Annotated in this window: 50 protein-coding genes (2 of these 50 only partly in view); 24 read left to right on the forward strand and 26 right to left on the reverse strand. The window is 70.1% G+C overall.

What is annotated here, in order from left to right; genetic code table 11:
* The 7 genes from UA75_RS19725 to UA75_RS19760 form a co-directional block, all read right to left on the reverse strand.
* Nucleotides 1-57 carry the 5' portion of a DUF4040 family protein gene (locus tag UA75_RS19725; RefSeq protein ID WP_083683356.1) on the reverse strand. The gene continues 2,799 nt to the left of window position 1, outside the view, so 57 of the gene's 2,856 nt are visible here — the first part of the coding sequence; its start codon is at nucleotides 55-57; its stop codon lies beyond the left edge, outside the window.
* An 800-nt stretch (nucleotides 58-857) separates the two neighbouring features.
* The gene (locus UA75_RS19735) at nucleotides 858-2,495 is read right to left on the reverse strand and encodes an ABC transporter permease (protein WP_075741511.1); all 1,638 of its coding nucleotides are present in this window, start codon (nucleotides 2,493-2,495) and stop codon (nucleotides 858-860) included.
* Nucleotides 2,492-3,412, reverse strand: coding sequence for an ABC transporter ATP-binding protein (locus UA75_RS19740; protein ID WP_075741512.1), 921 nt, complete (start codon nucleotides 3,410-3,412; stop codon nucleotides 2,492-2,494). Before UA75_RS19740 ends, UA75_RS19735 begins: the two co-directional genes overlap by 4 nt.
* Nucleotides 3,413-3,857: 445 nt before the next feature.
* A complete protein-coding gene (locus UA75_RS19745) occupies nucleotides 3,858-4,526 on the reverse strand; it encodes a potassium channel family protein (protein WP_075741513.1) in 669 nt (222 codons plus the stop codon).
* Nucleotides 4,519-5,799, reverse strand: a complete 1,281-nt coding sequence (locus tag UA75_RS19750) for a TrkH family potassium uptake protein (RefSeq protein ID WP_232237335.1) — start codon at nucleotides 5,797-5,799, stop codon at nucleotides 4,519-4,521. The genes UA75_RS19745 and UA75_RS19750 overlap by 8 nt, the downstream gene beginning before the upstream one ends.
* A 386-nt stretch (nucleotides 5,800-6,185) precedes the next feature.
* Nucleotides 6,186-7,295: a sensor histidine kinase gene (locus UA75_RS19755; RefSeq protein WP_075741515.1), complete on the reverse strand. Its 1,110-nt coding sequence runs from the start codon at nucleotides 7,293-7,295 to the stop codon at nucleotides 6,186-6,188.
* Nucleotides 7,288-7,983 (reverse strand): response regulator transcription factor, encoded by a 696-nt coding sequence (locus UA75_RS19760; protein WP_075741516.1) that lies wholly within the window; start codon nucleotides 7,981-7,983, stop codon nucleotides 7,288-7,290. Before UA75_RS19760 ends, UA75_RS19755 begins: the two co-directional genes overlap by 8 nt.
* 316 nt (nucleotides 7,984-8,299) lie before the next feature.
* On the opposite strand from UA75_RS19760, the gene UA75_RS19765 reads away from it, so the two are divergent.
* The 6 genes from UA75_RS19765 to UA75_RS19790 all read left to right on the forward strand — a co-directional run bounded on the left by UA75_RS19765 (nucleotide 8,300) and on the right by UA75_RS19790 (nucleotide 14,815).
* On the forward strand, nucleotides 8,300-8,932 hold the full coding sequence (locus UA75_RS19765; protein WP_232237336.1) for a M15 family metallopeptidase: 633 nt from the start codon (nucleotides 8,300-8,302) through the stop codon (nucleotides 8,930-8,932).
* A complete protein-coding gene (gene alr / locus UA75_RS19770) occupies nucleotides 8,929-10,062 on the forward strand; it encodes an alanine racemase (protein WP_075741518.1) in 1,134 nt (377 codons plus the stop codon). Before UA75_RS19765 ends, alr begins: the two co-directional genes overlap by 4 nt.
* Nucleotides 10,059-11,051 (forward strand): D-alanine--D-alanine ligase, encoded by a 993-nt coding sequence (locus tag UA75_RS19775; RefSeq protein WP_075741519.1) that lies wholly within the window; start codon nucleotides 10,059-10,061, stop codon nucleotides 11,049-11,051. Before alr ends, UA75_RS19775 begins: the two co-directional genes overlap by 4 nt.
* Entirely contained in the window at nucleotides 11,048-12,106 is a 1,059-nt protein-coding gene (locus tag UA75_RS19780) for an acyltransferase family protein (RefSeq protein WP_075741520.1), read from the forward strand. The genes UA75_RS19775 and UA75_RS19780 overlap by 4 nt, the downstream gene beginning before the upstream one ends.
* 244 nt (nucleotides 12,107-12,350) lie before the next feature.
* Nucleotides 12,351-13,259: a DUF4184 family protein gene (locus tag UA75_RS19785; protein WP_232237337.1), complete on the forward strand. Its 909-nt coding sequence runs from the start codon at nucleotides 12,351-12,353 to the stop codon at nucleotides 13,257-13,259.
* A 347-nt stretch (nucleotides 13,260-13,606) separates the two neighbouring features.
* Nucleotides 13,607-14,815 (forward strand): MFS transporter, encoded by a 1,209-nt coding sequence (locus tag UA75_RS19790; protein WP_075743994.1) that lies wholly within the window; start codon nucleotides 13,607-13,609, stop codon nucleotides 14,813-14,815.
* A gap of 468 nt (nucleotides 14,816-15,283) precedes the next feature.
* On the opposite strand, the gene UA75_RS19795 is transcribed toward UA75_RS19790, so the two are convergent.
* From UA75_RS19795 to UA75_RS19815, 5 genes are all read right to left on the reverse strand, one after another.
* Entirely contained in the window at nucleotides 15,284-15,880 is a 597-nt protein-coding gene (locus UA75_RS19795; protein WP_157434305.1) for a hypothetical protein, read from the reverse strand.
* Between the two features lie 189 nt (nucleotides 15,881-16,069).
* On the reverse strand, nucleotides 16,070-16,486 hold the full coding sequence (locus UA75_RS19800) for a Dabb family protein (RefSeq protein ID WP_075741522.1): 417 nt from the start codon (nucleotides 16,484-16,486) through the stop codon (nucleotides 16,070-16,072).
* Nucleotides 16,487-16,520: 34 nt separating this feature from the next.
* A complete protein-coding gene (locus UA75_RS34670; RefSeq protein WP_075741523.1) occupies nucleotides 16,521-16,793 on the reverse strand; it encodes a hypothetical protein in 273 nt (90 codons plus the stop codon).
* 303 nt (nucleotides 16,794-17,096) lie between these two features.
* The gene (locus tag UA75_RS19810) at nucleotides 17,097-17,645 is read right to left on the reverse strand and encodes a TetR/AcrR family transcriptional regulator (protein ID WP_075741524.1); all 549 of its coding nucleotides are present in this window, start codon (nucleotides 17,643-17,645) and stop codon (nucleotides 17,097-17,099) included.
* A gap of 341 nt (nucleotides 17,646-17,986) precedes the next feature.
* A complete protein-coding gene (locus UA75_RS19815; RefSeq protein ID WP_075741525.1) occupies nucleotides 17,987-20,509 on the reverse strand; it encodes an MMPL family transporter in 2,523 nt (840 codons plus the stop codon).
* A 122-nt stretch (nucleotides 20,510-20,631) separates the two neighbouring features.
* On the opposite strand from UA75_RS19815, the gene UA75_RS19820 reads away from it, so the two are divergent.
* The 5 genes from UA75_RS19820 to UA75_RS19840 all read left to right on the forward strand — a co-directional run bounded on the left by UA75_RS19820 (nucleotide 20,632) and on the right by UA75_RS19840 (nucleotide 25,635).
* Complete coding sequence (locus UA75_RS19820; RefSeq protein ID WP_075741526.1) at nucleotides 20,632-21,201, forward strand: TetR/AcrR family transcriptional regulator; 570 nt, start codon at nucleotides 20,632-20,634, stop codon at nucleotides 21,199-21,201.
* A gap of 187 nt (nucleotides 21,202-21,388) precedes the next feature.
* Nucleotides 21,389-22,315, forward strand: a complete 927-nt coding sequence (locus UA75_RS19825; RefSeq protein ID WP_198044184.1) for a TolB family protein — start codon at nucleotides 21,389-21,391, stop codon at nucleotides 22,313-22,315.
* A 293-nt stretch (nucleotides 22,316-22,608) separates the two neighbouring features.
* Complete coding sequence (locus UA75_RS19830) at nucleotides 22,609-23,520, forward strand: TolB family protein (protein ID WP_075741528.1); 912 nt, start codon at nucleotides 22,609-22,611, stop codon at nucleotides 23,518-23,520.
* Nucleotides 23,521-23,806: 286 nt separating this feature from the next.
* Entirely contained in the window at nucleotides 23,807-24,049 is a 243-nt protein-coding gene (locus UA75_RS19835) for a hypothetical protein (protein ID WP_157434306.1), read from the forward strand.
* A 608-nt stretch (nucleotides 24,050-24,657) separates the two neighbouring features.
* Nucleotides 24,658-25,635 carry an alpha/beta hydrolase gene (locus tag UA75_RS19840; protein ID WP_269466405.1) on the forward strand — a complete coding sequence of 326 codons (978 nt, stop codon included), beginning with the start codon at nucleotides 24,658-24,660 and terminating at the stop codon, nucleotides 25,633-25,635.
* Between the two features lie 305 nt (nucleotides 25,636-25,940).
* Here UA75_RS19840 and UA75_RS19845 read toward each other — a convergent pair whose 3' ends face one another.
* On the reverse strand, nucleotides 25,941-26,861 hold the full coding sequence (locus tag UA75_RS19845) for a DUF1996 domain-containing protein (protein ID WP_075741531.1): 921 nt from the start codon (nucleotides 26,859-26,861) through the stop codon (nucleotides 25,941-25,943).
* A gap of 556 nt (nucleotides 26,862-27,417) precedes the next feature.
* Here UA75_RS19845 and UA75_RS19850 point away from each other — a divergent pair.
* From UA75_RS19850 to UA75_RS19875, 6 genes are all read left to right on the forward strand, one after another.
* A complete protein-coding gene (locus UA75_RS19850) occupies nucleotides 27,418-29,595 on the forward strand; it encodes a discoidin domain-containing protein (RefSeq protein ID WP_075741532.1) in 2,178 nt (725 codons plus the stop codon).
* A 932-nt stretch (nucleotides 29,596-30,527) separates the two neighbouring features.
* Nucleotides 30,528-31,763, forward strand: coding sequence for a hypothetical protein (locus UA75_RS19855; protein ID WP_075741533.1), 1,236 nt, complete (start codon nucleotides 30,528-30,530; stop codon nucleotides 31,761-31,763).
* Between the two features lie 50 nt (nucleotides 31,764-31,813).
* On the forward strand, nucleotides 31,814-33,931 hold the full coding sequence (locus UA75_RS19860; protein ID WP_075741534.1) for a tetratricopeptide repeat protein: 2,118 nt from the start codon (nucleotides 31,814-31,816) through the stop codon (nucleotides 33,929-33,931).
* A gap of 50 nt (nucleotides 33,932-33,981) precedes the next feature.
* Nucleotides 33,982-34,455, forward strand: coding sequence for a flavin reductase family protein (locus UA75_RS19865; RefSeq protein WP_157434307.1), 474 nt, complete (start codon nucleotides 33,982-33,984; stop codon nucleotides 34,453-34,455).
* A 411-nt stretch (nucleotides 34,456-34,866) separates the two neighbouring features.
* Complete coding sequence (locus tag UA75_RS19870) at nucleotides 34,867-35,730, forward strand: AfsR/SARP family transcriptional regulator (RefSeq protein ID WP_075741536.1); 864 nt, start codon at nucleotides 34,867-34,869, stop codon at nucleotides 35,728-35,730.
* A 534-nt stretch (nucleotides 35,731-36,264) separates the two neighbouring features.
* Nucleotides 36,265-36,702 (forward strand): OsmC family peroxiredoxin, encoded by a 438-nt coding sequence (locus tag UA75_RS19875; RefSeq protein ID WP_075741537.1) that lies wholly within the window; start codon nucleotides 36,265-36,267, stop codon nucleotides 36,700-36,702.
* A gap of 548 nt (nucleotides 36,703-37,250) precedes the next feature.
* Here UA75_RS19875 and UA75_RS19880 read toward each other — a convergent pair.
* Nucleotides 37,251-38,966: an IlvD/Edd family dehydratase gene (locus tag UA75_RS19880; RefSeq protein ID WP_075741538.1), complete on the reverse strand. Its 1,716-nt coding sequence runs from the start codon at nucleotides 38,964-38,966 to the stop codon at nucleotides 37,251-37,253.
* A gap of 307 nt (nucleotides 38,967-39,273) precedes the next feature.
* Nucleotides 39,274-40,110, reverse strand: a complete 837-nt coding sequence (locus tag UA75_RS19885; RefSeq protein WP_075741539.1) for an alpha/beta fold hydrolase — start codon at nucleotides 40,108-40,110, stop codon at nucleotides 39,274-39,276.
* 487 nt (nucleotides 40,111-40,597) lie between these two features.
* On the opposite strand from UA75_RS19885, the gene bla reads away from it, so the two are divergent.
* Nucleotides 40,598-41,557 (forward strand): class A beta-lactamase, encoded by a 960-nt coding sequence (bla, locus tag UA75_RS19890; RefSeq protein WP_075741540.1) that lies wholly within the window; start codon nucleotides 40,598-40,600, stop codon nucleotides 41,555-41,557.
* Nucleotides 41,558-41,843: 286 nt separating this feature from the next.
* Here the strand turns inward: bla and UA75_RS19895 are convergent, their stop codons facing one another.
* A complete protein-coding gene (locus UA75_RS19895) occupies nucleotides 41,844-42,155 on the reverse strand; it encodes a hypothetical protein (protein WP_075741541.1) in 312 nt (103 codons plus the stop codon).
* Between the two features lie 16 nt (nucleotides 42,156-42,171).
* The gene (locus tag UA75_RS19900; protein ID WP_083683361.1) at nucleotides 42,172-43,344 is read right to left on the reverse strand and encodes an alpha/beta hydrolase; all 1,173 of its coding nucleotides are present in this window, start codon (nucleotides 43,342-43,344) and stop codon (nucleotides 42,172-42,174) included.
* A 151-nt stretch (nucleotides 43,345-43,495) separates the two neighbouring features.
* On the opposite strand from UA75_RS19900, the gene UA75_RS34030 reads away from it, so the two are divergent.
* On the forward strand, nucleotides 43,496-45,979 hold the full coding sequence (locus tag UA75_RS34030) for a helix-turn-helix domain-containing protein (RefSeq protein ID WP_075741542.1): 2,484 nt from the start codon (nucleotides 43,496-43,498) through the stop codon (nucleotides 45,977-45,979).
* 74 nt (nucleotides 45,980-46,053) lie between these two features.
* Complete coding sequence (locus tag UA75_RS19910) at nucleotides 46,054-46,881, forward strand: hydrolase (RefSeq protein WP_075741543.1); 828 nt, start codon at nucleotides 46,054-46,056, stop codon at nucleotides 46,879-46,881.
* Between the two features lie 261 nt (nucleotides 46,882-47,142).
* On the opposite strand, the gene UA75_RS19915 is transcribed toward UA75_RS19910, so the two are convergent.
* Together UA75_RS19915 and UA75_RS19920 are read right to left on the reverse strand one after the other, a co-directional pair.
* Complete coding sequence (locus UA75_RS19915; protein WP_075741544.1) at nucleotides 47,143-47,475, reverse strand: DMT family transporter; 333 nt, start codon at nucleotides 47,473-47,475, stop codon at nucleotides 47,143-47,145.
* Nucleotides 47,472-48,206 carry an SDR family NAD(P)-dependent oxidoreductase gene (locus UA75_RS19920; protein ID WP_075741545.1) on the reverse strand — a complete coding sequence of 245 codons (735 nt, stop codon included), beginning with the start codon at nucleotides 48,204-48,206 and terminating at the stop codon, nucleotides 47,472-47,474. The genes UA75_RS19915 and UA75_RS19920 overlap by 4 nt, the downstream gene beginning before the upstream one ends.
* Nucleotides 48,207-48,305: 99 nt before the next feature.
* Between UA75_RS19920 and UA75_RS19925 the strand changes: the two genes are divergently transcribed.
* From UA75_RS19925 to UA75_RS19935, 3 genes are all read left to right on the forward strand, one after another.
* Complete coding sequence (locus UA75_RS19925) at nucleotides 48,306-48,941, forward strand: TetR/AcrR family transcriptional regulator (RefSeq protein ID WP_075741546.1); 636 nt, start codon at nucleotides 48,306-48,308, stop codon at nucleotides 48,939-48,941.
* Nucleotides 48,942-49,116: 175 nt separating this feature from the next.
* Nucleotides 49,117-49,968 (forward strand): (2Fe-2S)-binding protein, encoded by an 852-nt coding sequence (locus tag UA75_RS19930; RefSeq protein ID WP_075741547.1) that lies wholly within the window; start codon nucleotides 49,117-49,119, stop codon nucleotides 49,966-49,968.
* 34 nt (nucleotides 49,969-50,002) lie between these two features.
* Entirely contained in the window at nucleotides 50,003-51,043 is a 1,041-nt protein-coding gene (locus UA75_RS19935) for an ABC transporter substrate-binding protein (protein ID WP_075741548.1), read from the forward strand.
* A 1-nt stretch (nucleotide 51,044) separates the two neighbouring features.
* Here the strand turns inward: UA75_RS19935 and UA75_RS19940 are convergent, their stop codons facing one another.
* The 7 genes from UA75_RS19940 to UA75_RS19975 all read right to left on the reverse strand — a co-directional run bounded on the left by UA75_RS19940 (nucleotide 51,045) and on the right by UA75_RS19975 (nucleotide 57,008).
* Nucleotides 51,045-51,374, reverse strand: a complete 330-nt coding sequence (locus UA75_RS19940; protein WP_075741549.1) for a hypothetical protein — start codon at nucleotides 51,372-51,374, stop codon at nucleotides 51,045-51,047.
* A 116-nt stretch (nucleotides 51,375-51,490) separates the two neighbouring features.
* Nucleotides 51,491-52,618: a FecCD family ABC transporter permease gene (locus UA75_RS19945; protein ID WP_083690788.1), complete on the reverse strand. Its 1,128-nt coding sequence runs from the start codon at nucleotides 52,616-52,618 to the stop codon at nucleotides 51,491-51,493.
* Nucleotides 52,615-53,733, reverse strand: coding sequence for a FecCD family ABC transporter permease (locus UA75_RS19950; RefSeq protein ID WP_232251097.1), 1,119 nt, complete (start codon nucleotides 53,731-53,733; stop codon nucleotides 52,615-52,617). Before UA75_RS19950 ends, UA75_RS19945 begins: the two co-directional genes overlap by 4 nt.
* Nucleotides 53,734-54,235: 502 nt before the next feature.
* Nucleotides 54,236-54,673, reverse strand: coding sequence for a hypothetical protein (locus tag UA75_RS19955; RefSeq protein ID WP_075743998.1), 438 nt, complete (start codon nucleotides 54,671-54,673; stop codon nucleotides 54,236-54,238).
* A 27-nt stretch (nucleotides 54,674-54,700) separates the two neighbouring features.
* Nucleotides 54,701-55,843, reverse strand: a complete 1,143-nt coding sequence (locus UA75_RS19960; protein ID WP_075741550.1) for a DUF6745 domain-containing protein — start codon at nucleotides 55,841-55,843, stop codon at nucleotides 54,701-54,703.
* A 326-nt stretch (nucleotides 55,844-56,169) separates the two neighbouring features.
* Nucleotides 56,170-56,460 (reverse strand): putative quinol monooxygenase, encoded by a 291-nt coding sequence (locus UA75_RS19970; protein ID WP_075741552.1) that lies wholly within the window; start codon nucleotides 56,458-56,460, stop codon nucleotides 56,170-56,172.
* A 284-nt stretch (nucleotides 56,461-56,744) separates the two neighbouring features.
* Complete coding sequence (locus UA75_RS19975; protein ID WP_075741553.1) at nucleotides 56,745-57,008, reverse strand: GlsB/YeaQ/YmgE family stress response membrane protein; 264 nt, start codon at nucleotides 57,006-57,008, stop codon at nucleotides 56,745-56,747.
* Nucleotides 57,009-57,424: 416 nt separating this feature from the next.
* Between UA75_RS19975 and UA75_RS19980 the strand changes: the two genes are divergently transcribed.
* A protein-coding gene (locus UA75_RS19980) for a DUF4132 domain-containing protein (RefSeq protein WP_075741554.1) crosses the window boundary here: on the forward strand, nucleotides 57,425-57,671 show its start. Its footprint extends 617 nt past the window's final position; only the first 247 of its 864 coding nucleotides appear in the window; its start codon is at nucleotides 57,425-57,427; its stop codon lies beyond the right edge, outside the window.

Raw genomic sequence — 57,671 nt, forward strand, 5'->3', positions numbered from 1 at the left:
CAAGGGTGTGCTCAGGGTGGTGAGAGCGAGCGCAACCACCAACACGACCAGCAACACGCCATGGTCCTTTCACGATTCATCGCCACGTCTTCGTCATGGGGGTGCGGGTGACGACGGCCCACCGCCGTGAGTATCAGCGCCTACGGCGCCGAGAACCGACGAGGGAGAAGGGACCGCACGGCAGACATACCTGGCAGCAGGTGACGCTCGCGCGATCAACCAGACGAGGAGGGGGAAGACGACTGCGGGACTGAGATCAGCGAGATCCCGGCGGGCACGCGCTCAGTTCGCCGTGGGCGTTGGTGCCCCACGACGTGGTGTAGCCGTTGGTGCCCGGCGGAAGACCGTGGTCGACCGGCAGTTTGTGGGGTTCGGCGAAGCGGCTCCGCCGCAGACTCGAGGACCGAAAAGCAGGCATCCCGAGCGCGCCCCCCAGAGGGTGGGTGCTGCGGCTGCCCGGCAGGCCGGTGCCATCGCACCGACGACCGACGCTCTCGATCACTGCCCCTCCCCTCACGAAGTGTAGAAGTCGTCAAGAACGTATCAGACGACATCCGGAGTCCTGGCTGGCACGATCTCCCCTTCTGGATGACCTGATGGTCGCTCGCACGGGTGAGAAGCGTTCGACCGAGTCCGAGGTCACCGGCACCGACGACGACACCGCTGCACCTGTGAGACCGGTATCACTGCTCGCGAGAACGTCAAGCCCCGGTGCGCTGCCCTCGTGTGCGCCGTGGATCGATCATCGACTCTCCTCGACAGGTGGGCGATGCAGGTCCGGGGCCGGACGTCCCGGCTGCCCCTTCCAGGCGGCCGAGAGACCGTCGGTGCTGGTGATGCCATCGGGACAGGAGAAGTCAGACGCCGAGATCTCGTCGCGCATGGCCGACGGTACCGATGGCCGCGAGGACGAGCGCGATCACCGAGGAGACGGCGAGGCCCGTCCAATCCGGCGGAGTGTGGGGTACCGCGGCAAGGTGCGCGAACGGCGAGAGGTCCCCCACCCACGCCGGGGCACCCGTGCTCTGCGCCAGGACGTCGAGCAGAAAGCCGCCGACGGCAGGCAGACAACCGACCACGAGGACCGCCCGTGGAAGCCACCCGAGTGCCGCCGTCGCCGCGCCGATGCAGAGCAGGGCGACGGGCACCAGGTTGAGTGCGCCGGCAAGCGCCTCACCCACTCCCAACGGTGCCTGGACGATGCGGGTGCCCGCCCACATCGCGAGACCCACCACGGCGAGCAGCAGCAGAACGCACGCCAGGGTGACGGCGAGCTCGACGGCCACGAGTCGCTCTCGGGATGTCGAGGTGGCGAACAGGGGAACCGCACGTCCACTGCGCTCGTCCTGCCGCATGGCAGCGATGCGCGTCGCGGCGAAACACCCCACCGGAATCGCGAACAGGGTGAACATCGTCGCGGCATAGCCGGTGGTCGCATCCAGGAGACCAAAGCCTGCTGCGGCGGCCAGCTCGGTGAAGCGGGGACTGCCTGCAAGGAAGTCGGTGATCGAGACGGCAAGCAGCCCGATCAGTCCGGCGAAGGCGGCCAAGCCGACCGTCCAGCCCGTCATCGGGGGCAGTACCCGCCGGATCGCGAACCCGGCGAGCGACCCGAGGAACATCATCCGGGGGGATCGTCGGGCTGTCAGCCGGAGCAGGCCCGTACCGGCGTCGCGCATGCGTGCAATGACGACCGCACTCGCCGCGAGCAACACCGGCATCAGGAACAACACGAGGAGCGGAGCGGGTCGATCATGCGCGTAGGGACCGAGTTCACCGACGAGGCCGAACGGCGTGAACCACCGCAGCCAATCCAGCTCCTCCGCTCCGTCGGCGACCATCCGGGCCATCATCGACGCAGTCAGCAGACCGACTCCCAGCCCGGAGGCGGCGACACGAGTGGGAAGGATCTGCGCACACAGCGCGCCCGCTGAGGCGAACCCGACGCCGACCCCGACGAGGCCTGCCGCGTACAACACCGAGCCGACCACCGCCGTGCCCGAGAACACGAGCGTGCCCGCGAGGACCGTTCCGATGACGGCAAGGCACCCGACAAGTACCGTGAGCGACAGGACCACTTGGTCGACCCGGGTCGTCTGCCCTGCCAGGAGCAGGTCCGAATGCCCGGCCTCCTCCTCGCCCCGCGTGAGATGTGTCGCAGTCACACACGCCCAGACCCCGACCAGCACGGCGAACACCGTGCCCGTGCGCCAGACGGTGAAACCGCCCGGATCATCCAGTGCCACCGGGTCGCCGAAGAGGATTCGAATCGCCGGATTCTCCGTCAAAGCTGCCAACGCCTGGGCGTCCAGCACCCCGGCGAACATGGTATGGAACTGGCCCGCCACCAGCCCCGAGAGCCCTGCCACGACGCCCAGCACCACGAGCGCGCTGCGGCGAATCTGCTTGAGATGCAGCGCGGCGATGGCGCAAAGAGCCCGCCGCCGGACCGGGCGCGACGTCGATCGCAGTGCGGTCCGCTCCGCCGAGGTCATCGATCCCGCTCGCCGTAGTAGTCGAGGAAGATCTCCTCCAGCGTCGGTTCTCGGACCTCGATCGTCTCGATCTCCGCCGATGCCAGTGCGCGCAGCGCCGGACCGGCGGCGCCGGACAGGGTGAAGCGCAGTCGGGAGCCGCCGAGAACCTGGGTTTCGAGCACACCGGGCGTCCGTGTCAAATCGGGCGGATCGCCCGTGAAGGAGACTTCGACCTCCGTACGTCGGAGCCTGCGCAGCTCCGCGATCCGAGCCACCTCCGCCAGGCGACCGGACCGCAGAATCGCCACCCGATCACAGAGTGCCTCGACCTCGTCGAGCAGATGGGAACTCAGGAACACTGTCTGGCCTCGGTCTCTGGCCTCAACCACGCATCGACGGAACTCGCGGTCCATCAGCGGATCGAGACCGCTGGTGGGTTCGTCGAGGATCAACAGCGGTGCCCGAGTGGCGAAGGCGGCCACGAGCGCGACCTTCTGCCGGTTGCCCGTCGAGTACGTCGCCGCCGCCCGGTCCAGGTCCAGAGCGAACCGGTCGACCAGGACCTCTCGATAGGCGAGGTCTGCCTCGGGGCCGGTCCGTGCGAGCAGGTGGAGGATCTCAGCACCCGTCAGCGAGGGCCACAACGCCACGTCGGCAGGCACATAGGCCACATGCCGATGGGCCCGACGAACATCCCGGACGTCGTCACCGAACAACGACGCACTGCCTGCCGAGGCACGCACCAGGCCGAGCAGGAGGCGGATCGTCGTCGACTTGCCCGCGCCGTTGGGCCCGAGAAAGCCGAAGACCTCACCGCGCCGGACGGTCAGCGAGAGGTCCTCCACCGCCGTCGTCCGCCCGAAACGCTTGGTCAGCCCCCGTGCATCGATCGCGAGCGGCTCCGAAGAGCAGGCAGGACCGTGGGAAGCAGCCATGAGGTTCCTCTCGACGACAACGCTCAGACGTTGCCGACCAGACTTCCCGGCGCACCAGGCGGAACGGTACTCCCCTGATCTTCAGGCAGTCCACCCCGACCTGGACAGACCCTATGGTCAACCGCAGACAGCCCACCTCGTGGACCGAGACTCGCGCCACAGGAATGATCGTTGAGGCTGCGATGACACCGGCCATCCCGCCCTCGAGCACGTCCTCGGCGGACGGAGCCCATCTCCCTACACACCGACGGCCGACCACTGTCACGCCGGGTGAGCGGTTTCGCGACGGTTCCATCGGCTGAGGCGTCCTGTCGGTTCGCGGCCTCGGCGCCCCGCCGCGTCCCCGGGGACGTCGACCCAGACCAGGGGAGAACGCCGAAACGGCAGCGTCTCGCACCGCCGACGACCCGGCGGTAGCCGCCTGTGTCATAGCCACCGAGCTCTCTCACGTCAGCTCGGCGAACCGCTCGGTGTCGACGGCCTTCCCCGCCACGATGAGCAGATCACCGGCACGCACCACGGTCTCTGCTGTGGCGTAGCTGAAGCCCTCGCCCCGACGCTTGATGCTCACCACGGTGATCTTGTGCTTGGAACGGAGCTGAGCCTCGCCGAGCGTACGACCGACCGCCTCGGCCGGTGCGGTCGTCTTGACCATCGCGTAGTCGTCCTCGAACTCGATGTAGTCCAGCATGCGACCCATCACCAGGTGCGCGACCCGCTCCCCCATGTCATGTTCCGGCAACACGACATGGTGCGCGCCCACCCGTTCCAAGATGCTGGCATGCTGTCGGGAGAGCCCCTTGGCCCAGATGCTCGGAATGGCGAAGTCCCCGAGCAGCGACGTCGTGAGGATGCTCGCCTCGAGATCGGTCCCGATCGCCACGACCGCTCGATGGAACCGGTGGACACCGAGTTGGCGCAGCGCATCGTCATCGGTGGAGTCGGCGACAGCAGCATGGGTGACACGATCGGCATATCGATCCACGATCTTCGGATTCGAATCGATGGCGAGCACCTCCGTCCGCTGCCGCATCAACTCCATGGCGACGGAGCCCCCGAACCTGCCGAGACCGATGACGACTGCGCGATTGGTCGCATTGTCCTTCTTAGCCAACGATGGGTCGCTCCTCCGGTAGTTCGTAGCGCCGCGGCCGATCCCGCAGCGCGAGCGCTGCCGCGAGTGTGACGGGGCCGAGCCTGCCGATGAACATCAGTGCCGACATCAGCACCTGTGCGACGGGTGGCAGATCCGCGGTGATCCCGGTGGACAGGCCCACCGTCGCCACTGCCGAGATCGATTCGAACAGCACCTCGTCGAGGCTGAACGGCGTGATCGACAACAGCGTGATGGTGGTGACCATGACCAGGGCCACGCTCAACAGCGCGATCGTCAATGCCTGCCGCTGAACGCTGGACGCCAGCCTGCGTCCCATCAGGTGCACCGTGGGTTCGCCCCTGATCTCGGCCGCGATCACGAAGGCCAGCAACGCGAAGGTCGTGACCTTGATCCCCCCTGCCGTACTCGCGCTCCCGCCACCGATGAACATCAGCACGTCTTGCACGAGCAGGCTCGCCGACGTCATCTCGCCGACGTCGACACTGTTCAAGCCCCCGGATCGGGGCATCACCGCTGCGAAGAAGCCCGCAAGCAGCTTGGTGGGCACGCCGAACCCGCCCATCGTGCTCGCGTTACGCCACTCGCTAGCCGTGATGAACACGAAGCCGATCAGCAGCAACAGCGCCGTCGCCCCCAACGTGATCTTGGCGTGCATGGACCATCGGTGCGGGCCTCGGAGCCTGCGACCCACTTCGAAGAGAACCGGGAAGCCCAACCCGCCTGCGATCACCGCGAGGGAGATCGTCAGGGAGATCCACGGGTCGGCGACGAAGCGCGTCATGCTATCGCTGTAGAGCGAGAACCCGGCATTGTTGAATGACGCGACCGAATGAAAGATCCCCGAGTACACCGCGTCACCGGGTGAATAGTCATATGCGATCAGCAACCTCGCGGCGAGGACCACGGCGATGACCACCTCGAAGAGGAGGCTGAGCCTGATCACGCCGATGACGACTTTGCGCACGTCCCCGAGCTGAAGGCTCCGCGTCTCGCGCTGGGCGGTCAACTCCATGCCGAGCCCGAGCCTGCGGGACACCAGCAGCCCGAGGATTGAGGCCAGGGTCATGATGCCGAGCCCGCCTGCCTGAATGAGCACCAGGATGACGACCTGTCCGAAGGTGGACCAGTGCGATCCCGTGTCCACCACTGCCAGGCCGGTGATCGAGACCGCCGACGTCGCGGTGAACAAGGCATGAACGACGTCGGTGGGCTCCCGACTGGCGGCCGCGATCGGCAGGGTGAGCAACGTCGTGCCGATACCGATGGCCACCGCGAACCCGGCGACCACCGCGCGGGCGGGCCTGCCAGCAGGGGGAAGGAGGCGCCGCAGGCGACGTCGCCATGACCGTGGTCGTGCGTCCGCAGACTCGTGCGGGCCGCTCCGACTCATCGCATCCCTACGCCTCCCCGCGAGAGTCTCGCGCTGCCGCCGAGCAGGAGGTGGCTGCTCGATCCCCGGCCGAGCAGCCTAGCCCCTCACCGCTGGGCAGCGAAGTTGCCTCGCGCACCATCGATCGGCTCAACCATGGGGGCGGCCGGTACAGGTCAGCACCGCATGCGTACCGCTCGGTGCCTGCGGAGATGCGGAGGAGCGGGGACGGGCTCGTCGCGGGGCCGACGGCTGGGGCTCGCAGGCCTCCCCCGCGGGCTGCCGCGCTAGGCGCGGGTGGCGCGCGAGGCGGTGCGTCGGGCGGCGGGAAGCCGCACCGTGACGACGAGTCCGCCGCCGGGGCGGGGCATGATCGTCGACGTCCCGGCGTGCGCGCGGATGATGCTCTGCACGATCGCCAGTCCGAGGCCGACGCCTGCATGGTCGTCGTCGCGCAGGCGTTCGGTGCCGCGCTGGAACGGCTCGGTCAGGGTCGACACCCGCTCCGGGGACAGCGCGCTGCCCGTGTTCTCGACGCGGAGCACGGTCATCGACCGCTGCATCGCGGTGTGCACCGAGATCATGCCGCCTGCGGGCAGGTTGTGAACGATCGCGTTGTGCACGAGGTTCATCGTCATCTGGAGCAGCAGCGCCGCCGAGCCGACGGTCTGCGTCTTCTCCCCGCCGACGTCGATCCGGACACCGCGCCGCTCGGCGAGCGGGAACAGCGTCTCGACCGCCTCCTCCGCGACGAGGGAGAGATCGACGATCTCCCGCAGGAACGATCTTCCGTCGACTCTGCTGAGCAGCAGCAGCGCCTCGGTCAACTCGATCGCCCTGGTGTTGACGGTCTGGAGCCGGGCGATGAGCTCCTCGACGTCTCGGTCCGGATCGTTGCGCGCCACGTCGAGAAGCGTCTGCGAGATCGCCAACGGCGTGCGCAACTCGTGGGAGGCGTTCGCCGCGAACCGCTGCTGTTCCGCGACGTGCGCCTCGAGCCGCTCGAGCATCGTGTCGAAGACGTCGGCGAGTTCGCTGAGTTCGTCCTGCGGGCCCTCCATCCGGATGCGATGCGAGAGTGATCCGTTGGTGGCCAGCCGCGCGGCGTCGCCGATGCGGGTGAGGGGAGCGAGCATCCGCCCCGCAAGGAACCATCCGCCGATCAGACCGAGCACGAGCAGGAACAACAGTGCTGCGGTCGCCGCCGGGGCGAAGGCTCGCAGCAGATCCGACTGGTTGGGCACGAAGCCGCCCCGCGTGTTGATCGCGCGGTCGGGCACGTAGCGCAGCAGGAACACCCACACGACGGCGAGCAGCAGGACGCCTGCGACGACCAGGAAGGCCGCGTAGCTCAGCGTCAGCTTCAGGCGGACGCTGAGCCCAGGGCGTCTAGGCACGGGAACCGTCCGCCGCCCCCGGGTCGACGTCGGTGTCCATGCGATAACCCACTCCGGGGACGGTGGCGATCAACCACGGCTCGCCGAGTCGCTTCCGCAGCGATGAGACCGTGATGCGGACGGCGTTTGTGAAGGGGTCGGCGTTCTCGTCCCAGGCACGCTCCAGCAGCTCTTCCGCGCTGACGACTCCGCCTTCCGCCGCGAGGAGCACTTCGAGCACGGCGAACTGCTTCCTGGTGAGCGCGACGTACCGACCGTCGCGGAAGACCTCCCGGCGGAACGGGTCCAGGCGGAGTCCGCCGACCTCCAGCACCGGCGGCCGGGTGTGTGCCCGCCGACGATCGAGGGCGCGCAGCCGGAGCACGAGTTCCCGGAGCGCGAACGGCTTCGTGAGATAGTCGTCGGCGCCGAGCCCGAATCCGGATGCCTTGTCGTCGAGACGATCGGCCGCGGTGAGCATGAGGATCGGGATGCCGCTTCCGGAGCCGACGATCCACCGGGCGACCTCGTCGCCGGAGGGGCCGGGGATGTCGCGATCCAGCACGGCGATGTCGTAGGAGTTCACGCCGAGCAGTTCCAGCGCCGTGTCGCCGTCGCCCGCGATGTCGGCGGCGATCGCCTCGAGCCGGAGCCCGTCCCGGACCGCCTCGGCCAGGTAGGGCTCGTCCTCGACGATCAGCACACGCATGCGTGCAGGCTACGCAGCACCGCATATCGCGGGCATATCCAGAATCGGATACCTCCTGGCAACAGTGGGCGAAGTTCGCTGAATGGCATGAACGACAGCACACCCGCCCTGCTTAGAGCCTGTCTTCGGTCCCTCTCCGTCGTGAGCGGGACCGGCGTGGATGAGCTGCCAGGCGGAGGAGAGAGCCATGGCGGAGCCATGGTGACCGACGACAACGCCGCAGATCGCCACGCCGGCCCCGCGCAACAGGAAAGAGGGGCCGAAGACAGGCTCTCGGCCTGTCTTCGGTCCCTCTCCGTCGTGAGCGGGGATCGGCGTGGCTGAGCAGGCTCCGAGTGCGCCTCGCCGACGTCGGATCGTCGTGGTCGGGCTGACGCTCGCCGTCACGATGATCGCCGGGTTCGCCGTGCTGCAGTCGCGGCAGACAGGCTCCGCTGCCTCCGCAGGCACCTCGATCGACGCGCTGTGGGCGGCGATACGCGGCGAACCCACTGCGGCCGACGGCAAGGTGGTCGACGGTCAGCGGCTCTCGGCCTTCGACGAGGAGGCGCCGGCAGTGGTGAGGCTCGACGCCGACCTGCTCGCCGCCCTTCGACGCGCCGCGACGGACGCCGAGGGCGACGGCGTCACGCTCGAGGTCACCAGCGGCTGGCGCTCACCGAGGTATCAGGATCGGCTGTTCCGGGACGCCGTCGCCGAATACGGCTCGCGAGAGGAGGCCGCCCGCTGGGTGGCGACCTCGGCGACCTCCGAGCACGTGTCGGGCGACGCGGTCGACATCGGCCCGTATGCGGCCATCGACTGGCTGGTCCGGTACGGCTCCGATTACGGCCTGTGTCAGATCTACGGGAACGAGCCGTGGCACTACGAGCTGCGACCGGAGGCGGCCGTCGAGGGCTGCCCGCAGATGTATGCGGACCCCACCGAAGACCCGAGGATGCAGCAGTGACGTCGACGCAGGTCACCGAGCGGGCCTTTCCGGTCACCCCGGTGAGGCCACCAACGTTGGAGACGCTCCCCCTCGCGGTCGCCGCGAACCTGGCGAGCGCACGGGCGCGGACGCGCAGCGCGATCATGGCCGTGGTCAAGGCCGACGGGTACGGCCACGGAGCGGTCCCGATCGCGACGGCCGCCGTCGACGCGGGCGCCGAGTGGCTCGGGGTGACGGACCTGGCCGAGGCCGCGACGCTGCGTGCGGCCGGACTCACGGTGCCGATCCTCTCGTGGCTGAACCCCGCCGGTGTCGACGCCTGCCTGGCCGCCGCCGAGCGGATCGACGTCGCCGTCGGGTCCGCCGACGAGCTGCGTGACCTCCTCGCCGGGGCCGAGGCCACCGTGCGGGTGCACCTCCAGCTGGACACCGGCATGGCCCGCGGCGGCTGTCCGCGTCATGAGTGGGACGAGCTGCTGGGTCTCGCCCGACGGGGGCAGCTGTCGCGGCGGATCGACGTCGTCGGTCTGATGGGACATCTCCCGCTGGCGGATCAGGCCGATCCCCCGACGAACCGGCCTGCCGTCGCTCGGATGCACGAGGCACGGCGGGCGGCGGCGAAGGCGGGTCTCGGTCCGCTGATCGTCCATCTCTCCGCCACGGCAGGCGCACTGACCGATCCGGCGACGCACTTCGGGATGGTGCGCATCGGCGCTGGACTCGTCGGCATCGACCCCTCCGAGACGGTCATGTTGCACGGGGCGTCCCGGCTGACGGCGTCGATCGTGCACAGCACCACCGTCGAGGCGCGCACCTCGGTGGGTTACGGCGGTGATCACGTCACCGATCGGCCCACCCGCCTCGGCGTCCTCGGCGTCGGCTATGCGGATGGGATCCCCCGCGACCTCGCACGGGATGCGGCGGTGGAGATCCACGGGCGGCGCTGTCGCATCGTCGGACGGGTCTCGATGGATCAGATCGTCGTCGACACCGGTCCGGACCCCGTCCCGCGCGGCACGACCGCGACGGTGTTCGGCCCGGACGGCGGCGCGACACCGAGCATCCACGACTGGGCCCGATGGGCCCGAACCATTCCGCACACCATCGTCACCGGCATCGGACCACGAGTGAGAAGGAGCATCGGATGAGACAGCGGATCCTGGTGATCGGCGGTGGACAGAACGCGGAGCACGACGTCTCGACGGCCACCGCCTCGGCCGTCGAGACGGCACTGCGCGAGAGAGGCTTCGAGGTCGACGCGCTGACCATCGGCCCGGACGGGATCTGGACGCACGCGCAGCAGTCGCTCGGGGTCCGCGCGATCGACTCGCTGGCGGCGGCGATGCGGATCATCGGACACGCCGACGTCGTCTTCCCCGCGGTGCACGGCGCGCTCGGCGAGGACGGGACCCTGGCCGCCCTGTGCGCTCTCGCGCAGACGCGCGTGGTCGGCTCGGACCTTCGGGCAGGCGCGATCGGGATGGACAAATGGGCGACCAAACTCGTCGCCCAGGCCGTCGGAATCCGCACCGCGCCGGGGCGGTTGGTGGCGGCGAACGAGATCGGCGACGTCGAGTTCGAGGGCGAAGTGGTCGTGAAACCGGTGGCGGGAGGCTCGAGCTTCGGCGTCACCCTGGCCCGCGATCCCGCCCGACTGCACGCCGCGCTCCGCACCGCCGCCGAGTTCGACCGGCGGATTCTGATCGAGGAGGTCGTCCACGGCCGGGAGATCGACGTCGCCGTGCTGGGCGAGGCCGACGGCACCCGCTGGGCGGCGCCGCCGCTGGAGATCCACGCGCACGGATTGTTCGACACCACGATGAAATACGACGGCTCGGCCCGATTCACCGTGCCCGCCGCGCTCGACACGGCAGACCACGCAGCCCTGACGAGGGCAGCGCTGACCATGTTCGACGCGCTCGGCTGCGCAGGGGTCGCCCGCATCGACTTCTTCCTCACCGACGACGGGCCCGTGCTCAACGAGGTCAACACCATGCCGGGGATGACGGCGGCCTCCCAGGTGCCGAGGATGTTCGCGGCGGCGGGCCTGACCTACGAGGAGCTGATGAGCCGCCTGGTCGACGGGGCGTCGGTGCCGGGCGTCGGGCTGCCGATCCACGCACGCGCAGCGAGGTGACCGCGCAGCGCAGAGAAGGCTGGCCCGACGTCGCCAAGGGCGTCTGCATCATCCTCGTCGTCCTCTGGCACGTCGTCACCAAGCACGTCGCGCACCTCGACTGGCCGGCGACCGCCGGGATGCCTGCGGTGTGGACGCTGCTCAGCGCGCTGTCACCGCTGCGGATGCCGCTCTTCTTCCTCGTCTCCGGACTGTTCGCCGCCCGCGCGGTGTGTTCGCCCCATGCTGCGACGGCGGTGCGGCGCACCACGGGGCTGATCAGCCTGTACGTCCTCTGGCTCACGATCCAGACCTTCGCGTTGGCGGCGGCGCCCGATTTCGACACGGCCCGCGCGACCGGCCTCGGCGAGTACCTCGCGCAGCTCACCGTGAGCCCCACCAACCTCTGGTACCTGCTCGCGCTCGCCGTCTACCTGGTCGTCGCCCGCCTCACCCGTACCCTGTCGACACCTCTCGTGCTGGGGTCGGCGTTCTTCCTCGCCTGCATCGCCTCGGCAGGACTGCTGCCGGACTGGGGGAACCTCTGGCAGCTGGTCCAGAACCTGTTCTTCTTCCTCCTCGGACTGCGGCTGCGTGGTCGGGTGGCGAACGTCGCCGCCTCGGCCACCCTGCCGTCGATGCTGGGGTTCGGGGCGGGCTTCGCGGCAGCCGTCGTCCTCGTCTCGATGCTGGACGCGCGCGAGTGGTTCGGCGTCTGGCCGCTGCTCTCCATCGTGGCCGTGCTCTTCGGGGTCACGGCGTGTGCGCTGCTCGACTCCCGGGTGCCGTGGCTGGCAACACCGCTGCGCCTGCTCGGTCAGCAGACCCTCCCGGTGTACGTCATCCACATGATCCCGCTCGCCCTCGTCCACCAGGCCCTGCGCGGCACGGCGGCGAGCGCGGCCCTGGCGACTCCGGTGCTGTCGATCATCGGACCGCTCCTGCTGACGACGGTGGTCGTCATCGGCTGCCTCGGCGCACACCGCGTACTGAACCGACTCGGTCTCGGCGTGCTGTTCGATCCGCTGGTCGTGGCTCGCCGGTTCCGGCGCAGCGCCGGGAAGGACAAGAGCTGAGCCCGAGCAGCAGGGTGGGAGGCCGCGCAGATCCGGCGGCCGATGTGTCCGGGGATCGCCGTCCCGACGCCGCCGACTCGACGCCGCCGTCTCGACGACGGTCGGTGGCTGGGACGATGCAGCCGCAGATGTAGAAGGCGGGCCGACCCGGCAGGCGGACCCGACCATGGAATCCCGTTCTGGCGTGCGCGGGCCCGGCCGGTGAACGTGCGCAGCGGGAACACGGCCGTGTTGGAGCGTCGAGTTGCCATTCACCCTGGCCCATCCCGCCGCGGTGCTGCCGCTGCTCCGTCGGCCGTTCGTCGCGGCAGCGCTGGTCGCGGGTGCCGTGGCGCCCGACCTCCCGTACTACCTGAGCAGCCTCGGTCTGGCCAGGGCAAGCGCCCAGGACTGGTACGGGGTGCTGCTGCCCAACGCCACGCAGACGCACTCGCTCGCGGGCCTGGTGCTCAACCTGCCGTTCGCCCTCGCGCTGGTCGCCCTCTACGGGATGGTGCGGGCGCCGATCACCGCGCTGCTCCCGGCCGGGGTCCGACTGCCGGGGCGGGAGCCGACGGCAGGCTGGCGAGCGAAGGCCCGGCACGCCCTGTGGCTGATCCTCTCCGCCGTGATCGGGATCGCCTCTCATCTGGTGTGGGACGCCGTGACCGTCTCCCGGCTGCTGCAGAACGCGAGCACGGTCGTCGGGGCAGTGGCGATCGGGTGGTATCTGTGGCGCCACCGACGCCGAATGCGCAGCCGGGACGAGGGGGACGCCCGCCTGAGTCCCGCGCTGCGGTGGAGCGTGGCGGCGCTGTTGGTCCTGACGCCCCTGACGGCCGTCGCCGTGGGAGTCCCCGGGGACTATCACGGCTTCCGCTCCGTGGAGGTGGTGGACTTCGACCGCCCGGTCACCGTCGACCTGGGGGACGGCCGGAGCGAGACCACCTACCCCGCCACGACGGTCGAGGCCCCGTTCGGCACCCTCGTCGAGGGCATGGTCACCGGGGCCGCCAAGCGGGCGGGCACCGCGTTCGCGGCCGTGCTGCTGCTGTACTCCGCAGCCTGGCAGATCGCCGCCGTGTCGCGCCGGTCGACGCCGAGGCCTGATTCCGCCGCCGTGTCGCGACGCCCGGCGCAGGACGGGGAGGCCACGACACCCGTCGAACGATAGCCGCGCCACCCTGTTCGAGGGGTGGTCTCGGTCGTTCGGCTGCGTCGTGGGATTCGACGTCGCCACGACGGACGGCCGTCGGCACCGGGACGTGCCTTCCTGCGACGGCGGCCCCCGGAATATCCTGGACCGGTGCACACGGCAGGAGCACGTGTCGTTCACCTGAGCATGGCGGGCAGCACCGCGCCGCCCTCCTTCGTGACGATGGCGCTTCTCCACTGGAGGATCGTGAGCCTGCTTCGACCGGCCGCCCACGAATCCCCGACGCTCCAGATCGCATTGATCTTGGGGCACAGGTGAGCGGGCAGCCGGGCGAGAATCCTGCTTCAGCGGACGACGGTCGCTCGTTGTGGCAGCGCGACTTCCGTCGCTGGCTCGGCAGTCGGACCATCTCGTCGGCGGGCACCGAGGCGCTCACCGTCGTCATTCCTGTCCTCGTCTATCAGCAGACCGGCTCCGCCGCGCTCACGGGAGCGACGTCGGCACTGATGTCGCTGCCGTATCTGCTCTTCGGTCTGTTCGCAGGCGCACTGGCCGACCGACTCAGCCGCAGGCGTCTCATGGTCGCCGCCGACCTCACGGCCGCCGCTGTCGTCGCGTCCGTTCCCGTCGTCTACCTGACCGGGTCGGTCGGCGCGGCGCACATCCTCGTTGTGGCGTTCGTCGCCTGGACGGCGTTCGTCTGGTTCGACGCCGCAGCATGGGGAGCGCTGATCAGCGTCGTCGGCCGAGACCAGCTGGTCCGCGCCAACTCGGTGATCTGGTCGTTCGGCATCACGGCCGGGATCGCGATGCCTGCGGTGGCGGGCGTGGTCGGGAGCGCCACTCACCCGAGCATGATGCTTGCCGTCAGCAGCGTGACCTACGCCGTCTCGGCGATCCTGATCCTCCGGATTCGCACGAACCTCAACCCCCGGATCGAGGGAGCCACCCAGCCCAGGACGTCCCTGCTGCGCACGATCCGGGCCGGACTGGAGTTCATCTGGCGAACGGTGGAGATCCGTCTGGTCGCCCTGGCCTCGGTGGGTCTCACGTTGTCCAGCGGTGCCGTCATCGGGATTCTCGTGGTGCATCTCGATCGAAATCTCGGCATCGCCGCGGACGACTGGCGGGTCGGCCTGTTCTTCGCCGCCGGTGCGATCGGCGCGCTGTCGGCGACGATCCTGCTGCCGTGGTCGACGAGGCTGATCGGGTCGGGCCGGCTGTCGGCCGTGGCCTTCACCCTGTACATCCCGGCCCTCGTCGCCGTCCTGGCGACGGAGCACTGGCTGCCCGCCCTGGGCTGCTGGGCGATCTGGTACTGCACCAACACGCTCGCGGTGATCAACGGGGTCACTCTTCGACAGCAGCTCACCCCGGACGAGTTACAAGGACGGGTCAACACCTCGGCACGGATGATCGCGCTCGGCGGCACCCCCGTCGGCGCGGTGCTCGGCGGTGTGCTGGCCGAGTCCGTCGGAGTCCGGGAGACGCAACTGCTGGCGATCATCCCGATCGCCCTCGCGGCGCTCGTCCTGTGGTTCTCCCCCGTCCGGCGGTTCGGCCTGCCGAGTTGACCGCGTCGCCGTGCGCCGCATCGAAGCGGACCGGGCTGTCGGCGCGCCGATCCGACATTCCCGAGACGTCGCGACGCTCGGCTCGGGCGATCCGGCGCTGCGCACTGTCGACACACCTCACGGCAGACGCACGAGAGGCTCCTCGCCGACGAGAGCGGGACCGGCGACCGAGCGATCCAGACGGGGCCGCCGTTCCTTGGATGATCTGACGCCGCCACACCGATGATCCGATGCGGAAGCCGTCAGGGAACTCGGGAACCGCCGGTTCCCTGGCAGACCTCCGCACGCTGCTCACCGATCACCGGCCTCGGCGGCCTGCACCGGCGGCACGTCGACCGGGACAACTCGGCTCCGCGAAGGACGTGCCTATCCGCGCACCACGTCGTCACGGCGGGTGCGGCCGAAGTGCGGCGGGACTCCGGCCGAACGTCGAGCCGACACGGCCGATCCGGTCGCCGGGCGGGCAGTTCATCGCCGACGCAGCGTCGCAGCCGTGAAGAAGGAGCCGAAACGGGCGACCGCGCGCAGCCTGCGGGCCGAGGTCGGCCCCGATCCGCGCAGCGATGCTCCCAGCCGCACGAGGTCGCGTGCACCGATCGACAGCACGAAGCGCTGCGTCTCCTTCGGACCGGCTGCGGCATCGGCGAGGGAGAGTTCGGCACGGAGGGTGGTCAGCCCGATCAGCAGCTCCAGCGGATTGCGAGACCGCACCGTCTTCACTCCCGACAGCTGCCACCGGCGGCCGTCGTCGTCGACGAAGTGCATCGCGTACGACATCGCCTCCCGTTCCCCCTCGGCGAACAGGGAGAGCGTTCCGCTGACGCGGGCCCGCGAGACGATGCCCTCGACGCTGACCACCCCGCGCATCGACACCGGGTGTGCCGCATCGGCCAGGAACGGGTCGATGCCGGGAATGTCCGCCTTCAAGGTCACGACCATCCTCGGTCGGTCTCCCCGGCGGGTCGCCATTCGTTCCCGGAAGGCCACACCGCCGCCCCTGGTCGAGGCAGACACCTCGGCGGTGGACGCGGAGCCTGCGGCCTCGGCTTCCCATGGATCAATCACGGCATTCCTCCACTTCGAGTTTTCTGGGGTGATGCGGCGGTGACCCGCGTCGCAGCCGACGGCGCCTGCCGAGAAGAGGGCGCGGACGTCGGATCGGGCGCCCACGTCCGGCGACGGCCTGCGACGGCCGGAGTTCTCGCCGCCTTCTCGACCAGGGAGGACACCGTGCGACGCCGTCGCCGCACGTCGTCAGCTCGCGCGCCAGAAGGGTGCGGCGCTGCCGGGGTCCTCACTGATGTCGGCGAGCAGTCCGGTGATGTCCGGCATCTCGTCGTACCGGCGCCGATGGATGGCGGCGATCTTCGCGCCCGTCTCCGGGTCGGGGTCGTCGGTGATGTCCAACGACACGAATTTGTCGACCATCGGCAGCCCGATCCGGTCGATCTCGCGGTGCGCCGGATGGTTCATCATCTTCTCGTAGCCTTCGACGTCCGTGATCGTGGAGACGGCACCGTACTCGTACTCCCCGCCGAATTCGCGACCGATGACCCACGATCTGACCGCCGGGAGACGGCCGCTCGCGCCGCGCATGCGCTCCAGTGCGGTCTCCACCTCCGCCACCGAGATGTCCGGCTTGAGGGTGAAACGAATGCAGTGCCAGATCATCTGGTGTTCCTTTCGATGTCGTTCGTCGAGACGGTCAGGCGGAGGGGAAGACGCCCGCGTGGTCGTGGGCGAAGTCGGTGATGTCGCGAGCGGGCCTTCCGGTGAGATCGGCGACGGCGGTGTGCACGTCGGCGGCCTCACCTCTCGCGTAGTGGGCGTAGTCCTCGACGAGACCGTCGAGCTGCCACAACGGAAGGAAGGCGGCCAGGGCGGTGGCGCGACGGCGCCGGTCCCGACCGGGACGAGATTGCTGCCAGGCACGTCGACGGGGCCGGACCGACCCGGAATCGCCTGCGCTGTGCGCCACCCGCTGATCGCGCCGAGCAGGACGGCGGCGGCAGGTCGACCAGCAGCAGGCTGCGGGACACCCGCTGAGGGGTTCGCATCACGATCGATGCGGTCTTCGTCGTCATCGGTTCTTCCTTGGTCAGCGAGTGCGTGCTTCCGCATCCGGCAGGCGGTGCGGCCCATGCGGACCGGGCGAGACCCGGTTCCAGGGCACGGTGATCAACGAGCAGGCCCCGGCGTCCGTCCGTTGCGGTGATCACAGCCACCCAAAAGAACGTGAGCGGTCACTATCATTAGGGCAAAAACAACACTCCGCCTGCGGTCAGGCGCCGGAGTCCAGGAACCGCTCGGCCCATTCGTCGGTTTCGGCACGAACGGACAGGTCCATAGACGCCGCAACCATGTACAACATGCCTTCGGCAAGAAAGGAGTGCGCCGTGTCGGTTCCGACCTGCGGCAAGACCTCCATTCGCTCGAAGGCATCCTGCGTCCAGCCCTGCATCACATCGCGGATGTCCGGGTCCTCACACGCCGCGTAGCCCTGAAGCAGGATGAGCATGATCTCGCGCCGTTCCATGAGATCGCCCCAGCCGTCCGCCATCGTCTGCAGCGGATTGACTGCCTCCTTCTCGCCGGGAATGAGCACCACCCGCTCGATCGTGGCAAACGTCTGTTTCAGTACTGCGATGAAGAGTTCCTTCTTGGTCGAGAAGATGCGGAACAGGTTCGGATGGGAGATCTCCACATCCTTGGCGATGGTCACGGTCGAGCCGCCGTGCAGCCCCTTGTGACTGAACTCCTTCAACGCCGCCGCGAGGATCTGCTCACGACGCAGCTCGATGCTGACCCGAGGCCTGCGTTCCCCCGCCATGGTTGATAGTTAACACTCACTACCGGGTCGGCGTCAACTCGGCACCGCGCAGGCGGCGGGCATCGCCGACCGGACGGACCCGCCGTGCGGATGACGTGGTCCATCCGCCTCTCCCCCAGCCCCGGTATGCCGCGCGTTCGCCCGCTCGCCGGGTCCCGGAACAACCGCCGACCGTACCGGGGAGGACGGCGAGCGGCAGGACTGCGGCCGAGCTGTCGCCGTGTCCTCGCCTCGGTCACCGGGTATGGGAGCGCCGAGAGCCCGAATGCCGACGCGAGCAGCTCGGCCAGCGCTGTGCCCGCCCGGCCCCGACGCCGGGCGGGCACAGTGAGCAGGCCGACTCAGGACTTCGACGTGCTCCCGGTCGACGCGCTCGCGGTCGACACCGCCTCGTTCGACACCGCCCCGGTTGACGCCGCCCGGTTCGCCGGATGCGCGTGCTCCAGCGAGGCACCCTCGACGTCGACGTCCGGCATGGCCTTGTCGAGCCACTTCGGCAGCCACCACGCCTTCTCGCCGAGCAGGTGCATCAACGCGGGCACCAGCACCATCCGGACCACGAAGGCGTCGAAGAGCACACCGATCGCCAGCCCGAACCCGAGCGGCCGGACCATGCCGAGGTGGCTGAAGACGAAGCCGCCGAAGACCGAGATCATGATGATCGCGGCAGCCGTGACGACCGCCCGCCCCTGCCGCAGGCCCTGCACCACCGCCGCCCTGGCGGGCATGCCGTGGACGTGCGCCTCCCGCATGCCAGAGACCAGGAAGAGCTGGTAGTCCATCGCGAGGCCGAACAGGACGCCCATGATGATGATCGGGCCGAAGCTCAGCACCGGGCCGGGCTCGTGCACGCCGAAGACGTCCGACAGCCAGCCCCACTGGTAGATGGCCGTGACCGCGCCCAACGCGGCGAACAGCGACAGGACGTATCCGGCCGTGGCGATCAACGGCACCAGCAGCGAACGGAACACCAGCACCATGATCAGCAGGGAGAGGCCGACGACGACCACCAGGTAGACCGGCAGCGCCTCCGCGAGCTTCTCCGAGACGTCGATGTTGCCCGAGGCCTGGCCCGCGACGCCCAGGGTCGCGTCACCCGACAGCGGCGTCAGCGACCGCAGATCCCGGACGAGGCCCTCGGTCGAGACGCTCGAGGGACCCTCCGCCGGCACCACCTGGAAGAGGAAGACGTCGCGATCGTCGGAGACGACGATGGGCGCCACGGCGGAGACGTCGTCGTGCTCCATCAGCTCTGCGGCGACCCCCGCCTGCGTCGCGGTCACCTCGGTCTCGCCCACCGCGTCCGACAGCTCGGCGACGACCAGCAGCGGACCGTTCATCCCGGGCCCGAACTCCGACTCGATGGCCGCGTAGGCCTGGTACTGCGTCGTGTCGGGCGATTCCGAGGAGCCCTCGGGCAGGCCGAGTCGCATCGAGAGCGCGGGGACCGCGAGCACGAGCAGTCCCAGGGTGGCCAGTGCGACGGCGCCGAGCGCGCGGGGAGTGCGCATCGGCTTGACCTCGGTCTCGGTGTGCCGTGCGTCGCCGATGGTCGCGCGAGCGCGACGCCCCAGCGCCCTGGTGCCGAGCAGACCGAGCAGCGCGGGCGTCAGGGTGATCGAGACCAGGACGGCGACCAGGACACAGGCCGCGCCGACGATGCCCATCGTGGCGAGGAAGGGAATCCCGGTCACGCCGAGCGCGACCAGCGCCACGATCACGGTGCTGCCCGCGAACACGACCGCGTTGCCCGCGGTGCCGTTGGCCAGGCCGATCGACTCGTCCACGTCCATGCCCGCCAGCAGCTGCTTGCGATGCCGGTTGAGGATGAAGAGCGAGTAGTCGATCCCGACCGCCAGACCCAGCATCACGCCGAGTACCGGGGTGACGGAGGCCATCGGGACGAGACCGGAGAAGGAGAGGGAGGCCGCGACGCCTACGCCGACACCGACGAGCGAGCTGAGCAGCGGCGTGACCGCCGGGAGGAAGGCCCGCATCATGATCAGCAGCACCAGGCCTGCCACGATGACGCCGATGACCTCGCCGGGGCCGAGGATGCCCTCGGTGGAGGCGGTGATGGTGGCCGACCAGTCGATGTCGACCCCGGCGATGTCGCCTGCCGACAGCACGTCGGCCACTGCGGCCTTCACACTGTCGGGCAGCTCGAACAGCGTCTCCTCGAAGGCGATGGTGGCGATGGCGGTGCGCCCGTCCGCCGACACCGTGCCGATGGAGGAGGCGAAGTCGACGAGCGCGCCGCCGTGCTCGAGTTCGGCCTCCTGCGTCTCGATCTCCGCCAGGCCCGCCTCCAGCTGCGCACGGCCCGCGTCCAGCTCGGCCTGCTGCTGCTCGAAACTCGCGGCGGCCTGCTCGTAGACGCCTGCGTCCTGCGCCTGCGCGATCGCGGCGTCGAGCTGCGCCTGGCCGCCCGCCAACTGCTCCGAGCCCGCGTCGAGTTCGGCGCGCGCCTCCTCGATCAGCTGTCGACCGCCGGTGACCTGCTCCTCGGCCTCGGCGCGCTGCGCCTCGACCTCGAAGGGACTGGTCACAGCCGTCACGCCGTCGACATCGTCGACCTGACCGAGCAGCGCGTCGATCTCCGCCCGCTGTGCGGTGTCGAACTCGTTCCCCTCGGTCGCGAAGACCACGGAGGCCGTGGCGCCGGTCAGCTCGGGGAACTGCTCGGTCAACCGGTCGTTGACCCGCTCGGTCTCGGTGCCGGGGATCGAGAAGCTGGAGGCCAGAGAGCCTCCGAGTGCGAGGAAGGCACCGCCCGCCGCCGCGAGCACGAGTATCCACGCGGCGATGACGGCCCACGCGCGTCGCGCGGAGAACCGTCCTAGTCGGTACAGGAGGTTGGCCACCAGGCGCCTTTCGTTGAATCGGACATTTCTTGCGGACGCCACCCTATCCAACGCCTGTCGGTTATCCGACTCGTGTCGGATAACTGTCGGAGTGTCCTCGGACACGTGAGAGGATCGCCGTCATGGACCCCCGAGTCGCCCGCACCCGCGCGAGCCTCCAGAAGGCCCTCCTGGACCTCGCCCGCGAGCGACCGCTCGACGAGGTCGCGGTCGGCGACGTCACGGCGCGGGCAGGCGTGAACCGCAGCAGCTTCTACCAGCACTACGCGGACAAGGAGACGCTGCTGGCCGAGGCGCTGGAGAACGCCCTCCACGACGTCTCCACGCAGCTGCCGGAGGTACCGATCGCCTCGGGGACGCCGACCATGCCCAGCGAGCTCATCACCTACCTCGAGCACATCGCGGCCAACGCGGCCGTCTATCGCCGGGTCCTCGGCGAGCACGGATCGACGGTGGTCACCGCCCGGCTGCGGCAACGAGTCGAGCTGATCGTGCGCGACGCGGTGGGCGCCGCCCACTCGCCTGCACACACGGACCTGCCCGTCGACGTCGTCGCCTCGGGGATCGCGGGCAGCGCCCTGGGGGTGATCACCGCCTGGATCGCGCGCGATCCACTGCCGCCGCCGGACGTCGCGGCGGACTGGCTGTGGCGCATGCTGCTGGGGATCGGCGCCTGGCGGCAGCCGGACTGACCAGGCCGAACACCGGCCCGCCCCGCTCGGCGCGTGGGCGGGGAGCGGGGGCCGTCGACGACGCCGACGAGGTCACCGGCCAACCACAGGTCCGTGATTCGTCGATCGTCTTGTCGTCGCGGGGGAACCGACGGGCAGGCAGGAGCGTCGAGTGATGGGACATCCCACCACTCGTTCAGGAGATCACGTGCGCCCAGCACTACCCTCGGTCGTCACCGCGACCGCCGCCGCCCTCGTCACCTTGGCGTTCCCCGCCACGGCGGCGGCTGCGGAGGCGATCAACGGCCCGATCCACTTCGGCTCCTCCTCCGTCATCAACCCGGACGGCACCGATGAGCGAAGGATTCCGGAGCGGGACACCCACACCTACTACTCCGACTTCCTGTCCTTCTCACCGGACGGGGAGAACACCCTCTACGTCACCTACGAGACGCCCGAGCCGGACTCGATGACCATGCTGGCCGTCGACAATCCGGAGTACACCGCGCCTACGACACTCGTCACCAGCGGCGAACTGGACGCGTCCTACATCGGCAACGCCTCCTGGTCGCCGGACGGCGAGTGGATCGCCTTCCGCTTCGCCGACTCGAGCGGCTCACATGAGATGGGCATGATCAGGCCGGACGGCACCGACCTGACCGTGCTCACCGTGCCGAGCCACCTGGACAGCCACAGCGTGTCCTGGCTGCCGGACTCCTCCGGCATCGTCTACACCAGGTCTCCCGTGTTCGCGGAGAACTATCTCTGCACGATCACCATCACCACCGACAGCAGCGACTGCGTCGACCTGCCGGGCGGCCAGGAGTGGTTCTTCGACCGGGCACAGGTCTCTCCTGACGGCACGACCGTGCTGCTGACCAGCCAGATCGATGTCGATCCTGAGCTCGGGTCCACGTACGACCTGATGCACCTGAACATCGACGGAACCGGCATGGTCAACCTCACCGAGAACGAGACGGGCGACCAGACCACCGACGCCGTGTGGTCCCCGGACGGCACGGCGATCGCCTTCGTCCGCTCGAACTCGCTGTGGACGATGGACGCCGACGGCGGCAACGACACCCAGCTGAGCACCTCGTACGGCAACAACATCGCCTGGCAGCCCGTCTTCTGACCTCCCGCCTCGTCGCCCGGTGCCGATGATGCGGCGCCGGGCGGCGAGATTCCTCGGGCCGAGGCGGTCGCAGGACCCTGCTCCGCCGACCGCACCAGCGCCTCCCCACCGGACTCTGTTCGAGCGGTGGAGCACGGGTGGGCAGACCAACTCGCCTGCGACGTGTACCGAACCGGGGCCGCCGATCGCAGACGCCGGTCAGTGAGCCGTCAATCATTTGCCTTCGCGGGGGAACCGACAGGCCGCCTGCCCCGTCGAGGTGATGAACATCGACCACTCACTGGGGAGATCCGATGCGCCGAGCACTACCCGCGGTCGTCACCGCGACCGCAGCCACCATCCTCACCCTGGCGTTGCCCGCCACGGCCTCGGCCGCGACCAACGGCCCGATCCACTTCGGCTACTCCTCCGTCATCAACCCGGACGGCACCGGCGAGGGAAGCATTCCGAGCCGGGGCCTCTACTCCGACTTCCTCTCCTTCTCCCCGGACGGAATGAACACCCTCTACCGCAGCCAGGAGAGCACCGAGCCGAACGCGCCGACCACGCTGGTCATCGACAACGCGCAGTACACCGCGCCCCGCACGCTCGTCGACAGTGCCGAACTGGGCGTGTCCTACGTCAGCACCTCGGCCTGGTCGCCGGACGGCGAGTGGATCGCCTTCCGTTCCTTCGCCACCGACGGCTCGCGGGACATCGGCCTGATCAAGCCGGACGGCACCGACCTGACCATGCTCACCGTGCCGAGCCACCTGGACATTTTCAGCGTGTCCTGGCTGCCGGACTCCTCCGGCGTCGTCTACACCAGGTCTCCCGGCGTCGGCGACTACGAGCTGTGCACCACCACCGTGGCCGCCGACGGCACCGACTGCGTCGACCTGCCCGGCGGACAGGAGTACTTCTTCGACCACGCCCGGGTCTCCCCCGACGGCACGACCGTGCTGCTGACCAGCCAGACCAGCGTCGACCCGGAGACCGGTTCCGTCTACGACCTGGTGCGCGTCGACATCGACGGCACCAACCTGGTCAACCTGACCGAGAACGAGGCGGGCAATCAGACCACCAGCAGTGCCTGGTCCCCGGACGGCACGGCGATCGCGTTCTCCCGCTACGACGGCCTGTGGACCATGGACGCCGACGGCGGCAACGCCACGCGGCTGAGCACCGCCAACGGCGACAACGTCGCCTGGCAGCCCGTCTCCTGATCCCGGCAGGCCGCCCGGCGCCGAACCGTCGGCGTCGGGCGGCCGGCTCACGAACCTCGGCGCGGCCCGATCCTCAGGCCGTACTCCGCACCGACGACACCGCCGACACTGCCGAACGAGGACCGCGCACCGCCCGGCAGGAGGCCCGTCGGAGCAGGTCCGCCCCGCTGTCCTGGCCAGGAGAGCAGCCCCGCCCCCGGTTTCGATTCTGCGCGACCGGCACGCAAGCCGGTCCGCAGCCACTACGCCGGGTCTCGGGGTGCAGCGAGACCAGGTGGTGATCGTCATGTCCACGAGGATTCGCGGCGGCATCGCGGCGCTGATCGCCGTGGGCGCGGCCGCCGTGGTGTGGTCGGTCGTGGTGATCGCCTCCTCGCCCGGCCGGGCCGTCGATTCGCCGTCCTCGAATCCGCCCGATCGATCGGGCGTCGAGAAAGTCGAGAGCGGCCCTTTCCTGAATTCGACTCCCGGCTACTGGACGCCCGAGCGAATGCGTTCGGCGAAACCCGCCACACCGATTCAGCCGTGATCACGTCGTGAATCCCGCTCTCGCGCACAGAATTCGTGATCCGGCGGCCCGACGGCGGCGAATCTATTCAGGACGGATGACCACCCGGGTGTCCACCGCACAGCGTCGTCGAGCGCGGTGACTCGCGGAGCGGCCCGGCAGGTCAGCCGTCGGACATCCCGCCGTCCTCTCCTTCTCGTCAGCCCGAGATGAACTCCGCACGTGCGACCGACAGCGCTCTCGCGGTGCTCGTCGTGTTCGGCCAGCCGCGCCACCAGGAACGCGCGGACCTCCCGGTAGGTGTCCGGTCCGAGCGGCACCTGTCGTGAGACTCGGGTGTCCGCCGTTGCACCGGGCGGATCGATCACCGGTCGGCGCGGCTCAGGGCTCCTCGAACCAGTGAGCCGCCAGGGGAGCGGGGCGGGCCGCACGACGCCGTCGTGCGCCGTCGACCCCGCTGAGGACGAACCGCCGTCGGGATCGCACGGAAGCGGACCGACGGTTACCCGCTGTCGATCAGTTCACCCTGTTCGTTCATTCCCACCTCGACCACCGCCTCGTTCTGGTAGTCATACGCAATCGGACGGTAGCCACTCGGCTACATGTCGTTTCGGAACTGGGAGGAAGACTTGAGCGAGCACCATCTGAGCCGTCGGACGGTCTTCAAGGCCGTGGGGGGAATGACCGCGGCGATGGCGCTGAGCGGCGTCACGCTCGCGGCGACGGCTCCGGCCGCCGCCGCACAGGACGGCTTCGGGCTGCGCGTCGTGGACAGCAACGTCAATCCCGGGCGCATGCAGTACTACCGCTTCGCGACCGAGGCGATCGACTGGGACCCGGGCGTCAACGTCCTGCTCCCCGACGACTACCACACCAGCGGGCGCACCTACCCCGTCCTCTATCTGCTCCACGGCGGCGCCGAGGACTTCATCAGCTTCGACCGGAAGAACATCCGCGAGCTCACGGCGGGCAGGCCGATCATCATCGTCATGCCCGACGGCGGAGCGGCAGGCTGGTACTCGAACCCGGTCAGCTCCAACACCGGCCCTCGCAACTGGGAGCACTTCCACTTCGAGCAGCTGCGGCCGTGGATCGAGGCGAACTTCCGGACGTACGCGGAGTACGACGGCCGCGCCCTCGCGGGCTTCTCGATGGGCGGCTTCGGTGCGCTGAAGTACGCGGCCAAGTACTTCGGCCACTTCGCCTCCGTCAGCGCCCACTCCGGCCCGGCCAGCCTCCGTGGCACGGGCGATCTCGTCGTGCACTGGGCGAATCTGTCCTCGGCGGCGGTGGAACTCGGCGGCGGCACGGTCTACGGCGTGCCGTGGGACCAGGCCAGGGTCAGCGCCGACAACCCCGTCGAGCGGGTCGAGAGCTACCGCAACAAGCGGGTCTTCCTGGTCGCGGGCACCAGCCCCGACCCGGTCAACTGGTTCGACACGATCAACGAGGTCCAGGTGCTCAACACCCAACGGGAGTTCCGAGGTGCCCTGGACCGCGCGGGCATTCCGCATGAGTCACACGAGGTGCCGGGCGGTCACTTCTTCCGCCCCGACATGTTCATCCGCGACCTCGACGGCATGATCGCGCGACTCCGCAGGGCCTGAGCCGATCCGGCGCGGACGACCACCGTCCGGACCATGATCCGGAGATGATCCGGCGGGCGGACCACCGACCCCCGCCGGCCTGGGCGAGTGCCCAGGCCGGCGGGTCGGCGTGTTCTCAGCGACCGTCGGTTCGCCGGAGCCGGATCGGGTGAACCGACGGTCGGGCTGGTCGGGTCGGCATGGGCGTTGCAGCCTGCGTCGATCGAACGCGGCCGCCGCCTCTGCCCGACCGCGACGCCGCCCGCGGGCGGGCCAGGGTCAGCCTGCTGAGCCCGCGAGGGGCCTCCGCAGCCGCACGGAGACGGTCAGGCCCGGTCGGGCAGCCGATGGTCCTCGTCGAGGGCAGCACCGCGATCGGGCTTGTACTGGTCGAATCCTCGCGTGTCGCACTGGAGACCGCCGTTGATGCAGTGGGTGACCAGTGCCTCCAACGTCGCCGGGTCCCAGGCATTGAAGAAGTCGTAGTGCCACGAGTAGCCACGGCCGCTGGCCAGCCGCACATCGGACAGGTCACCGTCCACCGGGAAGGCGATCTTGTACTCGAGCATCGGCACCGGAACGGGATGCGAGGCGGTGCACTCGCCCGCCACCGGATAGGCCAGATGACTCTGGTGGTCGGCGGAGTCGAGGTTGACCCCGTCCCAGCAGCTCGGGGCCTGGTAACGAATGTTCACCTGGCTGCCTGCCGGGCAGTTCTCCGGGAAATCGTAATTGTGATAGCTGTCCCCGCATTCGAAGCCTTCGACCGTGCCCGGTGCGCTGCGGAACTCCTCCTGAGTCGCCATCGGACTACCGACGATGAGCCGCAGCCCCGGCGGGAAGGGCTGGACACTCGTGTAGTCCAGGACCCCGGACTTGTAGTAGACGACCTGCGGCCCGATCGGCGCGACGATCTCGTCACCGTTGTACAGGGTCGGGAACCAATAGGCGGACTTGTCGTCGGGCGCCCGACAGGACGTGTCGCCCGCGAGCAGCGATTCGTGCGTGCTGTAGGCATCGGTCGTGGTGTTGCCGATGAACGTGTGGTTGTGCGAGGCGCCGGGCATCCCGGGGAACATGATCGGGTCGTCGGCCGCGTGGTGGGTCACCGAGCAGTTGGCCTGGAATTCGTGATGAGTCGGCGCCTCCTGAGCAGCGGCCGGTTCGACACCGGACGACGTGACGAAGGCCGACGCGGTGAGCACCACGGCCAGAGAACTGGCGAGAAGCGAGAGTCCGCGTGCCATGAATCCTCCTTTTCGATTCCGAGCAGGCGCGGGCGAGCAGGCATAGATCGCCGGGAGGCCACCACGGCGATCGCGAAAGCCTGAGAATGCCGTGACGAGAGGACCGTCCAGGTCCATCGGAACAGAATTCGACCCGCGCAGGGCGGGCGGTCCGGGGCTCAGCATGCCCCTGAGAACGCACCCCGTCAAGGGCGGATGAATAAGTCATCAGATAAACGAATGCCCTTGATTCCGGCTCTGGAAAATTGACTGGTCACACTTCTCTCGCTACTCCAGAAGAACGAGTCGGACTACCTCGAGACGCTATTCGGACGCTTGACATCGACCGCACTCGGACCCAGAATCGTCTCTGAGAGAGCGCTCTCATACATTGTCGTCCACGGCGATCGTCTCGACAGACGAATCGCGACACGGGGCTGTCCTGCGCCGCTTCTTCAGCGCCTGCACCCGCCCGACCGATCCCACGCCCGCGAGGAGCCGCAGCTCCGGCCACCCGGCCCGATCCGGGTCCGTCCCGTGCGTTCACGGCAGCGACGAACACCAGCAGGAGGAACCCATGACCTTCGTCCCGTCCACCGGAGTGCGGCGGCGGAGAACGGCGCACGGTCTGACCGCGAGCCTCGCCGCGCTCACACTGCTCGTCGGCCACGCCATGGTCGCGATCTCGCCCGGCTCGGCCGAGGCCGCGCCCGTCCTGCTCTCCCAAGGACAGCCTGCCACCGCCTCCTCCGCCGAGAGCGAGGGCATGGCCGCCTCGGCCGCCGTCGACGGCGACCCCGGCACCCGCTGGTCGAGCACGTTCAGCGACCCGCAGTGGCTCCAGGTCGACCTCGGGACGAGCGCCACCCTCGATCAGGTCGTGCTGGACTGGGAGACCGCGCACGCGACCGCCTTCCAGCTCCAGGTGTCCCCCGACGGGGCGGCCTGGACCACGATCTACGAGACCACCACCGGCTCGGGCGGCCGTCAGACCCTGGACGTCGCCGGGACGGGCCGACACGTCCGAATGCTCGGCACCCAGCGGGCGGGCGGCTACGGCTATTCGCTCTGGGAGTTCCAGGTCTACGGCACGGCCGACACCGCACAGCCGCCCGAGGACCCCCGCCGCGTCGAGGTGACCGGCACCCACGGCGACTGGCAGTTGACCGTGGACGGATCGCCCTACCAGGTCAGGGGACTCACCTGGGGACCGTCCATCGCGGACGCGTCGACCTATCTGCCGGACCTGCGTTCCATGGGCGTCAACACCATCCGCACCTGGGGCACCGACGGGAGCACGCTGCCGCTGCTCGACGCGGCGGCGGCCGAGGACGTCACCGTGATCAACGGGTTCTGGCTCCAGCCCGGCGGCGGCCCCGGCAGCGGCGGCTGCGTCGACTACGTCACCGACACCGGCTACAAGTCCGACATGCTCGCCGAGATGGTCCGTTGGGTGACGGCCTATCGCGAGCACCCCGGCGTGCTGATGTGGAACGTCGGCAACGAGTCGCTGCTCGGCCTGCAGAACTGCTTCTCCGGTGCCGAGCTGGAACGACAGCGCGTGGCCTACGCGCAGTACGTCAACGAAGCGACCCTGGCGATCCAGGCCGTCGATCCGGACCATCCCGTCACCTCGACGGACGCCTGGACGGGAGCCTGGGCCTACCTGGAGGAGCACGCCCCCGCCCTGGACCTGTTCGCGGTCAACGCCTACGACGCCGTGTGCGGGATCGAGCAGGCCTGGCTCGACGGCGGCCACACGAAGCCCTACATCCTCACCGAGGGCGGGCCCGCAGGCGAATGGGAGGTCGTCGACGACGCCAACGGAGTTCCGCAGGAGCCGACGGACCTGGAGAAGCGGGCGGGATACACCGAGGCATGGGACTGCCTCACCGGACACGAGGGCGTCGCGCTCGGCGGCACGCTCTTCCATTACGGACTCGAGGAGGACTTCGGCGGCGTGTGGTTCAACCTGCTGCCGGGCGGGCAGAAGCGCCTCTCCTACGACGCGGTCGTCGAGGCCTACGGCGGCACCCCTCGGGCCAACACGCCGCCGGTGATCACCGACCTGCGGCTGAGCCGGACCCAGGACGTCCCTGCGGGCGGTACCTTCACGGTCGCCGTCGACGTCAGCGACCCCGACGGCGATCCGATCGCCTACGACATCCGCTTCAACGCCAAGTACATCGACGGCTCCGGCGCGCTGGTGCCCGCCGACTTCACCGGGTCCGGGCCGTTCACGGTGACCGCGCCACAGCAGCTCGGCGTGTGGAAGGTCTACGTCGTCGCCGAGGACGGGCAGGGCAACGTCGGCATCGAGACCAGGTCGTTCCGGGTCGTGCCGCCGACCGTGCCCGGTGAGAACGTCGCGCTGGGCAGGCCCACGACGGCGTCCACCTTCCAGGAGGTCGGTGACGGCGCACCGTACTTCCCGTGGCTGGCCACCGACGGCGATCTCGGGACGCGGTGGGCGAGCGACTGGAGCGATCCGCAGTGGATACAGGTCGACCTCGGCGAGTCCCGCGAGATCCGGCACGTCCAGCTGGTGTGGGAGACGGCCTACGGCCGGGAGTACCGGATCGAGGTCTCCGAGGACGGGACGTCGTGGACCACCCTGCACTCCACGACCACGGGTGACGGCGGCGTGGACGGCATCGACGTCGACGGCTCCGGGCGCTACGTCCGGCTGACGGGCACGGGCCGGGGCACCGGCTGGGGCTACGCCCTCTACGAGATGGGCGTGTACTCGCCGTGACTTGATCCTCGGCAGCTGCCCGCAGGCGTCCCAGCGGCGGCCACGGTGCCCGCGCCCTCCGCTGGGGCGCGGGCACCTGCGGTCGTGCAGACGGGCCCGCGCGCCGAGCGAAGTCGGCCTCGGCGGCCCGTACGCCGGGTCATGGATCGCTCGTGGGCGAGCCAGAGCGTGGCAGGCAGCACGGAGCGTGGCATGGTCTGGGGCCTCACCACGTTCGCCGCCGAGACGACGTGCCGGCTCCCGCGCAGGCTGCGCGGCGGCGCTGTGTCACCATCACGTGATCGCAGGCGAGTCGGCGGACGAGCCCTCGCGGCAGCCCGAGAGTTCGGCCAGGCTAACCTCAGTACGTCGACCTTCGGGTCGGCATCGCGACCGATCGAGGCGCTGTCACGGGCAGGCCGCGTCGGGCTGCCCGCCGGGTGCAATCGGTGGGAACTGTCGGCGCCTCGATCGGCGCCGACAGCGGCGGCGGCGGCGATGCCTTCGCGTGCTCACTCGAATCGTGCGCCCGACTCCGACCCGAATTGTCGAGATTCTCGACGGTGCCGCCGACTCTTCGTCGCATCGGCCGTTTCTCCGCCACCGCGGTGTCCGCCCCTCCACCGCGGTGTCCGCCCGCTCGAGAAGCCGTGGGGAACGGCGGTATCGAGGCTCCCGCCGACACCCGCCTGGATTTTGGTGACGTCTTGGTTCGGCATTGGAATGGCAGGCAAGACTCGAGTCGTCCCCGATTCTCGCGAGGAGGTGTCTCGTCATGAAGAAGACCAAGAAGATCAAGGTGCGCAAGGCCGGTACGGTCCGGCTCACCGCTGCGGCATGCGCCAATTACAACAGCGTCATCAGCTGATGGTGAGCGGGGTGCGCAGGCCGGGCCGGAGACGGCCACGTCGTGCGCACCCCGGTCTGGCAGATCATCTCGGCCGAGGAGAGGAATGTCGGTGGCGAACGGCGACGTCGATCTGGCGATCGACATGGACAGTCCGGTGGGACTGCATCCGCTGGTGTTCCTCGTCGACGGCGACGAGGTGACCATCGGACGTTCGGACATCGACTCCTACGGCATCTTCCCGGCCGAGGGCGCCGACGTCGTCCGCAGGCTCGCCGACGGACAGACCCCTCAGGCGGTGCAAGAGTGGTTCGAACGCACCCATGACACAGGCATCGACATGGCCGACCTGATCGGCACGCTCGGCGAGTTGGAACTGCTCAAGGCAGGCGATGGCGAATCCGACACCGAACCCCCTCCGGTGCGGTTCGTCTGGCTCGGCCGTGCGCTGTTCTCCCTCCCGGCGCTGGTCACCTATGCCTGTCTGATCGTCTGGGCGACGGCGATCGCGGTGGCCCGCCCGGAACTCGCACCGCACTACGAGAACATCTTCTTCACCGAGTACTTCTCGGTAGTCCAGGTGACGCTGTTCCTCGTGGCGATTCCGCTCGTGCTGGTGCACGAGTCCTTCCATGCGCTCGCCGGGCGGAGGCTGGGGCTGCGCTCCCGGCTTCGGATCGGTCGGCGCCTCTACTTCGTCGTGATGGAGACCTCGCTCGACGGGCTGGTGGCGGTGCCGAGGACGAAGCGTTACCTGCCGATCCTCGCCGGAATGCTCGCCGACGTCGTCGGCATCGCCGTGTGCATGATCGTCGCCGACCTGACCCGCGAGTCCGACGGCGGACTCTCCGGCCTCGGACGATTCCTGCTCGCGGTGGCGTTCGCGGCCCTGCTGCGGGTCGTCTGGCAGTTCTTCTTCTATCTGCGCACGGACGTGTACGTGCTGATCTGCACCGTGCTCGGCTGCGTTGATCTGCACGGAGCCGCCCGGCGGATGCTCGGCAATCGGGTGAACCGCCTCCTCGGCAGGCGGGACCGGATTCTCGACGAGTCGACGCTGCATCCAGTCGATCGACACGCAGCCCGCTGGTACGCGTGGCTGGTCGTGGGCGGCTACACCGTGAGCCTCACGACCTTCGTCCTGGCAGGCGCCCCCGTGCTGTATCGGATCGCCACGGGAGTCCTCGGCAGGTTCGGCGGCGACGCCCCCTCTGCCGAACTGCTCGACTCGTTCGTGTTCGCCTGCCTCGTGCTCATCCAGGCCGTCCTGCTCGGCTGGCTCATGCTCCGCGACCGCCGACAGGCACGCGCCGCCCGTCCGACTCGCCACGTCATCGCGTGACCGTGGCGCCGTGTCAACCAGTCCTTGACGATCATTCGAGGGGGCACCACATGCATCGGCACATCTGGATCAGGGCAGAACGGAAGCGAGACCGCGAGCGCGCCAGGTCCGGCCTGGCGCTCCCGCCGAGCCTGGCCGTCGTCGACGCGCACCGCAGGCTCCGAGGGCCTTACACCGCAGCGGGCACCGTGATCCGCGAGATCGTCGACGACCTGCTGGCCCGATGTCCGGAGCTCGGCGAGCGGCACAACATCGAGCTGCTCACCAGTACTCCCGAGACGGCCGGGCGAGTGCCGGTGGCCTGGCACACCCTGGAGTGGGCGGTCGAGGCCGCCGAGCGGACCCGCTACTACTCCCGTCTGCACACGCGCAACCTCGCCAACGGACTGGCCGAGCTGCTCCGCGACTATCTCGCCGCGCTCGGCGACGGGCCTCGGACCCTGGTGGTGGAGAACGCGCATCTCGCCGACGCCACCGATCACGAGTTCCTCAGCGTGTTGTTGCGGCGGGGCGACCTGCCGCTGTTGACGGTGGTCGTCGGCACCGGAGTCGACGGGGTCGAGGACCCGCCCGGCGAGATCGACGTGTCGCTCGCGTCCTGCCTCGAACACCACACCCGCCGAGTGGACGTGCCCTGCGACGCGTCGCCGTCGATCCCGGCCGCGGCGGAGGCCGACCGCACGATCCTTGCGAAGTCCTACGTGGATGGCGACTGCACCTCAGACGATCCCGCCCTCGTCGGCGCGTACGAGGCCTGTCCGGAGACGACCCGGCGGGAACTGCACGACGCCCGGTCCGAGGAACTCGCCGCCCTGCCGGACTTCTCCCTGCATCTGGGCGCCGTCCCCTTTCATCTGGAGCGCGGCTCCGATGCGGCAGGCGCGGGCGTGACGGCGCTGCGCAGGGCACTGGACCACTGCCGCAACATCGGGCTGTACCAGGCCGCGGCCGATCTGGGGTACCGGGGAATCGCGGTCACCGATCCGGAGTCCTCCCCCGAGGCGTGGTGGCACTTTCTCCTGACCACCGGCATCGTGCTCGCCTCGGTGGGCCGGGCCGCCGAGGCAGAGGCACTGTACGTCCGAGGCAGGGCGGCGACGACCGACGCACTGACCCACCTGGGCATGTCCTACTCCACGGCGATGCTGCACGCCCGGCACTATCCGGAGGCGCAGCGCGACTACACCGCCGCCCGCGCGTGGATGAACCAGACGATCACCATCGCCGAACTGCTCCCGGAGCCGAAGCAGCGCGCCTTCCAGTCGGTCTTCGCGCACAACGGACTCGCCCTGGTCGAGGTCCGAGAGAAGCACCCGCAGACGGCGCTGGCGATGCTCAACGCAGGAATGGCCCGGCTGGACCGAGAGCTGGAGCCCGAAGAGCACGCCCTGCATCGGCTGGTGCTGCGATACAACCGCGCGCAGGTCTACGGCGGGATGGGCCGGTGGGAAGAGGCACTGGCCGACTACACCTTCGTGACGGACCGAGATCCGCGATTCCCGGAACATCACTTCAACATCGGCAACATCCTCCGCAGGCTCGGGCGCGACGAGGAGGCGCTGACCTGCTATCGACGCTCGCTGGAGCTCTCGCCGCCGTACCCGGAGGCCTGGTACAACATCGCCGACACCCTGCTGACCACGGGCGACGACGAGGGTGCTCTCGAGGCCTTCGACCACGTCCTGGAACTCGACACCGGACATCTCGACGCCCTGGTCAACCGCGCCGCCCTGCTGGCCGATCTGGATCGGCCTGCGGAGGCGATGCGCGACGTCGACGCCGGGCTGGCCCTGGCCCCCGACGACGTGCTGCTGCTGTGTCTGCGCGGCAGGCTGCTCGCCGAGCGCGGCGAACACGCGGCCGCCGTTGAGACGCTGACGAAGGTGGCCGAACTCGATCCCCGGTCTGCCGAGGCCTGGGCGATCCGGGGATCGATCGCCGTGGAGGTCGGCGAACTCTCCGAGGCGGGCAGCTATCTCAGCAGGGCGATCGAACTGGACGACCGGCCCGAGACCCGATTCAACCGGGCCGTCGCCTACGAGGAGTCCGGACTGCTGCACGAGGCGCTGGCCGACTATGACGCGGTGCTCGCCTCGGTGGACGACGAGGATGCCCGCGAGGGCAGGCGGCGGTGTCTGGTCGCCGCAGGCGACGGGCGGCGGCCGTGACCGTCCATGTCCCGGCGGCGGGTCACTCCCCGGCGGCGGAGGCGACGTCGATGTCCGCGACGCAGTTCACGGACGTGATGAGCAGGCTCGCCGCAGGCCTGGCCGTGCTGACCGTGCGCAGCGGGTCCGGGACGCCCTGCGGGCTGCTCGTCTCGTCGTTGGCGTCGTACAGCACCCGTCCGCCGTCGGTGCTGGTGTCGATCGCCCGCAGCTCGCGCTCGTGGCAGTGGCTCGTGGAGGGCGCCCCGTTCGGGACGCACCTGTTGGCCCGGGGGGACGAGGACACGGCACGGGTGTTCGCCGGTCGGAGCGCGGACAAGTTCGCCCGTCTCGACTGGGACTGGGACGACGGCGTCCCCCGGCTGCGACACAGCCCGGTCTACCTGCGCTGCACGGTGGCGGCCCGGTTCGATCACGGGGATCACACCGTGGTCATCGGCGACGTCGGCGGCGGCCGTTGCGCCGAGACGGACCCCCTCGTCTACTACCGCCGAGCCTACGACTGGCGGCTGCGCAGGCCGTGACCTCCGCCCGCGCCGGGCTCGAGGGACGGGGTGCACTCACTGCGGTGCCGATGCACCGGCGCCGATCCATCGACACTGGACGGTGCGGCAGGCAGCGCGCCCCGGTGCAGGCTCGACGGCGGGACGCAGGCGCTGGCGGAGTCGGCCGCGCTCGACTCCCTCGACCACGGTTTTGCACCGTTTGGGGGATGACCGTCGCGTCCGCCCGATGCTTTCCTGGTTGACGATATGGATCTCTGGGGAATCCGATCGCCTTTTCCGACGATTATTCACGACGATCTCGGGATCATCGCCGTTCATTTTCGAGGAGCACTCTCGCTAGATCACATCGAACAGCATCTCGGCTGTTCCATGCCTGGGGACGTGGTACATGTGATTTCATCCGAGGGACGTTATTCGTTACGTGTCAGCGTGCTGGGGCCGCTGGCGGTCAGCATCGACGACAGCGATCTCACTCCGACGGCGACCAAGCAGCGGGTACTGCTGGCCCTGCTTGCCGTGCACGCGAATACATTCGTGTCCACCGATCGCATCGTCGACACGTTATGGGACCACGCGCCGCCGAGGTCGGCCCGTGCTGCGCTGCACGGTTATGTGACGGCGGTCCGCCGCGCGCTGGTGCCCCGGCGAGCCGCCGAGCGGCCGCTGACGAGGTTCAGCGGCGACTCGGTGCTCATCACCCAGCCGTCGGGTTACCTGCTGCGGCTGGCCGCCGAGGAACTGGATCTGCTCGCGTTCCGAGAGCACGCTCGGCTGGGGCGGGCCGCACTCGCCGCCGGAGAGCATGCCCTCGCCGAGCAGCGGTTCGGTGCCGCGCTGCGGTTGTGGACCGGCACGCCGCTGGCGGACCTCCAGCAGACCGGCGTGCTGAACGCCCACGCGGCCCGGCTCGCCGAGGAGCGGGTGCAGCTGACGCACGACTGGGCGGACGCGCTGCTCGGGCAGGGCAAGGGCACGCAGGCGGTATGCCCGCTGGAGGAGCTGTGCACGAGCCATCCGATGCGGGAACGCGGTTATCACCAGCTCATGCTGGCGTTGTGCCAGGCCGATCGACGGGCTGATGCACTCGCGGTCTACTCCCAGGCCTATCGAGTGCTCACCACCGAAGCAGGCATCGAACCGTGTCACCGGCTCCGGGAGACCCACCGGGAGCTGCTCGGCGAGCGATCGGCACCCGCCGCGACGGCCTGGCGGAGCGCAGGCGGGCGCGGCGAGGATCACGACCTGCGACGTCTCCGCCGGACAGCAGGCCTGAGTCCCTCCGGACGGTGGTGAGCGCGACGGCTTGCGGACGGGATCGCAGGGCTCGTCGATGTCGGGGCAACGGTGGTCTTCTCGGTCCGGTGAGAAGCCTGCCGAGGAAGACCTGAGGGCAGCCCTCCGGCGCGCACCGTCCCGGCGGAACAGTGCAGGCCGTCGGTGCCCGGGCTCGTCGATCGCCATGCCTCGGTCGCGCGGTCGTGGGAGCCCACGATCCGACGCTGTCCCCGCGCCGCCTGCGGTCGCCGCATCGCAGGCGAAGGCCGCACAGCCGAGGTCGGCGCCACCGCGCCGTGCGAAACGCCGCAACGGATGGCGGGACTAGCGCACCGCAGATCGCGCGCGGCGGCCGGTCGGCAGCGGCCGTCCCCGCGCCTCGCCCAGTGCGCCGCCGCCCGCACACCGACGAAGGACCCGTCGGATGCCCCGCAATCCGCCGGGTCCACCGCGACCGAGCCGAGCTGTTGTGATCAGCGCGACCTGCTCCCCGTGGCGGCCGGTGGGATACTCGATGGTGACAAGATCACGAAGAGTCTGGGAGGCTCGGGAATGCCCGTTCGCACCGCAAGGACAGCCTGGAACGGAACGCTGGAGAAGGGCGCAGGCCAGGTCGAACTCACCAGCAGCGGAGTCGCCACCTTCGACGTCAGCTTCCCGAAGCGCGCTGCGGAGAAGGCCGAGGGCACCACCAGTCCGGAGGAGCTGATCGCGGCGGCGCACTCGTCCTGCTATGCGATGCAGCTCTCCGCGCTCATCGCGGCGGCAGGCGGCACGCCCCAGTCGTTGGAGGTCAAGGCCGATGTGACGCTGGGTCCTGACCCGGCGGGCGGCTTCCTGATCTCGGGCATCGCGCTCACGGTCCGGGGCGAGGTGGAGGGTCTGGACGCGGCCGGGTTCGAGAAGGCGGCCAACGACGCGAAGGAAGGCTGTCCGGTGAGCAAGGCGCTGACCGGCACGACGATCACCCTCGACGCCGCGCTCGACTAGAGCGACGCGCCTCTTCGGCAGGCCGCCGGTGGACGGCGACGACGGGCCTCGACCCGTCGGGCAGCGCCGTCCACCGGGCAGGGCACGGGCCCTGTCTCAGGTTCGGGCAGGCCGGCATCGCCGGGGAGCCGTCATGCGCGGACTCGCCAGGTGGCTCGGGCGCACCCGACGACTCGGCTCACCGCGACCTGGCACCCGCAGGCGGTTCGGTAGCCAGCGACGAATGAAACCTGTGCTCTCGGACGTGGCGAGCCGGTTCCGACACCCGTGGCGAGCCGGTTCCGACACCGACGGCAGACAGCCGCAGCCGACCGGAAGCCCGGCACCGGGACGGACCTCCGCCCACACCCTCCGGTCCGCAACATCTCAGCCGTCGGCCTGCGGTCCGTCCAGGACTCTTGTAACCCCCTCCTGGACCGCGCCACCCGGTGCGGTGACGCGGTCGTGGCAGGTCCACCGCAGACACCGTGATCCCGCGATCGGCGACGCCACGACCGAGACCGCATCCCGCGCCGTCGGACTCCTCGGCTGAACGATCTCGGCCCGACTCAGTGCGACTCGCGCGCGACCTGATCGCCGCTGGAGCCGATGAGGAAGTCCAGGTCCACTCCGGTGTCGGCCTGCATGACATGGTCGACGTAGAGCCGCTCCCAGCCCCGACGCGGATCGGCGAGGCCTCCGAGCAGCGCCGAGGAGGGCCTGCGACGATCCAGTTCGGCCTGCGGGATGTCCACGTCGAGCGTGCGGGCCTCGACGTCCAGCACGATCGGGTCGCCGGTGCGCACCACCGCCAGCGGACCGCCTGCCGCCGCCTCCGGCGCGACGTGCAGCACCACCGTTCCGTAGGCCGTGCCGCTCATCCGTCCGTCGCACACGCGGACCATGTCGCGGACCCCGCGTTCGAGCAGCTTCCGGGGCAGCGGCATGTTCGCCACCTCGGGCATCCCCGGATAGCCGCGCGGCCCGCAGCCGCGCAGCACGAGCACCGAGTCGGCGTCGACGTCGAGGTCCGGCGAGTCGATCCTGGCGTGCATGTCCTCGATGGAGTCGAACACCACCGCGCGACCCCGATGCCGCAGCAGCTCGGGCGAGGCAGCCGCAGGCTTGATGACCGCCCCGGAGGGGGCGAGATTCCCGGTGAGCACGGCGATCCCGGCGTGCTCCCGGATCGGGGCGGAGCGGGGCCGGATCACCTCGGCGTCCCAGATCTCGGCCTCGTCGAGATCGTCGACGAGCAGCGCTCCGGTGACGGTGCGGGCGGTGGGGTCGAGCAGGTCGCGGACCTCCCGCAGCACCGCTCGCAGGCCGCCCGCCCGGTGCAGGTCCTCCATCAGGAACCGCCCTGCGGGTTGCAGGTCGACCAGCAGCGGCACCCGAGCGCCGATGCGGTCGATGTCTTCGAGGCTCAACGGGACGCCCAACCGGCCCGCGATGGCCAGCAGGTGCACGACGGCGTTCGTCGAACCGCCGATCGCCGACAGCGCGACGATCGCATTGTGGAAGGACGCCCTGGTGAGGAGTCCGCTGGGCCGCCGGTCCCGCCGGACGAGGTCGACGGCCAGCCGCCCCGACTCGTGCGAGGCCTCCAGGAGTCTGCTGTCGGGGGCAGGGGTGCCCGCAAGTCCGGGGATCACCATGCCGAGCGCCTCGGCGAGCAGTCCCATCGTGGACGCCGTGCCCATGGTGTTGCAGTGGCCCCTGCTGCGGATCATCGAGGACTCGGAGCGGGTGAACTGCTCCTGCGAGAGGGTTCCGGCGCGCATCTCCTCGCTGAGCCGCCACACGTCGGTCCCGCAGCCCAACGGCGTGCCCCGGAAGGTGCCGGTGAGCATCGGCCCGCCGGGGATCACCAGGGCGGGCAGGTCCACTGACGCGGCGGCCATGAGCAGCGCGGGAATGGTCTTGTCGCAGCCGCCGAGGAGCACCACGCCGTCGATCGGGTTGCCGCGCAGCATCTCCTCGGTCGCCATCGCGGCCATGTTGCGCCAGAGCATGGCGGTAGGCCGGACCAGCGTCTCCCCCAGCGAGACCACCGGCATGTTGACCGGGATGCCGCCCGCCTCGAACACCCCCTGCTTCACGCTCGCCGCCACCTCGTCGAAGTGGGAGTTGCACGGCGTCAGGTCGGATGCGGTGTTGGCGATCGCGATGTGCGGGCGGCCGTCGAAGGCGTGCCGGGGAAGGCCGCGTCGCATCCACGCCCGGTGGATGTAGGCGTTCCGGTCTTCTCCGGCGTACCACTGCGAGCTGCGCTGCTCTGCCATGGACGTTCCTCCCTCTCGGGGCGGTCTCCTCTTCGGAACATAGCGCAAGAAACGCGCGGAGCCGAGGGGGTCAGTCGTCCTGCGGGGCCTCCGGATTCCGCGCCGCGGTCGACCGTTCGCCCCGTGTCGACGCGGGCTCGGCCCGCCCCCGCAGCGCAGGTCCTCCTCGGACGCCGGCCGCGCCGGATCGGCCCTGCCGATCGCATCGTCGGGCACCGTCCGCCGCCGGGCGGGAACACCGGCAGGGGCCGGACCGCTCGGGTGTGCGGGGCCTCGGCTGCCGCCACACCCCGCACACCCGACGGCTTCAGTCCTGGAGGAAGGCGAGCAGTTCCCGATTGACGTCCTCGGCGTGGGTCCAGAGCATCCCGTGCGGGGCGCCCTCGATCTCCACATAGCGCGCCTGCGGAAGAGCGGCGTGGAACGGACGGCCCGCCGCGTCGATCGGAAGGATCCGGTCCTTCGTGCCGTGGAGGATCAGGGTGGGGACGGTGATCCGGGGAATGTCGTGGCGGAAGTCGGTCGGCCAGGTCAGCGGGGCGGCCGATGCCGCGAACCAGCCGCCCGAGGCGGCCACGGCGTGATCGTGCCGCACGGTCTCCTCGCTGATGCGGGACCCGAGGTTCTCGTCGAGGTTGTAGAAGTCCTGAAAGAAGCTCGTGTAGTAGGCATAGCGATCGGCGGCGACCTGTCGGGAGACGTCCTCGAAGAACTCCAGCGGCGCGGCGCCGTCGGGATTGTCGTCGGTCTTGAGCAGATACGGCTCCAGCGAGGCGATGAAGGCCGCCTTCGACACCCGATCCGACCCGTAGGTGGCGATGTACCTGGCGACCTCGCCGGTACCCATCGAGAAGCCGACCAGCGCGGCCGCCGTCAGGTTCAGCCGCTCCAGCAGCACGTTCAGGTCAGCCGCGAAGGTGTCATAGTCGTAGCCGGTCGTCGGCTGGCTGGACTGCCCGAAGCCACGCCGGTCGTAGGTGATGACGCGGAAGCCCGCCGCCAGCAGCACCGCGGCCTGTCGCTCCCAGGAGTGGCCGTCCAACGGGAAGCCGTGAATCAGCACGACCGGACTGCCGCTGCCGTGATCCTCGTAGTACAGCTCGATGTCGGTCTCGTTCTCTCGGCCGACGGTGAGACGGGGCATGGACACACCTTCCTCTGTGACGCGGACGTGCTGGCGGACCGAGACCGGGCCACTCGCTGACGAAGATCCGGTCGGGACCCTCAATGTGGCAGGCGGTCCGCCGCCGCGCAGCGTGAGACGATCTCGGGTCGCCGGGTCGGGGGAGGTCGCTCCGGCCCTCCTCGGCGCGGGACCTCGCTCCGCCGTTCGGCGCCGTGGCCGCGCCGCGCCGCATCGCGCCGCCCGCCGAGCGGATGCCGGACTTGGCAGGCAACCGACCGGCGCGGCGGACGTCTTCTGACCGGGCCCCGCGGATCAGCGGGCGGCCCCGCCTGCGCGGGCAGCGACCGTCCAGTTCGAACCGCGCTCCGAGGCCTGCACGGTCCTCGGGACCGATCGGACCGTGTCCGGGCCTGTGGCGCAGGCAGGATGACGATCAGACACAGTGGATGGAGCTTCGGCTCTTGCGATCAGACCGCCTGTCCACCGAGCAGAAGGATGTGCCGTAGTGGTCCGTCGTTCCCGGCCCCTGACCCGTCGGACCGTCCTCGGCGCCGCAGCGTCGTCGCTGGTGATCCTGGGGGTAGGCGCCTGCTCGTCTGCCGGACAGCAGGCGACGTCCTCGCCGAGTTCGGCGGCTCCGCAGCCATCGCCGAGCCCGCCCCCCACGCCGGTCGTCCTGGAGCCCGCCGAGCTGGCCGATCTGGAGAGCCGGTTCGGGGTTCGGCTGGGCGTCTACGCCCACGACACCGGCAGCGGCACCGTGGTGGCCCACCGCGCCGACGAGCGCTTCCCGATGTGCTCCACCTTCAAGGCCCTGTTGGGGGCGGCGATCCTCCACGAGAGCAGCACCGTGGAGTTGGACCGGCACTTCACCTGGTCCGAGGCCGACCTGCTCTATCACTCGCCGATCACCGAGGGGAACGTGGCCTCGGGGATGTCGGCGGAGCAGTTGTGTGACGCCGCGATCCGCTACAGCGACAACACCGCCGCGAACCTGCTGCTCACCGAGATCGGCGGTCCGGCGGGCTTCACCGCCTTCGTCCGCACGCTCGGCGACGACGTCACCCGGCTCGACCGGATCGAGCCGGACCTCAGCACCGGCGAACCGGGCGACGAACGCGACACGACGACGCCCGCCGCCTTCGCCGGGGACCTGCGGTCGCTGGTGCTCGGCGACGCACTCGCGTCGGAGCGGCGGGTGATGCTGACGGACTGGCTGGTCGGCAACACCACGGGCGAGGGCCGCATCCGAGCAGGCACGCCCGAGGGATGGCGGTTGGGCAACAAGACCGGCAGCGGCGGCTACGGCACCGTCAACGACACCGCCGTGCTGTGGCCGCCGGATCGGGAGCCGATCCTGCTCACCGTCTACACCACGATGGGCGTGCGCTACGCCGAGTACGACGAGGCGGTGATCGCCGAGGCGTCGTCGATCGCGTTGGCGGCGCTGACCGCGCACGCCTGACACCGCACGACGCGGCGGGCAGGCGCGCCGTCGGCGGTGTGGAGGCGGGCAGGCCCGGTGAGCCGGGGCAACCCCGTTCTCACCGGGCGTGGCGCCTCGGTCGAAGCGCGGACTTCGCCGCAGGCTCCGGCCGTCCGGGGCCCTCGACGTCGTGGGCCGCCGACGCGCTGCTCCGCAGGCGATGCGGGCATCCGCCCTCATCGCGGGGCTTCCGCTCCGCGACCGGCCGTGCGGCCCGTCGTCCTCCGCAGGCCCGACACGGCATGTCGCAGGCCTGCCGGTCTCCTCATCGCCGGAGATCCCGCTGGTACTCCTCGACGATCACCGTCCCGGTCGAGTCACCGACCGGGGACGTGGCCGCTCCCGCCTCGCAGGTGCTCGCGAGCATCATGATCAGGAACAATCCGACGAGCACGCCGACACAGCCCCCGCCGCCGCCCTTCGACGCGCTCGGCGGGGCCGACTCCTTCCAGCCGCCGGGCAGGATTCCCGCGTGTCGGCTGAGGTAGTGCTGCAGATGCTGCTCCTCACCCTGGGACTCGGTGAGCCAGGCAGTACGGTGATCACACTCGCCACAGTGGTATCGGTAGCCCGCCATGTCGGTCTCCCCCTGTTCAGCGTTGCGTGACCAGCTCGACGAAATGGTCGAGGTCGGCTTGGAGGCAGGGCTCTTGGGCGTGCTTGCCGGTGCAGCCCGGCGCCCAGTCGGCGCCGTCCCCGTAGTCGACGAAGTCGAAGGGGATGCCCGCGGCCGTCAGCTCTGCTGCGGCGAGCAGGTTGGTCTCCCTGGCCCGGTGCTCGATGAGGGCCTGCACCGGGTTGTCGAGGAGGTTGCCGCCGTTCCCGACGTACATGGCGACGCCCATCCCGCGCAGCGCGGCCACGTCGTGGGCCGGGCTCTCCGCGTTCCACATCGCGTCGTACGGCCAGAACGGTGCTCCGAAGATCGCGTCGCCGCCTGCCGTCGGCAGGCCCCCCACCTGGGTGACCAGACTGCCCACGACGACAGCCCGCTGCTCCGCGCTGCGCAGATCCAGACCGCCGGACATGCTGCCGACGTAGGAGAAGAGATCCGGACGGCGCTGGGCGTAGCGGAAGGCGCCGAAGCCGCCCATCGAGTGGCCGATGACGGAGCGTCCCTCCCGCGTGGGGATGGTCCGCAGGTTGGCGTCGATGAACGGGATCACGCCATCGAGGTGGAAGTCCGCCCAGTTCTGCGGTCCGAGGGAGCCCGGGTTCAGCCAGTTCGTGTACCAGCCGCGTCCGCTGCCGTTGGGATGGACCACGATGAGATCGGTGTCCTGCGTGGACTGTTCCGCGATGCGGAGGTTCGTCACGGTGTCGGGCCGGTCGACGCCCCCGTGCAGCGAGTACAGCACCGGATGGCGCGTGGTGCTCGTCGCCTCGTAGTCCTCGGGCAGCGTCACCATGATCACGTGCGTGCCCGGTTCCTGCTCTGCCAGCAGGGTGGGCGTCGGCACCTGTTCGGCCGCGACGGAGAAGCGGAAGGTGCGTCCCGCGTCGCCGACCCACTCGGGCTGGCTGACGACGGTCAGGCCGAATCCGTCCGCGAACTGCGGCGGTGTCGTCGCCGGTGCGGCCGTCGCCGCCGGTGCCGGTGCCGGTGCCGCCGTCTCCGGTGCCGCCGTGTCGGGCACCGTCGTGTCGGGCACCGTCGTGTCCGGCACCGTGGTCTCGGCGACCGCCACCGAGGCGGCGGTGATGACGAGGCAGGCCGTCACACTGGAGATCAGGACCGACCGGCGTCCTTTCAGGTGAGCGTTCATAATTTCTCCTCAGGTGAGTCGATCTACCTGAAAGGGTGTGTTCCGACTGGTCAGCGGACCAGACCATCCACCGGTCATCGATGACCGGTCATCGAGTGACCGGTCGCGGCCCGCACCGATCCGGTGCCTCGACAGAAGGGGAGACGGCTAGGTGGTGCACGAGTTCGGCGCGCTGTTACGCAGGCTGCGTGCACAGACGGCGATCACGCAGGAAGACCTGGCGGAGCGGTCCGGCGTCAGCGTGAGCACGATTCGCCGGTTGGAGAACGGCAGGGCCGGTGATCCTCGAGTCGGCACGGTCCGGCTGCTCGCCGACGCCTTGGACGTCACCGGTCCCCAGCGCCGCAGCCTGCTGGCGGTGGCAGACCACGGCGGTGTCGAGCCGCCCCAGGACGAGCCGCTGCGCGACGAGCCTGAACCGCAGGAGACGTCGGCATCGGCGAGTCTCGCGCAGGCGGACCACCCGCCGCCCGGCTCGGCCCCGACGACGCTGCGGTCCCCGACTCCGCCGACTGGTGCCGACCTGCCTGCTGCGCTCCCGGACCGGTCGCCACCCACCCGGCCGCGGGGCCGGTCGACGCTTCGGGCGAACCTCGACGACGCCGCAGACCGGCTCGCCCACCACGTCCACAGCCGATGGCAGCGAGAAGAGGAACTGCGCGTCGACGACCCGGGGCCACTGCCCATCCGGTGGCGCCCGGTGGCGGCGTCCGCCGAGGACCCGCTCGATCCCGAGCCGCGTCCCGGTCCGATCACGCCGGAGACGGACCTCATCGACGACCTGAGCACCTTCGCGGAGATCTTCCGTCGTGAGCCGCCCGGCAGACTCGTGGTGCTGGGACGCGCGGGATCGGGGAAGACGATCCTCTCCATTCGTTTCGTCCTGGACCGCCTGCGCGACACGACGAACACCGGTCCGGTTCCGGTGATCTTCAGTCTGGGGTCCTGGGACCCGACGACGAGCACGCTGCGAGACTGGATGAGCGAGCAGCTGCTCCGCGACGACCCAGGTCTGAGCGCCGACTCGGGTGCAGGCTCGACCCTGGCCGCCGCGCTGGTCGAAGCAGGCCGCATCCTGCCGGTGCTCGACGGATTCGACGAGATCACGGAGGGGATGCACAGCATCGCGATGGCGGCGTTGCGCAGCACGAAGCTGCCGATGCTGGTGACCAGTCGTCCGGAGGCGTACCACCAGGCCGTCGCGGCCGACGGCGCGCTCAGCCCGGTGGTCGTCCGGCTCGCCGATCTCGCCACCAGCGACTTCGTCGACTATCTCCAGCACAGTCACCGGCCTGCGCGGGTCGCCGCCGCCTGGGAGCCCGTCCTCACCGCACTGCGGAGCCGCCCGCAGGATGCGGAATGCGCGAACCTGGCCGCAGCGCTGAACACGCCGCTCATGGCCGACCTCGCCCGCCGGGTCTACGACGGCTCTCCCGGCCGGGACCCCGGTCTCCTTCTGGACGTCACCCGCTTCCCGACCTCGGAGGACATCGAGGAGGATCTGGTCAGCGGCCTGGTTCCCGTCGTCTACGGCCCGAAACCGGGGGTGAGGCGGAACCCGAACTGGACCACCGCTCGGGTCCAGCGCTGGTTCGGTCACCTCGCCTGCCATCTCGATCGGCTCGCCACGCCCGACCTGGCCTGGTGGCGGCTCGCCGATGCGTTGAGCCCCTCCACCCGGATCCTCGGCGTCGTCGTGGCGACGACGCTCGTCGCGGGGGCGCTCGAGTTCCTCCTCGTCCTGAGTCTCACGCTGATCTTCAGCGACCGAGGCCTCTGGCAGTCGATTCTCGTGAGTCTGCTGGACGCGGCGCTCCTCGGACCGCTGGTCGGACTCGGCGCAGGCATCATCTACGGCCTTCTGGTCGTGCTGCTCGGCAACCCCGTCGGGCCGTCGCGAGTCCGCATGCGACTGTCCGGCCACACCTGGGCAGGCCTGGCCCGTGCACTGCCCGTCGTCGTCCCCCGGGTCGGCAACGGACTGCTCGGCGGCTTCATCATCGGACTCGGATTCGGACCCGTCGGCACGCTGGGTCGCGGACTCGTCAGCGGACTCCCGCCGACGACCGAGCAGGTGATCAGCATGACGCTGATCAACTCGTTGCTGTACGCGATCATCTTCGGCGTGGCGGTGGGGGCGGTACTCGGGGTGATGGCGGCGTTGGAGACGCCGCTCGACCTCGCCACCGTGACCGGTCCGGCCAGCATGCTCGCGAGCAATCGCCGGATCGCCCTCCGCCAGGCGCTGATCGTCACGCCGTTGCTGACGCTGGCGATCGGGTCCGTCGGCGCGGCGATGGCCGGACTGTTCGAATCGTCGCTGGGCCCGCTCAAGTGGGGCATGGACAGCATTCTCATCACCGGAGGCGGCGGCGGGGTCATGGGCGCGGCCTGTTACTGCCTCGGCTTCACGGCATGGGGCCAGTGGCTGGCGCTCACCCGCATCTGGCTGCCGCTGACCGGTCGAGTGCCCTGGCCCGTCATGACCTTCCTCGCCGACGCTCACCGACGGGGGATACTGCGTCGCACGGGCGTCGTCTATCAGTTCCGCCATGCTCGGTTTCATCGTCACTTCGCTCGCATGCACGCGCAGCGGACCGGCGAGCGGGTGGCAGCGGACGTCGGATCAGGCTGACGCGTCAGCCGGGTGGCGTCCTCCGCAGGCCGCGTGCGGTGGACCCGACCCGGGCGCCGGGCCAGACTGTGCGGGTGACGATCTGGATCTGTGCGACCTGCGGGGTCGAGCACCCCGACACCGACGCGCCGCAGGCGGCGGACTGCCTCATCTGCGAGGACGAGCGACAGTGGGTGCCCGAGAGCGGGCAGTCCTGGACCACGCAGGCCGAACTGGCCGCCCAGGACCATCGGCTGGTGCACGAGGAGCTGGAGCGCGGCCTGCACCGGATCAACCGGGAACCGGGCCTCGGCATCGGACAGCGGACCTACCTCGTGCAGACCCCGCAGGGCAACCTGATGTGGGACCCGCCGAACCACCTCGACCTGCCGACCGTGGAAAAGGTAGCGGCGCTCGGCGGGATCGCGGTGATCGTCGCGAGCCATCCGCACATGTTCGGCTCGCAGGTGAGCTGGAGCGAGCAGTTCGACGACGCGCCGATCCTCGTGCACTCGGCCGACCGGAGCTGGGTGCAGCGCGAGTCGCCGGTGATCCGCGAATGGAGCGGCACCGAGGAGATCCTCCCCGGCGTGACGCTGGTGACGGCGGGCGGGCACTTCCCCGGCTCGGCCGTCGCGCACGTCGCGCACGGCGCCGAGGGGCGCGGCACGCTGCTGGTCGGTGACACGATCATGCCGGTGCTCGATTCGGGCTGGGTGACCTTCGAACGCAGTTATCCGAACCGCATTCCGCTCTCCCCCATGCTGGTCCGGCGCATCGTCGACCGCCTGGAGCCCTATCCCTTCGAGCGGCTCTACGCGCTGACCGGCGGCCGGGTCGCCGCCGACGCCAAGAACGCGGTGCACCGATCGGCGCAGCGCTACATCGACTGGGTCACCGGAAAGTACGACGACCTCGGCTGACGCCGCCCCGCAGGCGGGTCGAGCACACGATCACGACACCGCAGCACCGGCCGCAGGTACAGGCCGAGACGGCGACCTCGTCTCGGCCCGGCCGCTCGTCGAACGGCAGGCGGGCCGACGGCAGCCGTGGTCGACCGCCGCCTAGCCTTCGGAGAACGACAGACGGCGGCCCTCCCGGACAGCCGAGAGAAGCCCTCCGGCCCGACACTGCGGCTCCGTCCCCCGAACACCTGGTCGCCTCGTCGGCGGCACCCGACCTCGCTACGACTCGACCGCTCGCAGCCCGACCACGCCGATCACGATCAGCCCGAGGAAGGCCAGCCGCTGGGGCGTGACCGACTCGCCGAGGAACAGCATCCCGGTGCCGGCCACGCCGACCGCGCCGATCCCGACCCAGACCGCGTAGGCAGTGCCCACGGGTAACTGACGCAGTGCGACGGTGAGCAGGGCGAAGCTCGCCATCGCGACCGTGCTGCCCAGGACGCTGGGCCACAGCCTGCTGAAGCCCTCCGCCTGCTTCAACGCCAGCGCCCAGACGATCTCCAACAGCGCCGCGACGAACAGGATCGCCCAGGCGGCCGCCTGCGGACTCACGCCGACGCCCCGCCGTCGACCGTGATCGCGGTGCCCGTGATGTGTCTGCCGCCCGGGCCCGCCAGGTGGGACACCGTCGCGGCGATGTCCGAGGGGTCGTTGTAGCGACCCAGCGCGATGGCCGCCCGCTCGCCGTCGGCGTGGGGTCCGTCGGCGGGATTCATCTCGGTGTCGGTGGAGCCTGGGCTGACCACCACCGCCGTGATGCCCCGCTCCCCCAGGTCGCGGGCGAGGCCTCTGGTGAGGCCCAGCACGGCGGCCTTGCTCGCCGCATAGAGGCTGAGGCCCGGCGACGGGACGCGCTCGGCGAGGTTGCTGCCGATGGTGATGATCCGCCCGCCTGCGGTCATGTGTCGCGCCGCCGCCTGCGCGGCCACCAGGACGGCCCGGACGTGGATCGCCAACGTCCGGTCGATCTCCGCGACGGTCACCTCGTCCAGCGGTGCCATCGGGAAGATCCCGGCGTTGTTCACCAGGATGTCGAGCCTGCCCAGCTCGGCCACCGTGCGCTCGACGGCGGCGACGACCGCCTCGGCATCCGCACTGTCCGCCTGAACCGCCATTCCTCGCCGCCCCGCCGCCGTGATCCGCCGCACCGTCTCGGCAGCCTGCTCCGAGGCGCGCGCGTAGGTCACAGCGACGTCGATCCCGTCTGCGGCCAGCTGCTCGGCGATGGCGGCACCGATGCCTCGGCTGCCCCCGGTCACCAGGGCGACCCTTGTCGTCGACATGACGAGCCTCCATTTCTGTGTCAATTGGCACAGAATTAGAGCATCGGTAGCATTCGAGGGTCAAGGTTTTCTGCATCAATCAACACAGAAAGGGGCGACATGCCGGCGCGCGGAAGGCCGAGGAGCTTCGACCGGGAGGCGGCACTGGCCGCCGCGATGCGGACCTTCTGGGAGCGGGGCTATCAGGCGACGTCGATGACGGACCTCACCGCCGCGATGAAGATCGGCTCCCCCAGCCTGTACGCGGCCTTCGGCTCCAAGGAGGCGCTGTTCCGCGAGGCGGTCGACCTCTACGACCGCACGCTGGGCGCAGCGGCGGGCGAGATCCTGCACGGCGCCTCGTCCGCACGCGAGGGGGTCGACGGGCTGCTGCGGTCCAACGCGATCGCCTACGGCGACCCCGCGACACCGCCGGGCTGCCTGGTGGTCCTGTCCGCGATCAACTGCACCGCCGAGAGCGCGGGCGCCGCCGCCGTCGCGACCGAGCGCAGGCACGCGGATCAGGCCGATCTCCAGGCCCGCGTGGAACGCGGCGTGCGCGACGGCGACGTCCCGGCAGGCGCCGACACCGCCGCGATCGCGATGTTCTACCACACCGTCCTATATGGACTGTCGATTCAGGCCAGGGACGGGGCGACGACCCGAGAGATGCTCACCGTGGTCGACTCGGCGATGGCGGCCTGGGATTCGCTGGTCCTCGTCGCCCCGCCGGAGCCTGCGTCGTCGCAGGGCTGAGCCGCCGGGGCACCGCCGAATCCGATGCCCGGGCGGCACCGCCTTCGACGACGGCCGACCGGCCGCCACCTGGGTCTGGACCGTTCCTTCAACCGCACCCGAGCTCGTCGACTGAAGATAGCCTCACCTAATATTGATGGTGAACGGCCCGACGACGAGCAAGTGAGGCGAGCACATGACGACGCATGAGGACCAGCAGGCGCCGTTGGACGCGGTGGTCCTGGCGTGTCGTGATCTCACCTTCGCCCCGTTGCCGGAACTGCGTCCCGACCGCCCGGCACCGATGGAGGGCGAGACACGCTGGCTCTCGCTCGTCGAACTGCTCGACGACGGTCGGCTGGCCGAGACCTTCGACGCGCTGCGCGCCCGCGAAGGGGCAGGCCATCCCGGCGCCGCCGCGATCCGCTACCTCAAAGGACTGCTCCGCGAGACGGTCTTCCTCGTCTCGGCGAGCATCTACCTCACCGATCGCGCCCCCGAACTCTCGCCCGAGACGCTCTGGTTCCCCTTCGCCCCCGACGGCGACATCGGCACGCCCCGGATCACCAGCCGCCGGGCCGCCGTGCTGCGCGGCGATCCCGACGCACGGCTGCCGGACACCGTGGTCGTGGCCGACCGGGATGCACTCGACGTCTGGGCCGCCGCCCGGCTGGTCGAGGTCTTCGGACCGCTGGTCGAGCAGGTCCGGCGCCACTCCAGGGTCGGGGCCCGCACGTTGTGGGGCTATCTCGTCGACATCCTGCACTTCTACATGATCAATCCGGCACGACGGCTGGACCGGAACGTGCCTGCGGCGTTCGCCCGCGCCGATCGGCTCGTGGCGGCGGTGATCGCGGCAGGCGCGCCGGTGAAGGCGCGTCCCCGGCTGTTCCGGTTCCGTCCGGAGGGCAATCAAGGCGTCTGGGCGGTGCGCAGCACGTGCTGCTTCGACTACAAGGTCGACGCCGAGCACGGCTACTGCGGCACCTGTCCGCTGCAGGAAGACACCGTTCGCGCGGCCCAGTTCGACCGCTCGTTCAGCCGCTGACAACCGAACCACAGACACGAATTCAGGAGACACAGTGACGCGACCTCACCGCCTGCCGATCGCCCGCCTCGGCGCAGCGACGGCCGTCCGGCCGCTGGACAGACGCCGGTTCCTGTCCGGTCTCGGCATCGGGGTCCTCGCACTCGGTGTGGCGGGCTGCGCATCCGGGGACGCCGAAGGCGGCGGCGACGCCGCGGGCGAGACGCGTCCGTTCCAGCACCCGCTTGGCCGCAGCGACCTGCCCGCCGAGCCGCGTCGCATCGTCTCGCTGGACCCGGGAGCGGGGCTTCAGGTCGCGCTGGAGCACGGCGTGCCGCTGGTGGCCTCGGCGACGCTGGCGAGCGAGCCCTCGGTGCCCGCATACCTGCCGAGCCCTGCGGCACCCTTCGAACAGCTCGGCTTCAATCAGGCCGACCCCGAACGCGTCTCGGGCTTCGAGCCGGATCTGATCGTCGGACACGTCCCGAGCCTGCAAGAGGACTACGCGCTGTACTCGGAGATCACCACGACCGTCTCCTACACGAACTCGGCGGGCGGCACGGAATGGGAGGACGCCTGCCTGACCGTCGCCGACTACTACGGCGTCCGGGACGAACAGCAGCAGCGCATCGACGAGTTCCACGAGCGTGCGGATGCCTTCGCGCAGACCCATGCGGAGACGCTGAACGGGCTGCGCGTGGTGCTGCTGCGCTTCACCACCGACGAGCTGCGCATCGTCACCGACTCGGTGATCTTCGGCTCACGGGTCCTGACGCGTGCGGGCGTCCAGCTCACCGAGTCCAGCGCGACGAGCGGGCCGGAGGAGACGTACGTGTCCGTGACGCCGGAGCAGGTCTCCCGGCTGGAGGACGCCGACGTCGTCCTCTACTTCGGCGGCGGCGGCGCCTACGAGGAGGGCAACGTGACCAGCGCCTTCACCACCTACACCGAGGGGACGCTGTGGGGCAGGCTGCCCGCGGTGCAGGCCGGTCGGGTGTTCGAGGTTCCGCAGACGACCTGGTGGGACGGTTATTCGACGTCGGCCGCGCATGCGGCGCTGGACGACCTCGAGGACATCGTCGGACAGCTCGGCTGAGTCATCGCCGCAGGCGGGCGCGGGAGGGCTGGGGGTCGGGCGGGATCGTCGTCGTGCGGTCCCGCCCGGTCTCGTTCTCCGAGGCTCGCCGCGATGACCGGGTCGCGGTGATCGGAATGCCGCCGAGCCTCGGCACGGCCCGGTCTCGGACCGCGACCGCGACCGCGACCGCGACCGCGACCGCGACCGCGACCGGAGGATCGTGCTCGGCGGCTCGGCACGACGCCGCAGGCGATACCCGCCTCGGCATCCGGCCTTCGGACCCTGCCCAGGCATCCGGGGCGCGGGCCTGGTCGGGAAGTCCGGTGCGCGGGCTCTTCTCGACGTCCACCGCGACGCTCCGCCCGATATCCACTGTGCGGCCAGGCCCGGCATCTACTGCGGAGCCCCGCCCCACAACTATCTCGAGGCCCCGCCCCACAACTATCTCGAGGCCCCGCCCCACAACTATCTCGAGGCCCCGCCTCGGGCGCGCATCAGCAACACGACGAGATAGCCGCCCCCGAGCACACCCGTGATCAGGCCGACCGGGACCGGTGCCGGGGCGAAGAGTCGCTGGCCGAGCAGGTCGGCGCAGACCAGCAGCACGGCACCGGTCAGGCCCGAGGTGAGCAGCACGCCGTCCGCCGACCTGGTGAGCGCCCTGGCCAGATGCGGCGCGGCGAGTGCGACGAACGCGATGGGCCCCGCCGCCGCCGTGGCCGTGGCGGTCAGTCCCACGGCGATGACGAGGAGCAGCAGCCGGGTCCTGGCCGAGGGGACGCCGAGTGCGACGGCGAGGTCCTCGCCCATCTCCAGCAGCGCGAGCCGCCTGCCCAGCAGGATCGCCGCCGGGACCAGCAGTGCCACGGCGGGCAGCACCAGCCAGACGTGATCCCAGGTGCGGGCGGTGAGGCTGCCCGCCAGCCACACCATCGCCCGATGCGCCTCGGTGATCTCGGCCCGCACGACGAGATACTGGTTGCACGCCGCCAGCAGCGCCGAGACCGCCACCCCGACCACCACGAGCCTCCCGCCGAGCATTCCGTTGCGATAGGCCGCCGCGTAGACGATCGCCGAGGCGACGAGGGCGCCGAGCAGCGCACCGCCCGCGATGGCCGCCGCGCTCCCGCCGAAGAGCACGATCTGCACGACGGCTCCGGTGGCCGCCCCGCTGCTGAACCCGATCACGTCCGGGCTGCCGAGTGCGTTGCGGGACACGCTCTGCAGGACGGCGCCCGCGACGCCGAGTGCCACGCCGACCAGCACGGCGGTGAGTGCGCGGGGCAGCCGCAGGGTCCGCACGACGAACTCGCCGCCCGGCGGGCCGCCCTGTCCGGTCACCAGCGAGGCGACCTCGGCGAGAGTGAAGGCCCGGTCACCGGTGGCGATCAGCGCCGCCGTGAGCATCAGGAGCAGGGCCGACAGTCCGAGACCGACCACGACGGTCCTCGGGTCGAAGCGGATCGACCAACGATCGTCGGCGGGACGCAGGGTCCGCCGCGAGGTCGGCACGGCCACGGCCCGGCCGCCGTCGACGGGTTCGGCCGCGACATCGACGTCCGCCGGGCGGCGGGGTCTGCTGCTGGTCGTCATAGGCCGGGCAGTCTCCTTCGTCGGACCAGGGCGATCAGGAACGGGGCGCCCAGGATCGCCGCGACGACGCTCACCTGAAGTTCGGCGGGCGCGATCACCACCCGCCCGACGACGTCGGCGAGCAGGACCAGGACGGGGCCGATGACCGCCGCGTAGGCGAAGAGTCGCCGCTGATCCGTCCCGGCGAATCGTCGGGCCAGATGCGGCACGGCCAGGCCCACGAATCCGATGGGCCCGGCGGCGGCCGTGGCGGCCCCGGCCAGCAGCAGGACGGCCAGGGCGGCGAGCAGCCTGGTCCGGCCGACCCGGGCACCCAGCGCCCGGCCGGTGTCCTCCCCGAGGGCGAGCACGTTCAGCGTCGGGGCGAGCGCGAAGGTCACCACCACGCCGAGGATCAGGAACGGCAGCAGGAGCCGGATCACCGCCGGGTCCCGGCCCGCGATGTCGCCGACCACCCAGAACCGGTACTCGTCGAAGGACGCCGGGTCGAGGAAGACCACGAGCTGGGTGGCCGAGCCGAGCGCCGTGCCCAGCGCGGTGCCCACCAGCGCGAGCCGGACCGGAGTCGCGCCACCGCCGCCACGCGCCGCGACCAGGTACACCAGGACCGCAGCCAGGCCCGCGCCGAGGAAGGCAAGCCAGACATAGGAGAGGAAGCTGCGCAGTCCGAGCACGGCGACGGCGAACATCATCCCGGCGGCGGCGCCCGCGTTGACGCCGAGGATGCCGGGGTCGGCCAAGGGGTTGCGGGTCAGCGACTGCATGAGCGCACCGGCCAGGCCCAGCGCCAGCCCCACGGCCAGCCCGAGCAGGGTGCGTGGCACCCGCAGCTCGTGAACGATGACCGCCGTCTGGGAGTCGTCGTCGCGCCAGAGCACTCGCAGGACCTCGCCGACGGGCACCTGTTCAGAGCCGACGAGCAGGCTGAGCAGGGCGGCGACGGCCAGCACCGCCACGGCGGCGAGTGGGAGGAGCAGTCGATTCAGTGCCGAGGTCGCCACGTCCGGCGGGCGGACGCCTGCCCCGTCGCCCGCCGGTCGGGAGTCACGCCCGGTGATCGACGACCGGGCGGACGTCGGGTCGTCGGCCCGGTTCGCGGCCTGGTCGGGGGGCAACGGTGGCTCCTCGTGCTCGTCGGTCCGGCGGGTCCGGGTTCCCGCCGGTCCCCGCACGGGCACGCCGGGCCTGCCGCGACGCTGGTTGTCCCGTCCTGATCAGCGCATTCGTCTCACGCGACGGACGACAAGTTTGGTAAGCCTAACAACACTCCCCTGTCGGGTCGTTCGACCGGTGGTCCTCCGTCGGCAGGGGTTCTCCGTTCGTCGGCTCGCTCCTCTGGTGGCCACGTCGTACAGCCCGCGCCGCTCCCAGCCGCCGGATGACGCCGTTGGCGACGACGGGCAGAGGACCGCCCTGTTCCGCGTGCTGCTCCGCACATAGAGCCTTCCGGTGAACCGGTGATCAGCTCGACGACGCCTGCACTGCTGATCACCCGATCTGGCCGGGTCACCGGCATTCGACTGCATCGGGAGACCGGCGACGGCCCTTACCTGACGTGCCCCGGGCACAGCCGGGCGCCGAGACGACTCGGCGCCCGCCCGCCCCGTCAGGACCCGCTCAGTCGGCGACCAGCACCCGGCCACCCCTCGGGCCCGTCCCGCGCTCCTGCTGTCGGCGCACCAGCCAGCGGCCGGGCGCCACGCCGCTGCCGCCGTGCTCCGGATGCACCAGGTACGCGGGCGCGGTGTTCTCGAAGAGTGCGATCCCGAGTCGCAGCGGGTCCCGCACGCCGTTCGTCCATCGGCAGACGCCCGCGTCGGCGACGAGGGTGTGCGGATTGTTGCCCGCCACGCCGCGCACCAGCTCCACGCCCTCCGACGGCACGAGGCGCCACTGCGCCCAGGGCTGCACGGTCACCGGCCCCAGCATCGCCATCGGAATGACGATCAGATCGCCCTGTGCCTGGAGACCGTCGATCACCGGGATCGCGACCTGGCGCTCCAGGTGATCCAGGACGTCGAGGCCGGTCCGGTCGAGAAGTTCCATCAGATCCATCGTCATCACCTGTCGTGGAGAGAAGGGTCAGGTTCGGCGCTGCAGGCCCGCGTACTGGGCTCCGGAGAGCCCGTACGTCCAGCCTGCGGCGTCGATCGGGTCGTCGAACCAGGGCGGCACGTGCAGGCCGTACTGCCTGCGCGTGCCGTCGCGTTCAACCGAGCCGTTGACCGCGAGCAGAAGTCGGGTGGTCGAGCCTCGATGCCGATACGGCAGGTCGTAGAGGCGCAGTTCGTTGGCGGAGTTGCCCGGATCGACCGATCGCCCGACGAGCGTCAGGCCCGCCCGTTCGATGAAGGCGGCCCAGCCGATGCGCTCGATCGCGCACCGCCGTACCTCCACATTGGACTCAGCGGAGATCGCCTCCACGGTCGGGTCCTCGATCACCCAGGCCGGGACTCGCGTCCCGTGCCAGGAATAGACGCCCCAGCCGTCCGGGTAGACGACGGCGGGACCGTCGGCCGCATGCAGCCGAATCTCGCCGTAGACGTCGTCGGGCGCGGGCTCGGTATGCACCGCAGACGGCCGCTCGGCGAGGACGCAGACGTCCTCGCGCGGCCACCACCAGCCGCAGGACCGGACGAGCGTGGCCCACAGCTCCCACTGTGCGCCGTCCGTCGCGTCGAAGGGGCGACCATGAATCCGTTGGTGCACATCGTGCCGGGCCACCCAGTCGACCTCGTGCTGGCCGTACCAGGCAAGCCCGAAACGCTCAGGGATCGCGCTGCGGATGACGTTCGCGACGGACTGCCGCACGCCCCTGCGCAGGGCGCCCAGCACCCCCTGGTCCAGCACGGGAGACAGCCCCGTCCCGGATCGCAGCGCCGCCACCGGATCAGGCAGCGCGGGCGGGCGCGGCCAGTCGTCCGGATCGACAGCACCGATGCGCGCGTCGATGCGATGGCGCAACGTGGAGACGAGACTCGCCAGCCCGCTCTCCCAGGGTTGGGCACCGTGCGGCGACACGGTGTGCTGCGAGGCGACCGACGGCACGGCGGCGGCGGGCGAGTCCACCCACACGAACGCGGGCCGGGGCCTGCCAAGCAGGGCATAAAGCCCCGTGACGGCGTCCTCGGCGTTCCGCCGATCGGCGGGGTCGGTGCACAGGGCGTGGTTCAGCCACTGTGTTCGGAGGTCGACCGCCTGCTGCCAATGGTCGAGATCGCGCAACAGGTGGTCACGGACAGGGGCACGGCGGGATGCTCTCCCGCGCCGCGCGCTCACTGCGACAGGGCGGACACGCCCTTTCCTTCAGACATGGCGGAGATGATCGCAGGGGACAGCCGGGGGCCGCAAGGCCTGACCGCGAATTCGGCGCTGACCCGGCCTCGGCCGGTGCTTCGGCCCGCCCCAGACGAGCCCGCGATCACTGCGGCGCGGGCCGGGCCGCCCCGGCCCTGTCGACCGGTGCCGGTCGCGCCGCTGCTGCCGCCCGCTCGGCGCGGATGTCTGCTGAGGACGATCGACCGGTTCGACCGGTCGAGGGACGGCCCCGGTCAGCCGAAGACGGACCCCACCGCGCTGATCTGATACTTCTTCACGTCGTCCTGAAGCACCGTCGGCATCGGCTCCGGCGGATTCGCGGTCGCCTGGTGAGCGGCGAGGTGTTCCTCGGACTCCCAGACCTCGAGCAGATTGATGCGCCCTGGCTCGATCGGGTCAGCGGCCATGACGAAGTCCACGCAGCCCGGCCTGGCCCTGGAGCGGACGAGGAAATCGGGGGTTCTCGCCAGGTAGGTGTCCCGGTCCGCTGGTTCGACGTAGAGCTTTCCGGAGATGATCAGCATCGAGGCGGCTGCTTCCTGGTTCGACGACGGGGTCAGGCCCGCCCCGAACCGGCGACGAAGGCAGGACGAGGGGCGAGGACGGGCCGACGGTAGGCGGCCCCACCGACAAGTCGGCTGCGGCGACCTCGCCGTCGTCCCCGCCCCGTCGCCCCGGAGATCCGTCTCGGCAGGTCCCGGTTTCCCGGTCTGGGCCTCGACCAAGAGCCGCCGCACGGCGACCACGGGCCGAGCCGCGTCCTCGAGTGCTTCGACGAGCCGCCCCGACCCGCCCGGCGACGCCGCCGCTAGCGCACGCTCTTGCTTCGGTTCTGGGCGATGCCCTCGGCCACGCCGATCAACAGCACCGAGGCGATGACGGCGATGATGAAGCCGAGGACGTTGAGTTCGAAGATGTCGCCCGTGCCGAGCAGGTTGGCGATGGTGCCGCCGATGACCGAACCGACCAGACCCAGCAGCAGGGTCGCGAGAAGACCCAGCCGCTGCTTGCCGGGCTTGATCAGTCGGGCGAGCGCGCCGATGATCAAGCCTGCGACGATGAAACCGATCACGTCGTCCTCCTGAAGTGGTGCGCTGTCGTCTTGTGAGCCAATCTAATGCGCTCGACCTGGCCTCGCCGATCACGACGCCCCTGTCGCGCCGGACGTCACTCACTCGGCGGCAGGCGGCCGATCGCTCCGGCGTCTGCGGATCGGGCCGGGACACCGCTGCGGCAGCACCGGAACCGACCGATCGCGCCTTCCTCGGCGGCATCGCCGATCGACACGCGGCCTGCGCCGAGGTGCGGGGTGTCCGCCCGCATGTCTCGCATACCGGCACGCGGACTCGAGACGGTCGTTCGACGAACCGGCTGCCTGCGCGTTCGCCGGTCACGATGTGGTCCCGACGGAACCGAAACGATCAACGTGTCGGTCCGCGTCGCTAGCGTCCGCTCCCATCACATCGAGAACTCATCGCAGGAGGAACCGTGGGCTGGCTCGACGCCGCGTCCGGGTACCAGGTGCGGCTCGGGGAGAACGGGCGTGTCCATTGCCGCAACGGCAAGGGAAAGCAGCTCTCCTCGGTTCCCGCCGCCATCAAGGACGATCCCCAGGTGGTGCAGCTGCGCCAGCTGTCCGAGTGGCTGACTCGCCACGCCGCGGAGTGTCTGTCCACAGTGGATGAATGGATGGTCCGTTCGCTGCCGGTGCCGACGGCGGTGCTCACCGAGGTGT

It is taken from the genome of Actinoalloteichus sp. GBA129-24 (genome assembly GCF_001941645.1).
Lineage (GTDB): Bacteria > Actinomycetota > Actinomycetes > Mycobacteriales > Pseudonocardiaceae > Actinoalloteichus_A > Actinoalloteichus_A fjordicus.

What these genes read in the sequence shown, in the direction of transcription:
- UA75_RS19945 (WP_083690788.1), bottom strand. Translation starts at nt 52,618, where the DNA reads ATGACGACCAGCAGCAGACCCCGCCGCCCGGCGGACGTCGATGTCGCG.
- UA75_RS19810 (WP_075741524.1), bottom strand. Translation starts at nt 17,645, where the DNA reads ATGGCGGGGGAACGCAGGCCTCGGGTCAGCATCGAGCTGCGTCGTGAG.
- UA75_RS19855 (WP_075741533.1), top strand. Translation starts at nt 30,528, where the DNA reads ATGTCGGTGGCGAACGGCGACGTCGATCTGGCGATCGACATGGACAGT.
- UA75_RS19895 (WP_075741541.1), bottom strand. Translation starts at nt 42,155, where the DNA reads ATGGCGGGCTACCGATACCACTGTGGCGAGTGTGATCACCGTACTGCC.
- UA75_RS19760 (WP_075741516.1), bottom strand. Translation starts at nt 7,983, where the DNA reads ATGCGTGTGCTGATCGTCGAGGACGAGCCCTACCTGGCCGAGGCGGTC.
- UA75_RS19925 (WP_075741546.1), top strand. Translation starts at nt 48,306, where the DNA reads ATGCCGGCGCGCGGAAGGCCGAGGAGCTTCGACCGGGAGGCGGCACTG.
- UA75_RS19930 (WP_075741547.1), top strand. Translation starts at nt 49,117, where the DNA reads ATGACGACGCATGAGGACCAGCAGGCGCCGTTGGACGCGGTGGTCCTG.
- UA75_RS19920 (WP_075741545.1), bottom strand. Translation starts at nt 48,206, where the DNA reads ATGTCGACGACAAGGGTCGCCCTGGTGACCGGGGGCAGCCGAGGCATC.
- UA75_RS19735 (WP_075741511.1), bottom strand. Translation starts at nt 2,495, where the DNA reads ATGACCTCGGCGGAGCGGACCGCACTGCGATCGACGTCGCGCCCGGTC.
- UA75_RS19885 (WP_075741539.1), bottom strand. Translation starts at nt 40,110, where the DNA reads ATGCCCCGTCTCACCGTCGGCCGAGAGAACGAGACCGACATCGAGCTG.
- UA75_RS19865 (WP_157434307.1), top strand. Translation starts at nt 33,982, where the DNA reads ATGTCCGCGACGCAGTTCACGGACGTGATGAGCAGGCTCGCCGCAGGC.
- UA75_RS19830 (WP_075741528.1), top strand. Translation starts at nt 22,609, where the DNA reads ATGCGCCGAGCACTACCCGCGGTCGTCACCGCGACCGCAGCCACCATC.
- UA75_RS19775 (WP_075741519.1), top strand. Translation starts at nt 10,059, where the DNA reads ATGAGACAGCGGATCCTGGTGATCGGCGGTGGACAGAACGCGGAGCAC.
- UA75_RS19845 (WP_075741531.1), bottom strand. Translation starts at nt 26,861, where the DNA reads ATGGCACGCGGACTCTCGCTTCTCGCCAGTTCTCTGGCCGTGGTGCTC.
- UA75_RS19860 (WP_075741534.1), top strand. Translation starts at nt 31,814, where the DNA reads ATGCATCGGCACATCTGGATCAGGGCAGAACGGAAGCGAGACCGCGAG.
- UA75_RS19850 (WP_075741532.1), top strand. Translation starts at nt 27,418, where the DNA reads ATGACCTTCGTCCCGTCCACCGGAGTGCGGCGGCGGAGAACGGCGCAC.
- UA75_RS19800 (WP_075741522.1), bottom strand. Translation starts at nt 16,486, where the DNA reads ATGATCTGGCACTGCATTCGTTTCACCCTCAAGCCGGACATCTCGGTG.
- UA75_RS19740 (WP_075741512.1), bottom strand. Translation starts at nt 3,412, where the DNA reads ATGGCTGCTTCCCACGGTCCTGCCTGCTCTTCGGAGCCGCTCGCGATC.
- UA75_RS19955 (WP_075743998.1), bottom strand. Translation starts at nt 54,673, where the DNA reads ATGGATCTGATGGAACTTCTCGACCGGACCGGCCTCGACGTCCTGGAT.
- UA75_RS19875 (WP_075741537.1), top strand. Translation starts at nt 36,265, where the DNA reads ATGCCCGTTCGCACCGCAAGGACAGCCTGGAACGGAACGCTGGAGAAG.
- UA75_RS19880 (WP_075741538.1), bottom strand. Translation starts at nt 38,966, where the DNA reads ATGGCAGAGCAGCGCAGCTCGCAGTGGTACGCCGGAGAAGACCGGAAC.
- UA75_RS19900 (WP_083683361.1), bottom strand. Translation starts at nt 43,344, where the DNA reads ATGAACGCTCACCTGAAAGGACGCCGGTCGGTCCTGATCTCCAGTGTG.
- UA75_RS19970 (WP_075741552.1), bottom strand. Translation starts at nt 56,460, where the DNA reads ATGCTGATCATCTCCGGAAAGCTCTACGTCGAACCAGCGGACCGGGAC.
- UA75_RS19835 (WP_157434306.1), top strand. Translation starts at nt 23,807, where the DNA reads ATGTCCACGAGGATTCGCGGCGGCATCGCGGCGCTGATCGCCGTGGGC.
- UA75_RS19820 (WP_075741526.1), top strand. Translation starts at nt 20,632, where the DNA reads ATGGACCCCCGAGTCGCCCGCACCCGCGCGAGCCTCCAGAAGGCCCTC.